Annotated in this window: 53 protein-coding genes (2 of these 53 cut by a window edge); 33 read left to right on the top strand and 20 right to left on the bottom strand. The window is 71.4% G+C overall.

The window, feature by feature from the left end; genetic code table 11:
- Nucleotides 1–2651 carry the 3' portion of a ComEC/Rec2 family competence protein gene (locus tag BS80_RS40100; protein ID WP_232246782.1) on the top strand. It extends 736 nt beyond the left edge of the window, so only the last 2651 of its 3387 coding nucleotides appear in the window; its start codon lies beyond the left edge, outside the window; its stop codon occupies nt 2649–2651.
- A complete protein-coding gene (locus tag BS80_RS36815; RefSeq protein WP_035806141.1) occupies nt 2533–3882 on the top strand; it encodes an erythromycin esterase family protein in 1350 nt (449 codons plus the stop codon). The genes BS80_RS40100 and BS80_RS36815 overlap by 119 nt, the downstream gene beginning before the upstream one ends.
- A gap of 78 nt (nt 3883–3960) precedes the next feature.
- On the opposite strand, the gene BS80_RS36810 is transcribed toward BS80_RS36815, so the two are convergent.
- Entirely contained in the window at nt 3961–4245 is a 285-nt protein-coding gene (locus tag BS80_RS36810) for a hypothetical protein (protein WP_408607469.1), read from the bottom strand.
- A gap of 61 nt (nt 4246–4306) precedes the next feature.
- Between BS80_RS36810 and holA the strand changes: the two genes are divergently transcribed.
- Entirely contained in the window at nt 4307–5302 is a 996-nt protein-coding gene (gene holA / locus BS80_RS36805) for a DNA polymerase III subunit delta (protein WP_035806139.1), read from the top strand.
- Nucleotides 5303–5381: 79 nt separating this feature from the next.
- Here the strand turns inward: holA and BS80_RS36800 are convergent, their stop codons facing one another.
- The 3 genes from BS80_RS36800 to BS80_RS36790 all read right to left on the bottom strand — a co-directional run bounded on the left by BS80_RS36800 (nt 5382) and on the right by BS80_RS36790 (nt 7089).
- Nucleotides 5382–6122, bottom strand: a complete 741-nt coding sequence (locus tag BS80_RS36800; RefSeq protein WP_157536787.1) for a hypothetical protein — start codon at nt 6120–6122, stop codon at nt 5382–5384.
- A gap of 266 nt (nt 6123–6388) precedes the next feature.
- Entirely contained in the window at nt 6389–6652 is a 264-nt protein-coding gene (rpsT, locus tag BS80_RS36795) for a 30S ribosomal protein S20 (RefSeq protein ID WP_035806135.1), read from the bottom strand.
- A gap of 131 nt (nt 6653–6783) precedes the next feature.
- Nucleotides 6784–7089 (bottom strand): antibiotic biosynthesis monooxygenase family protein, encoded by a 306-nt coding sequence (locus BS80_RS36790; RefSeq protein ID WP_035806133.1) that lies wholly within the window; start codon nt 7087–7089, stop codon nt 6784–6786.
- 188 nt (nt 7090–7277) lie between these two features.
- Between BS80_RS36790 and lepA the strand changes: the two genes are divergently transcribed.
- Nucleotides 7278–9149 (top strand): translation elongation factor 4, encoded by a 1872-nt coding sequence (gene lepA, locus BS80_RS36785; protein WP_083975761.1) that lies wholly within the window; start codon nt 7278–7280, stop codon nt 9147–9149.
- Between the two features lie 78 nt (nt 9150–9227).
- On the opposite strand, the gene BS80_RS36780 is transcribed toward lepA, so the two are convergent.
- Nucleotides 9228–11234, bottom strand: coding sequence for an ABC transporter ATP-binding protein (locus BS80_RS36780; RefSeq protein ID WP_408607468.1), 2007 nt, complete (start codon nt 11232–11234; stop codon nt 9228–9230).
- Entirely contained in the window at nt 11231–12964 is a 1734-nt protein-coding gene (locus BS80_RS36775; protein WP_035806128.1) for an ABC transporter ATP-binding protein, read from the bottom strand. The genes BS80_RS36780 and BS80_RS36775 overlap by 4 nt, the downstream gene beginning before the upstream one ends.
- A 279-nt stretch (nt 12965–13243) precedes the next feature.
- Here BS80_RS36775 and BS80_RS36770 point away from each other — a divergent pair, with 279 nt between their 5' ends.
- From BS80_RS36770 to BS80_RS36760, 3 genes are all read left to right on the top strand, one after another.
- Nucleotides 13244–15157 carry an AMP-dependent synthetase/ligase gene (locus BS80_RS36770; protein WP_035806126.1) on the top strand — a complete coding sequence of 638 codons (1914 nt, stop codon included), beginning with the start codon at nt 13244–13246 and terminating at the stop codon, nt 15155–15157.
- A 49-nt stretch (nt 15158–15206) separates the two neighbouring features.
- On the top strand, nt 15207–16436 hold the full coding sequence (gene hemW, locus BS80_RS36765; RefSeq protein ID WP_035806124.1) for a radical SAM family heme chaperone HemW: 1230 nt from the start codon (nt 15207–15209) through the stop codon (nt 16434–16436).
- 154 nt (nt 16437–16590) lie between these two features.
- Nucleotides 16591–17034, top strand: coding sequence for a Uma2 family endonuclease (locus BS80_RS36760; protein ID WP_332262228.1), 444 nt, complete (start codon nt 16591–16593; stop codon nt 17032–17034).
- 7 nt (nt 17035–17041) lie between these two features.
- Here BS80_RS36760 and BS80_RS36755 read toward each other — a convergent pair whose 3' ends face one another.
- The 3 genes from BS80_RS36755 to htpX are packed head-to-tail and all read right to left on the bottom strand — an operon-like array spanning nt 17042 to nt 19466.
- Nucleotides 17042–17869 carry a DUF3097 domain-containing protein gene (locus BS80_RS36755; protein ID WP_035806122.1) on the bottom strand — a complete coding sequence of 276 codons (828 nt, stop codon included), beginning with the start codon at nt 17867–17869 and terminating at the stop codon, nt 17042–17044.
- 44 nt (nt 17870–17913) lie between these two features.
- The gene (gene pspAB, locus BS80_RS36750; protein WP_035806120.1) at nt 17914–18498 is read right to left on the bottom strand and encodes a PspA-associated protein PspAB; all 585 of its coding nucleotides are present in this window, start codon (nt 18496–18498) and stop codon (nt 17914–17916) included.
- Nucleotides 18499–18539: 41 nt separating this feature from the next.
- Entirely contained in the window at nt 18540–19466 is a 927-nt protein-coding gene (htpX, locus tag BS80_RS36745) for a zinc metalloprotease HtpX (RefSeq protein WP_035806117.1), read from the bottom strand.
- A 264-nt stretch (nt 19467–19730) separates the two neighbouring features.
- On the opposite strand from htpX, the gene hrcA reads away from it, so the two are divergent.
- From hrcA to era, 11 genes are all read left to right on the top strand, one after another.
- Entirely contained in the window at nt 19731–20915 is a 1185-nt protein-coding gene (gene hrcA / locus BS80_RS36740) for a heat-inducible transcriptional repressor HrcA (protein ID WP_083975760.1), read from the top strand.
- 82 nt (nt 20916–20997) lie between these two features.
- Nucleotides 20998–22134, top strand: coding sequence for a molecular chaperone DnaJ (gene dnaJ / locus BS80_RS36735; RefSeq protein ID WP_035806116.1), 1137 nt, complete (start codon nt 20998–21000; stop codon nt 22132–22134).
- Nucleotides 22135–22207: 73 nt separating this feature from the next.
- Nucleotides 22208–22957: a 16S rRNA (uracil(1498)-N(3))-methyltransferase gene (locus BS80_RS36730; RefSeq protein WP_035806113.1), complete on the top strand. Its 750-nt coding sequence runs from the start codon at nt 22208–22210 to the stop codon at nt 22955–22957.
- Nucleotides 22958–23048: 91 nt separating this feature from the next.
- Nucleotides 23049–23408, top strand: a complete 360-nt coding sequence (locus BS80_RS36725; RefSeq protein WP_035806110.1) for an HIT domain-containing protein — start codon at nt 23049–23051, stop codon at nt 23406–23408.
- 3 nt (nt 23409–23411) lie between these two features.
- Entirely contained in the window at nt 23412–24329 is a 918-nt protein-coding gene (locus tag BS80_RS36720) for a ribonuclease Z (protein WP_083975759.1), read from the top strand.
- A 185-nt stretch (nt 24330–24514) separates the two neighbouring features.
- Nucleotides 24515–25621: a PhoH family protein gene (locus BS80_RS36715; protein ID WP_035806105.1), complete on the top strand. Its 1107-nt coding sequence runs from the start codon at nt 24515–24517 to the stop codon at nt 25619–25621.
- Between the two features lie 14 nt (nt 25622–25635).
- Entirely contained in the window at nt 25636–26130 is a 495-nt protein-coding gene (ybeY, locus tag BS80_RS36710; RefSeq protein WP_035806101.1) for an rRNA maturation RNase YbeY, read from the top strand.
- A gap of 4 nt (nt 26131–26134) precedes the next feature.
- Nucleotides 26135–27457 carry a hemolysin family protein gene (locus tag BS80_RS36705; RefSeq protein ID WP_035806097.1) on the top strand — a complete coding sequence of 441 codons (1323 nt, stop codon included), beginning with the start codon at nt 26135–26137 and terminating at the stop codon, nt 27455–27457.
- 74 nt (nt 27458–27531) lie between these two features.
- Entirely contained in the window at nt 27532–27900 is a 369-nt protein-coding gene (locus BS80_RS36700) for a cytidine/deoxycytidylate deaminase family protein (protein WP_157536786.1), read from the top strand.
- A gap of 88 nt (nt 27901–27988) precedes the next feature.
- Complete coding sequence (locus BS80_RS41420; protein ID WP_157536785.1) at nt 27989–28138, top strand: hypothetical protein; 150 nt, start codon at nt 27989–27991, stop codon at nt 28136–28138.
- 78 nt (nt 28139–28216) lie between these two features.
- Nucleotides 28217–29167: a GTPase Era gene (gene era / locus BS80_RS36695; protein ID WP_035806094.1), complete on the top strand. Its 951-nt coding sequence runs from the start codon at nt 28217–28219 to the stop codon at nt 29165–29167.
- Nucleotides 29168–29258: 91 nt separating this feature from the next.
- Here the strand turns inward: era and BS80_RS36690 are convergent, their stop codons facing one another.
- Entirely contained in the window at nt 29259–29546 is a 288-nt protein-coding gene (locus BS80_RS36690; protein WP_035806090.1) for a protealysin inhibitor emfourin, read from the bottom strand.
- Nucleotides 29547–29918: 372 nt separating this feature from the next.
- On the opposite strand from BS80_RS36690, the gene leuA reads away from it, so the two are divergent.
- From leuA to BS80_RS36655, 7 genes are all read left to right on the top strand, one after another.
- Entirely contained in the window at nt 29919–31700 is a 1782-nt protein-coding gene (gene leuA, locus BS80_RS36685) for a 2-isopropylmalate synthase (RefSeq protein WP_051967670.1), read from the top strand.
- 373 nt (nt 31701–32073) lie between these two features.
- Nucleotides 32074–32739: a TerB family tellurite resistance protein gene (locus BS80_RS36680; protein ID WP_035806087.1), complete on the top strand. Its 666-nt coding sequence runs from the start codon at nt 32074–32076 to the stop codon at nt 32737–32739.
- Between the two features lie 100 nt (nt 32740–32839).
- Nucleotides 32840–33586 carry a DNA repair protein RecO gene (recO, locus tag BS80_RS36675; RefSeq protein ID WP_035806084.1) on the top strand — a complete coding sequence of 249 codons (747 nt, stop codon included), beginning with the start codon at nt 32840–32842 and terminating at the stop codon, nt 33584–33586.
- 2 nt (nt 33587–33588) lie between these two features.
- Nucleotides 33589–34425: an isoprenyl transferase gene (locus BS80_RS36670; protein WP_035806082.1), complete on the top strand. Its 837-nt coding sequence runs from the start codon at nt 33589–33591 to the stop codon at nt 34423–34425.
- Nucleotides 34426–34553: 128 nt separating this feature from the next.
- A complete protein-coding gene (locus BS80_RS36665) occupies nt 34554–34868 on the top strand; it encodes a type VII secretion target (RefSeq protein WP_035806079.1) in 315 nt (104 codons plus the stop codon).
- 2 nt (nt 34869–34870) lie between these two features.
- Entirely contained in the window at nt 34871–36064 is a 1194-nt protein-coding gene (locus BS80_RS36660) for a WXG100 family type VII secretion target (protein ID WP_051967669.1), read from the top strand.
- Nucleotides 36065–36124: 60 nt separating this feature from the next.
- Entirely contained in the window at nt 36125–36745 is a 621-nt protein-coding gene (locus BS80_RS36655; RefSeq protein WP_035806077.1) for a hypothetical protein, read from the top strand.
- 7 nt (nt 36746–36752) lie between these two features.
- Here the strand turns inward: BS80_RS36655 and BS80_RS36650 are convergent, their stop codons facing one another.
- The 4 genes from BS80_RS36650 to BS80_RS36635 are packed head-to-tail and all read right to left on the bottom strand — an operon-like array spanning nt 36753 to nt 39905.
- Nucleotides 36753–37205 carry a Fur family transcriptional regulator gene (locus BS80_RS36650; RefSeq protein ID WP_051967668.1) on the bottom strand — a complete coding sequence of 151 codons (453 nt, stop codon included), beginning with the start codon at nt 37203–37205 and terminating at the stop codon, nt 36753–36755.
- A 35-nt stretch (nt 37206–37240) separates the two neighbouring features.
- Nucleotides 37241–38152 carry a metal ABC transporter permease gene (locus BS80_RS36645; protein WP_051967749.1) on the bottom strand — a complete coding sequence of 304 codons (912 nt, stop codon included), beginning with the start codon at nt 38150–38152 and terminating at the stop codon, nt 37241–37243.
- A 5-nt stretch (nt 38153–38157) separates the two neighbouring features.
- Nucleotides 38158–38937, bottom strand: coding sequence for a metal ABC transporter ATP-binding protein (locus BS80_RS36640; protein ID WP_408607467.1), 780 nt, complete (start codon nt 38935–38937; stop codon nt 38158–38160).
- 11 nt (nt 38938–38948) lie between these two features.
- Nucleotides 38949–39905, bottom strand: coding sequence for a metal ABC transporter solute-binding protein, Zn/Mn family (locus BS80_RS36635; protein ID WP_035806075.1), 957 nt, complete (start codon nt 39903–39905; stop codon nt 38949–38951).
- A 243-nt stretch (nt 39906–40148) separates the two neighbouring features.
- Between BS80_RS36635 and BS80_RS36630 the strand changes: the two genes are divergently transcribed.
- Entirely contained in the window at nt 40149–41531 is a 1383-nt protein-coding gene (locus BS80_RS36630) for a glycine--tRNA ligase (protein WP_035806073.1), read from the top strand.
- Between the two features lie 54 nt (nt 41532–41585).
- Here the strand turns inward: BS80_RS36630 and BS80_RS36625 are convergent, their stop codons facing one another.
- The gene (locus BS80_RS36625; RefSeq protein ID WP_157536783.1) at nt 41586–42167 is read right to left on the bottom strand and encodes an NADAR family protein; all 582 of its coding nucleotides are present in this window, start codon (nt 42165–42167) and stop codon (nt 41586–41588) included.
- Nucleotides 42168–42628: 461 nt separating this feature from the next.
- Here BS80_RS36625 and BS80_RS36620 point away from each other — a divergent pair, with 461 nt between their 5' ends.
- The gene (locus tag BS80_RS36620; protein WP_051967665.1) at nt 42629–43867 is read left to right on the top strand and encodes a L,D-transpeptidase; all 1239 of its coding nucleotides are present in this window, start codon (nt 42629–42631) and stop codon (nt 43865–43867) included.
- Between the two features lie 55 nt (nt 43868–43922).
- Here the strand turns inward: BS80_RS36620 and BS80_RS36615 are convergent, their stop codons facing one another.
- From BS80_RS36615 to BS80_RS36605, 3 genes are all read right to left on the bottom strand, one after another.
- On the bottom strand, nt 43923–44342 hold the full coding sequence (locus BS80_RS36615) for a type II toxin-antitoxin system VapC family toxin (protein ID WP_035806071.1): 420 nt from the start codon (nt 44340–44342) through the stop codon (nt 43923–43925).
- Nucleotides 44339–44632, bottom strand: a complete 294-nt coding sequence (locus BS80_RS36610; protein ID WP_035806068.1) for a type II toxin-antitoxin system Phd/YefM family antitoxin — start codon at nt 44630–44632, stop codon at nt 44339–44341. Before BS80_RS36610 ends, BS80_RS36615 begins: the two co-directional genes overlap by 4 nt.
- A gap of 72 nt (nt 44633–44704) precedes the next feature.
- Nucleotides 44705–46156, bottom strand: coding sequence for an MFS transporter (locus BS80_RS36605; RefSeq protein WP_408607466.1), 1452 nt, complete (start codon nt 46154–46156; stop codon nt 44705–44707).
- A gap of 101 nt (nt 46157–46257) precedes the next feature.
- Here BS80_RS36605 and BS80_RS36600 point away from each other — a divergent pair, with 101 nt between their 5' ends.
- The 4 genes from BS80_RS36600 to BS80_RS36585 all read left to right on the top strand — a co-directional run bounded on the left by BS80_RS36600 (nt 46258) and on the right by BS80_RS36585 (nt 52412).
- Nucleotides 46258–47157 (top strand): helix-turn-helix transcriptional regulator, encoded by a 900-nt coding sequence (locus BS80_RS36600; RefSeq protein WP_051967664.1) that lies wholly within the window; start codon nt 46258–46260, stop codon nt 47155–47157.
- A gap of 247 nt (nt 47158–47404) precedes the next feature.
- On the top strand, nt 47405–48511 hold the full coding sequence (gene dusB / locus BS80_RS36595) for a tRNA dihydrouridine synthase DusB (RefSeq protein WP_035807025.1): 1107 nt from the start codon (nt 47405–47407) through the stop codon (nt 48509–48511).
- A 563-nt stretch (nt 48512–49074) separates the two neighbouring features.
- On the top strand, nt 49075–51783 hold the full coding sequence (gene ppdK / locus BS80_RS36590; RefSeq protein ID WP_035806066.1) for a pyruvate, phosphate dikinase: 2709 nt from the start codon (nt 49075–49077) through the stop codon (nt 51781–51783).
- 194 nt (nt 51784–51977) lie between these two features.
- Nucleotides 51978–52412, top strand: a complete 435-nt coding sequence (locus BS80_RS36585) for a ribonuclease domain-containing protein (RefSeq protein WP_035806064.1) — start codon at nt 51978–51980, stop codon at nt 52410–52412.
- A gap of 31 nt (nt 52413–52443) precedes the next feature.
- On the opposite strand, the gene BS80_RS36580 is transcribed toward BS80_RS36585, so the two are convergent.
- Complete coding sequence (locus BS80_RS36580) at nt 52444–53430, bottom strand: hypothetical protein (RefSeq protein ID WP_051967663.1); 987 nt, start codon at nt 53428–53430, stop codon at nt 52444–52446.
- Nucleotides 53431–53531: 101 nt separating this feature from the next.
- On the opposite strand from BS80_RS36580, the gene BS80_RS36575 reads away from it, so the two are divergent.
- Entirely contained in the window at nt 53532–54743 is a 1212-nt protein-coding gene (locus BS80_RS36575; protein ID WP_063772153.1) for an ADP-ribosylglycohydrolase family protein, read from the top strand.
- A gap of 13 nt (nt 54744–54756) precedes the next feature.
- Here BS80_RS36575 and BS80_RS36570 read toward each other — a convergent pair whose 3' ends face one another.
- Nucleotides 54757–55500, bottom strand: a complete 744-nt coding sequence (locus BS80_RS36570) for a GNAT family N-acetyltransferase (RefSeq protein WP_035806062.1) — start codon at nt 55498–55500, stop codon at nt 54757–54759.
- A gap of 705 nt (nt 55501–56205) precedes the next feature.
- Between BS80_RS36570 and BS80_RS36565 the strand changes: the two genes are divergently transcribed.
- A protein-coding gene (locus BS80_RS36565) for a PAC2 family protein (protein WP_035806060.1) crosses the window boundary here: on the top strand, nt 56206–56863 show its 5' portion. 299 nt of this gene lie beyond the right edge of the window; the window shows 658 of its 957 coding nt (coding positions 1–658); it begins with the start codon at nt 56206–56208; its stop codon lies off the right edge, out of view.

Genomic DNA, 56863 nt, shown 5'->3' with positions numbered 1-56863 from the left:
AGGGCCTGCTGCCGTCCGCCCGGGTCGGCGCCGAAGTCCGGGTCCTGGCGCCGTCCGGACAGAGCGCCGACACCGGCGCCACCCTGCTGGCCCAGGGGCCGCCCCGGGTCCTGGCGCAACCCAGTGCCGTCCAGCGGCTGGCCGGACGGTTGCGCAGCGGACTGCGCCAGGCCTGCGACCAACTCCCGGCGGACGCGCGGGCATTGTTGCCAGGCCTGGTCGTCGGCGACACCTCCGCCGTTCCGGACGAGTTGGACGAGGCCTTCCAGGTCACCGACCTGGTCCACCTGACCGCGGTCAGTGGAGCTAACCTCTCCATCGTCCTGGCGGTCCTGCTGGGTGCTCCCGGCCGCGCCGGTACGGCCGAACGCGGCGGCCTGGCGGCTCTGTTGGGGGTCCCGCTGCGCGTCTCGGCGCTGCTCGGGGCGGCTCTCACCCTGGCCTTCGTGACGCTCTGCCGCCCCGATCCCAGCGTGCTCCGGGCGGCCGCGACGGGGTTGGTCAGTCTGCTGGCGCTCGCCACCGGTCGACCACGGCAGGCCGTTCCCGCACTGGCCGGGGCCGTGCTGGCACTGGTGTTGGCCGACCCGTTCCTGACCCGCTCGTACGGCTTCCTGCTCTCGGTCCTCGCCACCGCGGGTCTGCTGACGCTGGGTCGGCGGTGGACGGTGATCCTGCACGAGCGCGGTTGGCCGCATCACCTGGCCGGTGCGGTGGCCGCGGCCGCCGCCGCGCAGGCGCTGTGCGCACCGGCGACGGTCCTGCTGGCGCCGAGGGTGAGCCTGGTGGGCATCCCGTGCAACCTGCTGGCCGAACTCGCCGTCGCACCGGCCACCTTGCTCGGGTTCGCGGCGCTGGTGGCGTCGCCGTTCTCGATGGCCGCCGCACATCTGCTGGCGGGCCTGGCGGGCGTGCCTACGCAGTGGCTGGCCGCCGTGGCCCGCTACGGCTCCTCCGTGCCCGGCGCCCAGCTCGCCTGGACCCCTGGGTGGCCCGGGGTCGTGCTCCTGGCGATCGCCATCGCGGCCGCCGTCGCGGGTGCGCCACTGCTCTTCCGGCACCCGCCCGCCGGCCCCGCCACTCCCGGCCCCGGCACGCCCGGCCCCGGCACACCCGCCCCCGTCGTCCTCAGCCCGCCTACCGCCGGCCCGCCTACCGCCGGCCCGCCCACCCCCGGCCCGCTCACCCCTGCCTCGACCGCTCCCGACCGGGCCGCCTCCCTCCTCCAAACCTCCGCCCCACGCCCCACGCGGCGCCGACGGCTGCTCGTCCCCGCGCTCCTCGTCCTCGCGGTGTTCCTGCTCCTGTTGCGCCCACCGCCGCTGGTGCGGATGGCGACAGGCTGGCCGCCGGTCGGCTGGCGGCTTGTCATGTGTTCCGTCGGCCAGGGGGATCTGCTCGTGCTGCCGGTGCAGGGCGGCGGTGACGAGGCGCCGGACACCGCGGTGGTGGTCGATACCGGTCCGGATCCGGCGGCCGCCGATGCCTGCCTGCGGGATCTCGGGATCACCCGGGTCGCTCTGCTGGTACTCACCCACTTCCACGCCGACCACAGTGAGGGCCTGCCCGGGGTGCTGCGCGGTCGCGCGGTGGGGGCGATCGAGACGACGACGCTGGACGCGCCGCCGGGGGAGGAGGCCCGGGTGCTGGGGTGGGCCGCGGCGGCGCACGTGCCGCTGCTGCGGGCGACACCGGGGGAGCACCGCAGTGCGGGCCCGGGCCTGTCGTGGGACGTACTCTGGCCGGCCGGTCCGCTGGGGTTCGACACCCCGGGCCCGAACAACGCCAGCGTCTCGTTGCTGGTCACGGCGGGCCGACTGCGCTTCGCCCTTCTGGGCGACCTGGAACCGGCCGCCCAGGCGGCGCTGCTCACGCGCGCCCGCCCGGGCCCGGTGGACGTCCTCAAAGTCGCCCACCACGGCTCGGCCAACCAGGACTGGGATCTCGCGACGGCTCTGCACCCGCGCCTGGCCCTCATCTCGGTCGGCCGCGGCAACCCCTACGGACACCCCGCCGCCCGCACACTCGACCGCCTGCGCGCCCTCGGAGCCACCGTCCTGCGCACCGATCACGCCGGCGACATCGCCGTCCTGGGCGACGACCCGCACACCCTGCGCGCCCTCGTCCACCCCCACCCCGACACCCCCGACGACGCCGAAGCCCGCGACGAACCCGATGCCCCCGACGAACTCCCGGGCACGGTGGCGGCCCTCCTGCGAACCCGGCAACGCGGTGCTCGCGGTGGACCAAGCACCGGGCCCGGGGCCCTGGTTCGGGCGTCAGGGGGGACCTCGGTCCCATCCGCGATCTCGTCCTGCGCTCGGATCGGAGGGCGCCGACCGCGTGATGTGCTGGGGATTGACCAGGAGCCATCGGCATCGGCAACTCGCCTGGCCCGGCGCCACGTTGCGGACCACGCCCTGGCCGGGGGTGCCGTCGGCTCGGGCCGCAGCAGGCCTCGCGGGCGTCCCACGACCGCACCAGGGCCGAGGCGGTCACCTACGCAGGCGTTCGACGTGAGGAGTGATCGGTATGACCGAGAAGACGACGACAGGGCGACGCCCGCTGCTGATGGCGGCCGCGGCCACGCTGGGGGCGCTGCTGGCTCCCACGCCGGCCTACGCGGACCAGAAGGCCCCGGCGAAGCCTGATCGCCGGGACCCGGTCCGCGCCCTCGAACGGGCGGCCCACCCGCTGCGGTCGACCGAACCGGGCTCGGACACGACTGACCTGCGACCCCTGGGGGCGATGATCGGCGCCGCCACGGTGGTGGGCCTGGGGGAGGCCACGCACGGTTCGCACGAGTTCTTCGCCCTGAAGGAGCGGGTCTTCCGGTATCTGGTCGACGAGAAGGGCTTCACCACCTTCGCCCTGGAGATCGGCTGGCCGTCGGGGGTGCTGATCGACGAGTACGTCCAGAGCGGGCGAGGCGATGCGCGACAGATCCTGAAGGAGGCGCTGGGCGGATCGCCCTTCGAGCGCGAGGAGTTCCTGCATCTGGTCGAGTGGATGCGGGACCACAACCGATGCTCTCCCGGCCGCCGGGTGCACTTCATGGGTGATGACGTCGGTGCTCCCCGGGTGGGTGACGACTTCTTCGAGCGGGTGACGGGCTACGTCGGCCGGCACTACCCGCAGCTGCTGCCGCGCTTCACCGAGCTCTACACCGGCCTGCGTCCCCTCGACGACGCCATTGCCTACATGGGCGGACCACTGCCGCAGCGGCAGCGGCTGGCGGCCGGCGCCCAGCAGGCCCTGGCCCTGCTGGAGGCCCAGCAGGGCGCGGGCGGAGACGAGTTCGAGTGGACGGTGCAGCACGCCCGGTCCATCGCCCAGACCGCCACGTTCCTCGCCTACGACTTCGGCGACGCCAAGGCGCTGGGCGCCGCGGAGCTCTACCGCGACCAGCTGATGGCCGACAACATCGCCTGGTGGCAGCGCCACACCGGTCACCGGATGCTGCTGTCGGCCCACGACCAGCATGTGGCGTATGTGACCGCCGATCCCGAGACCTACCCGAAGCTGCAGGGCGCGTTCCTGCGCGACGTGCTCGGCAAGGCCTACCTCGCCATCGGGACCACCTTCGACCAGGGCTCCTTCCTGTCGCAGGACAAGAGCCTGGACGGCCCGTGGGTGAAGTTCACGGCGGACGCGGCCGCGCCCGGCAGCAACGAGTACGTCCTCGACCAGGTCCGCTACCCCGACTACTTCCTCGACACCCGCAGTGCCCCGGCCGCGGCCCGCGCCTGGCTGGACACCGCCCGCCCCACCCGCCAGATCGGCACCGCATACCCCTGCCCGCTCGACAACGTCGCGATAGCCCCGTCCTACGACCTCCTCATCCACGTCCACCGCGTACGGGAGGCCGACATGCTGCGCTGAACCACGCCGGGGCCACCGCCGACATCGCCGTCTCGCGCAGGCGTCCGCGCGCAGGCGTCCGCGCGCAGGCGTCCGCGCTCAGGCGTCCTCGCGCCAGCCGTCCTGGTCGGCCACGGCGCTGTCGAGCGCTGTCAGGAGGTCGTGCGTCCAGCCGGCGGCCGGGGGTTCCAGGACCACCAGCCACTGGGCGTCCTCGGCGTCGTCCTCGCCGGCGAGGGCGTCGCGGACGAGCTCGGGGGTGTCCAGCTCCGGGCAGCGGGTGCTGAGGTCGGCGGCCACCGCCTCGGCCGCGTCGCGGTCGGCGAGGACGAGCAGCTGTCGCCCGGTGGTCACGGGCCGGTCATCGATGTCATGGTCGGTCACCGCTCCATTGTGGCTGCTCGCGGGCCGGGCCTGTCGGCGCCCCATGGGATGCTGGTCTGCGATGGCCAGGAAGAGTGCACCCGATGACCTGCTCGCCCCGCTGACCCTCGCGGTCGGCCAGGAGGAGCTGCTGCTCGACCGTGCGGTCGCCCAGGTGGTGGCGGCGGCACGCGCGGCCGACCCCGACACCGATGTCCGCGACGTCGCACCGGGCGCCCTCCAGCCGGGCAGCCTCGCGGAGCTCACCACCCCCTCGCTCTTCGCCGAGCGCAAGGTGATCGTGATCCGTGCCGCCCAGGACCTCGGCGCCGACTCGGTCAAGGAGGTCAAGGCCTACCTCGACTCCCCGGTCGAGGAAGTGATCATGGTGCTGGTCCATGCCGGAGGCGTCAAGGGCAAGGGCCTGCTGGACGCCGGCCGCAAGGCGGGCGGCCGCGAGGTCGCCTGCCCGAAGCTGACCAAGGCCGGGGAGCGGATCGCTTTCGTCCGTGGCGAGTTCAAGAACCTGGGCCGGTCCGCCAGCCCCGAGGCCTGCCAGGCGCTGCTGGACGCGCTCGGCGGCGATCTGCGCGAGCTGGCCGCCGCCTGCAGCCAGCTCACCTCCGACGTCGAGGGGACGATCGACGAGCGGGTGGTCGCCCGCTACTACAGCGGCCGAGCCGAGGCGACCGGCTTCGAGGTGGCGGACTTCGCGGTGACCGGCCGGGCCGCCGAGGCTCTGGAACGGCTGCGCTGGGCGCTGGCCGTGGGCCAGCCGCCGACCGGCATCACCTACGCCCTGGCCGCCGGCGTCCGCGGCATCGGCCGGCTGGCCACCGCCGACCGTTCGATGCGCCCGGGCGACCTGGCCCGCGAGCTGGGCATGCCGCCGTGGAAGGTGGACCGGGTGCGTCAGCAGATGCGCGGCTGGACCGGTGACGGCGTCGCCACCGCGCTGACCGCCATCGCGCTGGCCGACGCCGCCGTCAAGGGCGGCTCCGACGACCCGGCCTACGCGCTGGAGCGAGCGGTCGTCGCGGTCGCCCGCGCCGCGCGCTCGGGAGCCCGCCAGTACTGACCTACCCGCCGCGCCTACCCGGCCCCGCCTGCCCACCCCCTGCCGCGCCGGCCCCGCCTGCCCACCCCCCGCCGCGCCGTCAGCGCCCGCCCAGCGCGCGCAGCGCGTCGCGGGTGTCGATCACCAGGGCCTGCCGGATGCCGTCGCGGTCCGGCGGGGTGTCCTTGCCCTCCTGGTAGGTGCCGGACCAGTTCAGGTAGCAGGTGAGCGCGCCGTCCCGGACGTAGAGCGTCTGGGTCAGGTAGTGCCGGGTCCGGTCCGACCCGCTCTGGTCGTCGAGGTAGCCGACGAACGCCTCGTCCCCCAGGTTGGGTACGTCGCTGACCTGGAACTTCCGCTGGTCGAACCCGCTGCGCTGGGCCTCGAACTCGGGCGCCGCGCTCACCGCCCGGTGCAGCTGCACCTCCATCGACAGCGTGACGTAGCCGCTGTCGTTGGCACTGTGCTTGAGGTACTGGCTGCAGTACATGTCGTCGAGCGCCGGGTTGTGGGTCGAGTAGTGGTACGCCGTGCCGGAGGCCACTGGGTAGAGCTGGCCGAACCGGTTGAACGGCACCTTGCTGCAGAGGTCGTCGGTGGTCCGGTAGCTGCCCACCCGCAGGGGTGACGAGGCCGTGTTGACCAGCGACGGTACGGCCCACAGCGCGGCCGTCCAGACCGCCGAGGCGAACAGTGCCCCGGCGAACCCCCAGGCCGACCGTCTCAGCAGCCGCCTGCTCCTGCTGAGGCCCGGCATTGGATCACCACCGGGCGCGGTCGGTGGTGCGGGCGGCGGCTGCGGGAAGCCGTAGCCGCGGGTGGTCTGGTGTGGCGTCGACATGGGTGTCCCAGGGGGTGGCGGCAGCGGAGCGTGACGAGGCCGGACGGAGCGTGGCTCAGACGATATCCGCCTCCTGCGGTCCCCCGAAACGCCCCCGGAACGCCGACAGGCGCCGCGGCCGTCCCCCGAAGGGGCTGCCGCGGCGCCTGCCGCTCTGTTCTGTGCACCGCACCCGCGTGGCGAACGCAGGCCGCGTGCGGTACGTGTCGTGCGCCTCGGGCTTCCGGGTAGAGGGCCGGAATCACCCCGAGGGGATAAGGCGTGGATCAGGCCGAGACGGAGACGCGCTTGGTGATCGCCGACTTCTTGTTGGCGGCCTGGTTCTTGTGGATGACACCCTTGCTGACGGCCTTGTCGAGGGCCTTGGAGGCCGCACGGGCCAGCACGGTGGCCTTCTCGACGTCACCGGCGGCAGCGGCCTCGCGGGCCTTCCGCACAGCGGTCTTCAGCGAGGACTTGACGGCCTTGTTGCGCAGGCGCGCCTTCTCGTTGGTCTTGTTGCGCTTGATCTGGGACTTGATGTTCGCCACGAAGGAGCCTCAGTCTTGTCTATTCGGTCTGAACTCGGATGCACCCGCCACCCCGAACCTGCTGAGAGGGCATGCCGAGGTGAGGTGCAGCGACCTACGGTACCAGGGGCGTCGCACCCGCCCCAAACCGGTCAGGCGCGGTGGACCGGTTCACCGTAGTGCTCGACCACCGGGAACGGCGCGTAGAAGCGGTGCAGCAGCTCGCGCCACCGCTCGTACTCCGCGGAGCCGCGGAACCCCTCGGTGTGGTCGGTCAGCTTCTCCCACCGCACCTGCAGCAGGAAGCGCGAGCCGCGCCCCTCGTCCAGGCAGCGCCGCAGTTCCAGCCCGCGGAACCCGGCCCGGCCCGCGATGAGCGGTTTGGCCTCGGCGAAGGCGGCGAGGAAGTCGTCCTCCTGGCCGGGCAGTACGTCCAGCAGCGCACTTTCCAAGATCATGACCGGCAGCCTACGGGGACCGCCGACGGGCGGGGAAGAGCTGGACGCCGCCGCGGGGCGGGCTCGTGGGAAGATGGTGGCAGCCATGTCGATCGGACGAGACCGTCCGGTCCCCGGGAAGCGGCTCCTTCTGTTGTCGAAGACGGGGCGAGCACCCGGCCCCCGGAGCAACGGAGAATCGGACCAAGGTGCCCGCGACCCCTACGAACGTGCCACAGCCCAGCCGTACCGACCCGGCGTTGATCCGCAACTTCTGCATCATCGCCCACATCGACCACGGCAAGTCCACCCTCGCCGACCGCATGCTGCAGATCACCGGCGTCGTCGACCCGCGGCAGATGCGTGCCCAGTACCTCGACCGGATGGACATCGAGCGCGAGCGCGGAATCACCATCAAGTCGCAGGCGGTCCGCCTCCCGTGGGCGCCGAAGACCGGCGACGACGTGGGCAAGACCCACATCCTGAACATGATCGACACGCCCGGCCACGTCGACTTCACCTACGAGGTCTCCCGGTCGCTGGCGGCCTGCGAGGGCACCATCCTCGTGGTCGACGCCGCGCAGGGCATCGAGGCGCAGACCCTCGCCAACCTGTACCTGGCGCTGGAGAACAACCTCACGATCATCCCGGTCCTCAACAAGATCGACCTTCCGGCCGCCCAGCCGGAGAAGTACGCCGCCGAGATCGCGCACATCATCGGCTGCGACCCCGAGGACGTCCTCAAGGTCAGCGCCAAGAGCGGCCTGGGTGTCGAGGACCTGCTGGACCACGTGGTCGCCAAGGTCCCGGCGCCGGTCGGCGTCAAGGACGCCCCGGCCCGCGCGATGATCTTCGACTCGGTCTACGACACCTACCGCGGCGTGGTCACCTACGTCCGTGTGGTGGACGGCGAGCTCACCAAGCGCGAGCGCATCCAGATGATGTCCACGGGCGCGACGCACGAGCTGCTGGAGATCGGTGTCATCTCGCCCGAGCCCAAGGTCGCCGACGGCCTCGGCGTCGGCGAGGTGGGCTACATCATCACCGGTGTGAAGGACGTCCGGCAGTCCAAGGTCGGTGACACCATCACCTCGATGCACAAGGGTGCGACCGAGGCGCTGGGCGGCTACAAGGACCCGCGTCCGATGGTGTTCTCCGGCCTCTACCCGCTGGACGGCAGCGACTACCCGCTGCTGCGCGACGCCCTCGACAAGCTCCAGCTCAACGACGCCGCCCTGGTGTTCGAGCCGGAGACGTCGGTCGCGCTGGGCTTCGGCTACCGCTGCGGGTTCCTCGGGCTGCTGCACCTGGAGATCGTCCGGGAGCGGCTGGAGCGCGAGTTCAACCTCGACCTGATCTCCACCGCCCCCAACGTGGTCTACCGCGTGGTGATGGAGGACGGCAGCGAGCACACCGTCACCAACCCGAGCGAGTTCCCCGTCGGCAAGATCGCCGAGGTGCACGAGCCGGTGGTCCGCGGGTCCATCCTGGTGCCCAACGAGTTCGTCGGCGCCGTCATGGAGCTCTGCCAGGGCCGTCGCGGCAACATGCAGGGCATGGACTACCTCTCCGAGGACCGGGTGGAGCTGCGCTACACCCTGCCGCTCGCCGAGATCGTCTTCGACTTCTTCGACCAGCTGAAGTCCAAGACCCGCGGCTACGGCTCCTTCGACTACGAGCCGATCGGCGAGCAGACCGCCGAGCTGGTGAAGGTCGACATCCTGCTGCACGGCGACGCGGTGGACGCGTTCTCCGCCATCGTGCACAAGGACAAGGCCTACAACTACGGCGTCATGATGGCCGGCAAGCTGCAGAAGCTGATCCCGCGCCAGCAGTTCGAGGTGCCGATCCAGGCCGCCATCGGCTCGCGGGTGATCGCCCGTGAGACGGTCCGCGCGATCCGCAAGGACGTCCTCGCCAAGTGCTACGGCGGTGACATCTCCCGTAAGCGGAAGCTGCTGGAGAAGCAGAAGGAGGGCAAGAAGCGGATGAAGATGGTCGGCCGCGTGGAGGTCCCCCAGGAGGCCTTCATCGCCGCGCTGTCGACGGACGCGGACAGCCCCAAGGACGCCAAGAAGTAACCCGGCGCCCGCAGAACGGCGAAGGCCGCCACCCCGAGGTTCGCGGGGTGGCGGCCTTCGCCGTTCTGCGCCGGTGGTTCAGGCCGTCTCGGCGACAGCCTGGGCGAACTGCGCCTGGTAGAGCTTGGCGTAGGCGCCGCCGGAGGCGATCAGGTCGTCGTGCGAGCCCTGCTCGACGATCGCGCCCGCCTCCATCACCAGGATCACGTCGGCGTCCCGGATGGTGGAGAGCCGGTGGGCGATGACGAAGCTGGTCCGGCCGGTGCGCAGGGTGGCCATGGCCCGCTGGATCAGCACCTCGGTACGGGTGTCCACCGAGCTGGTGGCCTCGTCCAGGACCAGGATGCTGGGCTGGGCGAGGAACGCCCGGGCGATCGTGATCAGCTGCTTCTCGCCCGCGCTGACCCCGGTGCCCTCGTCGTCGATGACCGTGTCGTAGCCGTCCGGCAGGGTACGGACGAACCGGTCGACGTGCGCGGCCTTCGCCGCCTCGACGACCTGCTCACGGGTGGCGTTGACCGACCCGTAGGCGATGTTGTCGGCGATCGACCCGCCGAACAGCCAGGTGTCCTGGAGCACCATGCCGATGCCCGAGCGCAGCTCCTCGCGGGACATCGCGGCGATGTCCACCCCGTCCAGGGTGATCCGGCCGCCGCTGACCTCGTAGAACCGCATCAGGAGGTTGACCATGGTGGTCTTGCCGGCCCCGGTCGGGCCGACGATCGCCACCGTGTGGCCGGGTTCGACCTTCAGCGACAGGTCCTCGATCAGCGGCTTCTCCGGGTCGTAGCGGAAGGCCACGTCCTCGAAGGAGACCAACCCGCGCAGCTCGGCCGGTCGTTCGGGGCTCAGCGGGTCGGCGGACTGCTCCTCGGCGTCCAGCAGCTCGAAGACCCGCTCCGCCGAGGCGACGCCGGACTGCACCAGGTTGGCCATCGAGGCGACCTGGGTGAGCGGCTGGCTGAACTGCCGCGAGTACTGGATGAACGCCTGCACGTCACCGATCGAGAGCGCGCCGCTGGCCACCCGCAGGCCGCCGACCACCGCGACCAGCACGTAGTTGAGGTTGCTGATCAGCATCATCGCGGGCTGGATCGTCCCGGAGATGAACTGCGCCTTGAAGCCTGCCGCGTAGAGCGCCTCGTTCTCCTGGCGGAAGATCTCGGCGGCCTCCTTCTCCCGGCCGAAGACCTTCACCAGCGAGTGGCCGGTGTACATCTCCTCGATGTGGCCGTTCAGCTTGCCGGTGGTCTTCCACTGCGCGACGAACTGCGGCTGGGCCCGCTTGCCGACCCGGGCCGCGACGACCACCGAGATCGGCACCGAGATCAGCGCGATGAGGGCGAGTATCCAGGAGATCCAGAACATCATGGCGAGCACGCCGACGATGGTCAGCAGCGAGTTCACCACCTGGCCCATGGTCTGCTGCATGGACTGGCCGATGTTGTCGATGTCGTTGGTGACCCGGCTGAGCACCTCGCCGCGGGACTGCCGGTCGAAGTAGCTCAGCGGCAGCCGGGAGAGCTTGGTGTCCACGTCGGTGCGCAGCCGGTTGACCGTCCGGTTGATCGCGCCGGCCGCCAGGCGGCCCTGCACGATGCCGAAGATGCCGGAGGCGACGTAGACGGCCAGCACCCAGAGCAGGACGGTGCCGATGGCACCGAAGTCGATGCCCTGGCCCGGGGTGAAGGGGACGGCGTTGAGCACACTGGCGGCATGGTTGCCGGCGTGCTGGCGGACCGCCGCGACCGCCTGGTCGTGCGTCAGACCGGGCGGGAACCCCGCGCCGATCGACCCCTTGACGATCAGGTCGGTGGCATGGCCGAGGATCTTGGGCCCGATCACCGCGCAGCCGACGCTGAGCGTGCCCAGCGCGACGACGCCGCTGAGCGCGGTCCGCTCGCGACCGAGCATGCCCAGCATCCGCTTGCCGGAGCCCTTGAAGTCCATCGACTTCTCGGTCGCCTGGCCGCCCATGAAGCGGCCTGCGCCCCCCGTGCCACGGCGGGCGGCCGCCTCGGCGGAGCCACTGACCACCGCGGGTTTCGCGGTGGTCGCGGTGGTCGCGTTCTTCGGGGTGGTCACGCCGCCTCCTGCTCGGTGAGCTGGGAGAGCACGATCTCCCGGTATGTCGGGTTGTCGGCCATCAGCTCGTGGTGCGTTCCGCTGCCGACGACCGCGCCCTCGTCCAGGACGATGATCCGGTCGGCGTCGCGGATGGTGCTCACCCGCTGGGCCACGATCAACACCGTGGCCTCGGCGGTCTCCCGGGCCAGCGCCTTGCGGAGCCGGGCGTCGGTCGCGTAGTCGAGCGCCGAGAACGAGTCGTCGAAGAGGTAGACCTGCGGGCGGCGGACCAGGGCCCGCGCGATCGCCAGCCGCTGGCGCTGACCGCCCGAGACGTTGCTGCCGCCCTGGGCGATCGAGGCCTCCAGGCCGCCGTCCAGCTCCTCGACGAAGTCCTTGGCCTGCGCGGTCTCCAGCGCCCGCCAGAGCTCCTCGTCACTGGCGTCCGGCCGTCCGTAGCGCAGGTTGCTGGCCACCGTGCCGGAGAACAGGTACGGCTTCTGCGGCACCAGGCCGACGGTCTCGGCGAGCAGCGCGGGTGCCAGCTCGCGGACGTTCACGCCGTTCACCAGCACCTCGCCGCCGGTCGCGTCGAAGAGCCGCGGGATCAGGCCGAGCAGGGTGCTCTTGCCGCTGCCGGTGCTGCCGATGACGGCGGTGGTCTGGCCGGGCCGCGCGTCGACGTCGATGCCGCGCAGCACGGGCGACTCGGCGCCCGGGAAGCGGAACTCGACACCGCGCAGCTCCAGCGTGCCGTGGTCGCGCATCTCGGTGACCGGAGCGGTCGGCGGGACCACGCTGGAGTCGGTGGAGAGCACCTCCATGATCCGCTCGGCGCAGACCTCGGCGCGCGGCACCATCATGAACATGAAGGTGGCCATCATGACGCTCATCAGGATCTGCAGCAGGTAGGAGAGGAACGCCGTCAGGGCGCCGACCTGCATCCCGCCGCTGGCGATCCGGTGCGCGCCGAACCAGAGCACCGCGACGCTGGAGATGTTCACGACCATCATCACGGACGGGAACATCAGGGCGAGCAGGCGGCCGACCCGCAGCGAGACGTCGGTCAGCTCGTCGTTGGCCCCGCCGAACCGGGCCTGCTCGTGGCCGTCCTTGACGAAGGCCCGGATCACCCGGATACCGGTGATCTGCTCACGCAGGATCCGGTTCACCTGGTCGATCTTCTTCTGCATGCTGCGGAACTGCGGGCGCAGCCGGCCCACCAGCACGGTCACGATGACACCGAGCACCGGCACCACGACGATCAGCAGGCTGGAGAGCGGGACGTCCTGGTTGAGCGCCATCACGATGCCGCCGACGCACATGATCGGTGCGGCCACCATCAGGGTGAAGGTCATCAGCGTCAGCATCTGGACCTGCTGGACGTCGTTGGTGGTGCGGGTGATCAGCGAAGGGGCGCCGAACTGGCCCAACTCGCGGGCGGAGAAGCTCTGTACCCGGTCGAAGACGGTGGCCCGGATGTCCCGGCCGATCGCCATCGCGGTGCGGGCGCCGTAGTAGACCGCGCCGATCGAGCAGGCGGCCTGCGCGAGGGTGACGGCGATCATCACCCCGCCGGTGCGCATGATGTAGTCGGTGTTGCCGGCGAGTACACCCTTGTCGATGATGTCGGCATTGAGCGTCGGAAGGTAGAGGTTTCCGATGGTTGCGATGAGCTGGAGGAGGACCAGCAGGATGATCGGTTTGGTGTAGGGCCTGAGGTGGGCCCTGAGAAGTCGGATCAGCACTCGGACACTCTCATTGTCGGCAGGGGGATTCGCATCCCTATTTTCGGTCTTCCGACCGACAACCGGACGGGATTACCGTGTTCCGGCGGTCGGCGTCGCGCTGTCCACTGCACTGGGATGGGCGTGTCGTGCCAGACACCTCACCCCTCTTACGTAACGGCCTCGTACCCCCTAGGCTGGCGGCTGTCTAGTTACCAGCCAGTTAACAAGCCCGTCGGGCGGCCCTCCCTCACCTCCGCTCGACTTCGCCCTCGGCCACCTGGTCCCCCGGAGGTCTCGTTGAGTTCTGCGCAATCCGTTATCGGCTCCGACAAGATTTCCGCCCGCCCGGCCTCGGTGGCACACCTCTTCCTCAGCAGGGTAGAGGCCACCCCGAACGCCGAGGCCTACCGGTTCCCCGTACCAGTGGACGAGCACGCGGCGGACAGCACGCCCGGAGCCGAGCAGTGGCGCTCTCTGACCTGGGCACAGACGGCCGTACGGGTCAGGAACGTGGCGGCCGGCCTGATGGCCCTCGGCGTCCGTGCCGAGGACCGGGTCGCGATCGCCTCCTCCACCCGGGTCGAGTGGATCATCGCAGACCTCGGCAACATGTGTGCCGGTTCGGCCACCACGACCGTCTACCCGAGCACCAACGCCGACGAGACCGCCTTCATCCTCGCGAACTCCGCCAGCAGGGCGCTCTTCGCCGAGAACGCCGCCCAGCTGGCCAAGGTGGTCGCCCAGCACGACCAGCTGCCCGAGCTGGCCCAGGTGATCCTCTTCGACGCGCCCGCCGAGCGGCCCGCCGTCGACGGGCTGGAGATCCTCACGCTGGCCGAGCTGGAGGAGCGCGGCGCCGGCTACCTCAAGGAGCACCCGGACGCGGTGGACCGGGCGGTGGCCGCGCTCGACCCCGAGCAGCTGGCGACGCTGATCTACACCTCCGGTACCACCGGCCGCCCCAAGGGCGTCCGCCTGGTGCACGACTGCTGGGCGTACGAGGGGGTGGCCCAGCAGGAGAGCGGGCTGCTGCGCTCGGAGGACGTGCAGTTCATGTGGCTGCCGCTGTCGCACGTCTTCGGCAAGACCCTGATCTCGGGCCAGATCGCCACCGGCCACGTGATGGCGGTGGACGGCCGGGTGGACCGCATCATCCACAACCTGCCGGTGATCCGCCCGACCCTGATGGCCTCGGCGCCGCGGATCTTCGAGAAGGTCTACAACGGCATCGCCGGTCGGGCCAGAGCCGAGGGCGGGGCCAAGTACAAGATCTTCCTCTGGGCTGCCCAGGTGGCCCGGGAGTACGCCCGCACCACCCAGGCCAGCCGCGTCGCCACCGGCAGGGAGAGCGCGCCGTTCGCGCTCAAGCTCCAGCACGCCGTGGCCGACAAGCTGGTGTATGCCAAGATCCGCGCCGCGTTCGGCGGCCGGCTGCGCGGCTCGGTGTCCGGCAGCGCCGCGCTGACCCCGGAGATCGGCTACTTCTTCCTGGGCGCCGGCGTGCCGATCCTGGAGGGCTACGGGCTCACCGAGACCAGTGCCGGCTCCACCGTCAACCGCGCCGAGGACGTCCGGATCGGGACCTGCGGCCCGCCGCTGCCCGGCACCGAGGTCCGGATCGCCGAGGACGGTGAGATCCTGCTGCGCGGCCCCGGCGTGATGCGCGGCTACCACGACCTGCCGGAGCAGACCGCGGAGGTGCTGGAGCCGGACGGCTGGTTCCACACCGGGGACATCGGCGAGCTGGACAAGGACGGCTACGTCCGGATCACCGACCGCAAGAAGGACATGTTCAAGACCTCGGGCGGCAAGTACGTCGCGCCCAGCGAGGTCGAGGGCAAGTTCAAGGCGATCTGCCCGTTCGTCAGCAACATCCTGGTGATCGGCAACGGCCGCAACTTCTGCACCGCGCTGATCTCGCTCGACGAGACGGTGATCATGCCGTGGGCGGCGGAGAAGGGCCTGACCGCCGGGACGTACGCCGAGGTGGTGGCCGCGCCGGAGGTGCATACGCTGATCGAGGGCTTCGTGAAGAAGCTCAACGGCGACCTGCAGCGCTGGCAGACGATCAAGAAGTTCACCCTCCTCCCGCGCGACCTGGACATCGAGCACGGCGAGCTGACCCCGAGCCTCAAGATCAAGCGGCCGGTCGTCGAGCGCACCTACGCCGACGCGGTCACCGAGATGTACGCGGGCGCCAACGAGGCGTGAGCACCGCGGTCCGGTACGGCCGGCGTCGGCCGTACCGGACAATGGGGGCATGCCCTCCGCACTCCCCGACGGCGAACCCGTGCCGTCCGACGGTTCCCTGCCCGCCCACGCCCTGACGGGGCTGGGCGAGCGGCCGTTCGGCTTCTACCTGCACGTGCCGTACTGCGCCACCCGCTGCGGCTACTGCGACTTCAACACCTACACCGCCACCGAGCTGCGCTCGTCGGGGGCGGTGGCCTCGCAGGAGACGTACGCCGAGAACCTGATCGGCGAGGTCCGGCTGGCCCGCCGGGTGCTGGGCGACACCGACCTGCCGGTGCGCACGGTCTTCCTCGGCGGCGGCACGCCGACCCTCCTGCCGGCCCGCGACCTGGTGGCGATGCTGGCGGCGATCCGCTCCGAGTTCGGACTCGCCGAGGACGCCGAGGTGACCACCGAGGCCAACCCGGAGTCGGTCGACCCGGCCTACCTCGCCGAGCTGCGTGAGGGCGGCTTCAACCGGATCTCGTTCGGCATGCAGAGCGCCCGCCCGCACGTGCTCCAGCTGCTGGACCGCCACCACACACCGGGCCGGCCCGAGGCCTGCGTCGCCGAGGCCCGCGCGGCCGGCTTCGACCACGTCAACCTCGACCTGATCTACGGCACCCCGGGGGAGTCCGACGACGACTGGCGGGCCTCGCTGGACGCCGCCATCGGCGCCGGCCCCGACCACGTCTCCGCCTACTCGCTGATCGTCGAGGACGGCACCAAACTGGCCGCCCGGATCAAGCGCGGTGAGTTGCCGATGGTCGACGACGACGTGCACGCCGACCGCTATCTGATCGCCGAGCAGGCCTTGGCCGCGGCCGGCTACTCCTGGTACGAGGTCTCCAACTGGGCCACCAGCGAGGCCGGCCGCTGCCGCCACAACGAGCTGTACTGGACCGGCGCCGACTGGTGGGGCGCCGGCCCCGGCGCGCACAGCCACGTCGGCGGCGTGCGGTGGTGGAACGCCAAGCACCCGGCCGCGTACGCGCAGGCGCTGGCGGAGGGGCGGACCCCGGCGCTGGGCCGCGAGGTCCTGCCCGACGAGGACCGCCGGGTGGAGCGGATCCTCCTGGAGCTGCGCCTGGTCGAGGGCTGCCCGCTCACCCTGCTCGCCCCCCAGGGCCTGCGCGCCGCCGCCCGCGCCCTCGCCGACGGCCTGCTGGACCAGGACGCCTACGCCGACGGCCGCGCCGCCCTGACCCTGCGCGGGCGCCTGCTGGCGGACGCGGTTGTGCGTGACCTGGTGGACTGACCGTCGTTAAGGAAAAAGCAGCCGTCCGAGGGAGCTGTGATGACCGCCGTGGATGGCCGGGTGAGAGGGATCTTCGAAGCCCTTGAGGTGCCTGAGGGATTCAAGGCTGAACTCATCAGGGGTGAAATTGTGGTGATGGCCGGGGCCCGACCGGATCCACAACTGGATCATCGAGTCGATCCAGGACCAGATCCCCCGCGCACGTTGGCATCGTTCGCAAACCCAGGACATTGCCATCCCCGGTGCGGCCAGCGAACCTCAGCCCGACCTCGCGGTGTACGAGCGCGGAGCCGTCGAGGGGCCGGGACGCCTGATTCCCGCCCCCGTCGTGACGCTGGTCGTCGAGGTGGTTTCCAAGGCCAGCGTCGACCGCGTCCACCGCACCAAGCGGCTGATGTACGCGGAGGGGACGATCCCGGCCTACCTGATCGTCGACCCGGTCGAAGGTGTCTGCGTGCTGCTCACCGAGCCCAGCGACGCGACCCCTTCGGGGCTGCCCGACTACCGGACCGAGCGGACCAGCCGGTTCGGCGATCCGGTGCCGGTCGGCGTGCTGGAGCTGACGCTGGACACCGAGGACTTCCAGACCTACAGCTGAGCCCGGCTCACTCCGTCGGGCTGACGAAGTCGATCAGTTCCTCCACCCGGCCGAGCAGGGCGGGGTCGAGGTCGCGGTAGGAGTTCACCGAGGCGAGGATCCGCTTCCAGGCGGCGGGGGTGTCCACCGGCCAGCCCAGGCGGCGGCAGATCCCCTCCTTCCACTCCTCGCCGCGCGGCACCTGCGGCCAGCCGGGGATGCCCACGCTGGCGGGTTTCACCGCGGCCCAGATGTCGATGAACGGGTGGCCGACCACCAGCACCGCGTCGCCGGTGACCCGGGCGGCGATCCGGTGCTCCTTGGTGCCGGGCAGCAGGTGGTCGACCAGGACGCCGAGCCGCCGCCCGGGGCCGGGGGCGAACTCGGCGACGATCGCGGGCAGGTCGTCGATCCCCTCCAGGTACTCGACGACGACGCCCTCGATCCGCAGGTCGTCGCCCCAGACCCGCTCCACCAGCTCGGCGTCGTGCCGGCCCTCGACGTAGATCCGCGACTCCCGGGCGATCCGGGCCCGCGCGCCGGGGACGGCCACCGAGCCGGAGGCGGTGCGGGCCGGGCCCCGGGCTGGGGCGGCGACGGTGGGCCGGACGAGCGTCACGGTCTTCCCCTCCAGCAGGAAGCCGCGCGGGGTGAGCGGGAAGACCCGGTGTTTGCCGTGCCGGTCCTCCAGGGTGACGGTCACCCCCTGCGCCGTCTTCTCGCACCGCACGACCGCGCCGCAGAAGCCGGTGGCGGCCTCCTCGACCACCAGGTCGCGGTCGGCCGGCACCTCCGGCGCGGGCTGCTGCCGCTTCCAGGGCGGGGTCAGGTCGGGGCCGTAGTGAGTGCTGCGCATCCAGGGACTATACGAAATCGCACGCCCCGTCAGCGGATGGCACGTCAGAGGCCGGGCGCGCCCCAGACCGGGAACCAGCGGGAGAGGTCCGACTCCACTCGCAGGTCGTTGCCCAGCATCGCCTTCACCTGGAGCTCCAGCGGGCTGTTGCGGCGCTCGCCGCCGCCGGGCATCGGGGCGAACGGGAAGAACGTCCCGCGCTTGTAGAGGTAGACCAGGGCCAGCGACTGCCCGGCCTCGTTGCGGAACCCGACCAGCGAGCAGAGCAGCTGCGGCCCGAAGCCGTTCGCCTCCAGCTCGCTGTTGACCGCGTGCAGGTCGTTGACCAGTTCCGGCAGCTCCTCGGGGAGGTGCCGGGCGAGGAGCCAGGAGTAGCCGTACTCGTCCTGGCTGGCCTCCACCGGCACCCCGCCGTTGGCGGTGTCGGCGTCCAGCAGGGCCCGCACCTGGCGTTCCACCTCGCCGAACGCGCCACCCTCGACGGCGGCGAAGCAGACCGAGCCGAGGCCGGTGGGCTTGAAGCCGACGGCCGCCTCCAGGGTCAGCGCGGCCGAGGGCACGCCGAAGAGCTGGTCGAGGTCGGGCCGGACCGGCTTGCTGCGACCGAGCAGCGCATCCAGGAATCCCACGGGTCGTTCCTTCCGCAAGGGCTGTGTGAGGGTGGCGGGGTTCAGCGTCCCAGCTCGGCGGAGATCTTGCCCAGCTGCTCCAGCCGCTGCTCCAGCGAGGGGTGGGTGGACATCAGCTGCGAGGCGGTCTCGCGCGCGCTGAGCGCGGGGGCGAAGTAGAAGGCGTTGTACGGCTGCGCCTTGCGCAGGTCCTTGGTGGGGATGGCGGCGATCTGCCCGGTCACCTTGGTGAGCGCCGAGGCCAGCGCGCTCGGCCGGCCGGTGAGCTGGGCGGCGGCCCGGTCGGCGGCCAGCTCGCGGTAGCGCGAGAGCAGCCGGGTCAGCAGGAAGCTGATCGCGTACACCACCATGCTGACCAGCGGGATGACGATCATCGCGATGGCGGCGTTGCTGTCGTTGTTGTTGCTGCGGTTGTTGCCGCCCATCATCCCGCTGTAGAGCGCGATCCGGGTGATCGCGCCGGCCAGCACGCCCAGGAAGCCGGCGATGGTCATCACGGCGACGTCCCGGTGGGCGACGTGCGAGAGCTCGTGAGCGAGCACGCCCTCCAGCTCCTCCGGGTCCAGCCGGCGCAGCAGGCCGGTGGTCACGCAGATGACCGACTTCTCGGGCTTGCGGCCGGTGGCGAAGGCGTTCGGCATGTCGTTGTCGGCCACCGCGACCCGCGGCTTGGGCATGTCGGCGAGCGCGCAGAGCCGGTCGATGGTGCCGTGCAGCTGCGGATACTGCTCGGGGGTGACCTCGTGGGCGCCCATCGCCCGTTCGGTGATCTTGTCGCTGAACCAGAACTGGGCGATGAAGAGGCCGCCGGCGATCAGCACGATCAGCGGCCAGGCCCCGCGGAGCAGGACGATCAGCACGGCGGTGAAGCCGACGTAGAGCAGGCCGATCAGGAACATGGTGGTGACCATCCGCCCGGTCAGCCCACGGTCGGGCGCGAAGCGGGTGTGGGGGCCGGACGCCGACATGGCTGCTCCTCTTGAAGTCACTCTCGGTTGCTGTCGATGCTGCCACTTTGTTCCCCCGCAGGCACCACCCATGCCGAGCCCGCCCTTGGCATCCGCGGAGAAAGTGATCCGCGCGGCATCCAGGGACAGGGCGTTCCTGCTGACGGACCCGGGCCTTACACTGGCAGGTACGGTTCTGGCACTCGGCTGACCCGAGTGCCAAACCCGTCACAGACACCGTAAGACCTGGTACCAGGACAACGTGCGAAGAGGGAGGTGCGTGCCATGTTCGATGAACCCGAGTCCGACCCTCGCCCGCCCGGCCGGGCGTCGGCCTCCGACGGGCCCTCGGGCCCTAAGGCCGCGCCTGCCCGCGCCGTATCCCGGCCCACTGCGGCCCAGCGCGCCGCAGCCGCGGTCCTGGCCCCCGAGCCCAGCCGCCTGGACGTCCGCCAGCTCGACGAGCGCAAGCTCTCGGTGCTGCGCGCCATCGTGCAGGACTACGTCGGTACCGAGGAGCCCGTCGGCTCGAAGGCCCTGGTCGAGCGCCACAACCTCGGCGTCTCGCCGGCCACCGTGCGCAACGACATGGCCACCCTCGAAGAGGACGGCTACATCCACCAGCCGCACACCAGTGCGGGCCGGATCCCGACCGACAAGGGCTACCGGCTCTTCGTCGACCGGCTGGCCGAGGTCAAGCCGATGAGCGCGCCGGAGCGCCGCGCCATCCGCCACTTCCTGGACGGCGCGGTCGACCTGGACGACGTGGTGGCCCGCACGGTGCGGCTGCTCGCGCAGCTCACCCGGCAGGTCGCGGTGGTCCAGTACCCGTCGCTGACCAGGTCCACCGTCCGGCACGTCGAGCTGCTGGCGCTCGCGCCGTCCAAGATCATGCTGGTGCTGATCACCAACACCGGCCGGGTCGAGCAGCGCATCGTCGACACGCCGGGACCGGTCGGCGAGACCACGCTGGCCGATCTGCGGGCCCGGCTCAACGCCCGGGCCGGCGGCCGCTTCTTCCCGGACGTGCCGGCCCTCGTGGAGGACCTGCCGTCCTCGTTCGAGCCGGCCGAGCGGGCGAACGTGACCACGGTCCTCTCCACCCTGTTCGAGTCCCTGGTGGAGCAGAACGAGGAACGGATCATGCTGGCCGGCACGGCCAACCTGACCAGATTCGGCCATGACTTCCCGCTCACCATCCAGCCGGTGCTGGAGGCCCTGGAGGAGCAGGTGGTGCTGTTGCGCCTGCTGGGTGAGACCGCCGACGCCGGGATGACCGTCCGGATCGGCCGGGAGAACGAATACGAGGGCCTCAATTCCACCTCCGTCGTCTCGGTCGGTTACGGTTCGGGCGACGAGAGCGTGGCGAAACTGGGGGTGATCGGTCCCACCCGGATGGACTATCCGGGCACAATGGGGGCGGTGCGAGCGGTGGCACGGTACGTGGGTCAGATCCTGGCCGAGTCGTAGAGCACAAGAGCGGACGGGCCCACCCGGGCACGTCCGAGACCAGTCGCAGCACCTTCTAGAGGCGGAACAAGCGGAGCATTTGGTGGCCACGGACTACTACGCGGTACTCGGCGTCCGACGGGATGCGGGGCAGGACGAGATCAAGAAGGCGTTCCGGCGCCTCGCGCGTGAACTGCACCCGGACGTCAACCCGGACCCGAAGACTCAGGAGCGGTTCAAGGAGATCAACGCCGCCTACGAGGTGCTCTCGGACCCTGCCAAGCGGCAGGTGTACGACCTCGGCGGCGACCCGCTCTCCCCGAACGGCGGCGGTGGCGGCTTCGGCGCGGGCGCGGCGGGCTTCGGCTTCTCCGACATCATGGACGCCTTCTTCGGCGCCGCCTCCGGCCAGCGTGGCCCCCGATCGCGCACCCGGCGCGGCCAGGACGCCATGATCCGCCTGGAGATCACCCTGGACGAGGCCGCTTTCGGCACGACCAAGGAGCTCCAGGTCGACACGGCCGTCACGTGTACCACCTGTAGCGGGGAGGGCGCCGCTCCCGGCACCTCCGCGCAGACCTGTGACATGTGTCGCGGCAAGGGCGAGGTCTCCCAGGTCACCCGGTCCTTCCTGGGCCAGGTCATGACCTCGCGTCCCTGCCCGCAGTGCCAGGGCTTCGGCACGGTCGTGCCGACCCCCTGCCCGGAGTGCGCCGGCGACGGCCGGGTCCGCGCCCGCCGCACGCTGACGGTCAAGATCCCGGCCGGTGTCGACAACGGCACCCGGATCCAGCTGGCCGGCGAGGGCGAGGTCGGCCCGGGCGGCGGCCCCGCGGGCGACCTCTACGTCGAGATCGCCGAGACCGCGCACCCGACCTTCCAGCGCCGCGGCGACGACCTGCACTGCACGGTCACCATCCCGATGACGGCGGCCTCGCTCGGCACCCAGGTGCCGTTGCAGACCCTGGACGGCCTGGAGGAGGTCGACATCCGGCCCGGCACCCAGTCCGGCCAGTCGATCCCGCTGCACGGACGGGGCGTCACGCACCTGCGCGGCGGCGGCCGAGGCGACCTGATAGTGCATGTCGAGGTGCAGACTCCCACCAAGCTCGACCCCGAGATGGAGGAGCTGCTGCGCCGCCTGGCGGTGCTGCGCGGCGAGGAGCGGCCCTCGGGCACCTTCGCGCCCGGACAGCAGGGGCTGTTCTCCCGCCTGAAGGACGCCTTCAACGGCCGCTGAACCGAGTTCGACCCTGGCCGGTCCGCCGCTCCTCGCGGCGGACCGGCCACCACCATTTCGTGAGGAACGCCGCATGACCGCGCCCGTCTTCGTCGTCGACACCGCCCGCCTCGCCGGCGCCTCCCCGGGCGCGGTGGTCCGGTTGGACGGTGCCGAGGGGCGGCACGCGGCCGCCGTGAAGCGGCTGGAGGCCGGTGAGGCGGTCACCCTGACCGACGGTCTCGGCCTCGGCGGGCACGGCACCGTGACGGCCGTGCACGGCAAGGACGCGCTCGACGTGACCCTCGCCGCGCTGGTTCAGGAGCCCGCGCCCAGCCCGCGGATCGTGGTGGTCCAGGCACTGCCCAAGGGCGACCGCGGCGAACTCGCGGTCGAGACCATGACCGAGGTCGGCGTCGACGTGGTGATCCCGTGGGCCGCCTCGCGCTGCATCACCCAGTGGAAGGGCGACCGCGGCGCCAAGGCACTGGCCAAGTGGCGCTCCACCGCGCGCGAGGCGGGCAAGCAGTCGCGGCGGCTGCGCTTTCCCGAGGTGCGCGAACCGATGACGACGCGTCAGCTCGCCCCGCTGCTGGCCGCGGCGGCGCTGGCCGCGGTCCTGCACGAGGACGGCGCCGAGCCGCTGGCCACGGCGCCGCTGCCGGCCGCCGGGGACGTCTTCCTGATCGTCGGGCCGGAGGGCGGGGTCAGCCCCGAGGAGCTGGCGGCGTTCGCCGAGGCGGGCGCCGCGCCGTACCGGCTGGGCAGCTCGGTGCTGCGCACCTCGACCGCCGGGGTGGCGGCCGGCGCGCTGCTGCTGGGCCGCTCAGGGCGCTGGTCCTGAACCCGGGCGGCGTGCCCGGCGGCCGGGCGCGTCCGGTAGTTTGACGGCACGTCCGACGGGCTGACCGCCCCCGTTCTCCGGAGAGTGACCCATGGCCGCACCCACCGAGGCCGACTGCATCTTCTGCAAGATCGTGGCGGGTGACATCCCGGCCACCGTGGTCCGCGAGACCGAGCGCACGGTGGCCTTCCGGGACATCAACCCGCAGGCCCCGACGCACGTCCTGGTGATCCCCAAGGCGCACTACCCGAACGCCGGCGCGCTGGCCGCCGCCGAACCGGAGCTGGCCGCCGCGCTGCTGACCGAGGCGGCCGAGGTGGCCGCCGAGGAGAAGATCGCCGAGTCCGGCTACCGGTTGATCTTCAACACCGGTGCGGGTGCCGGGCAGACCGTCTTCCACGCGCACGTCCACCTGCTCGGCGGCGAGCGCTTCCACGAGGGTCTGGTCTGACCCGTGTCGATGCGCGAACTCGTCGTCCTCGGTACGGCCAGCCAGGTGCCCACCCGGCACCGCAACCACAACGGCTACCTGCTGCGGTGGGACGGTGAGGGCCTGCTCTTCGACCCGGGGGAGGGGACCCAGCGGCAGATGCTGCACGCGGGCGTCTCGGCCACCGACCTGACCCGGATCTGTGTGACGCACTTCCACGGTGACCACAGCCTGGGCCTGGCCGGGGTGGTCCAGCGGATCAACCTGGACCGTGTCCCGCACCCCGTGCACGCCTACTACCCGGCCTCCGGCCAGGTCTTCTTCGAGCGGCTGCGGCACGCCACGGCCTTCCACGAGACGGCCGACCTGCGCCCGCACCCGATCGCCGCCGCCGGCCCGCTGGACGCCCCCGGCGCCCCCTTCGCCCTGGAGGCGATCCGGCTCTCGCACCCGGTGGAGTCCTTCGGCTACCGGCTCACCGAGCCGGACGGCCGCCGCCTGGTCCCCGAGCGGCTGGCCGCGCTGGGCGTGCGCGGTCCCGACGTCGGCCGGCTCCAGCGCGAGGGTCGGCTGGAACTGGACGGCCGTACGGTCACCCTGGCGGAGGTCAGCGAGGAGAAGCCCGGCCAGCGGTTCGCGTTCGTGATGGACACCCGGCTCTGCGAGGGCGTCCAGGCGCTGGCCGAGGGCGCCGACCTGCTGGTGATCGAGGCGACCTTCCTGGCCGCCGACGGCCACCTCGCCGAGGAGCACGGCCACCTCACCGCCACCCAGGCGGCGAAGGCGGCCGCCGCGGCGGGGGTGCGGACCCTGGTGCTGACGCACTTCTCGCAGCGCTACCCGGACCTGGAGGCGCACCTCGCCGAGGCCCGCGAGCACTTCGACGGCGACGTGGTGGTCGCCCAGGACCTCGCCCGCATTCCGGTCCCCTCACGCCGATGAGGGGCGGCGTTCGGTGAACCGGGAAAAGGGGTGGCATCGCCACCGGAACTGCCGGACCATCGTTGCGGCCGCAGCACGGCGAACAGCCGCGCGGCGTACCCTGGTGACCCCGGAACCGACCGAGCGGCACCCCGACACCACGGATGGGATGAGGCAGGCCTCAGAGCCGACCCATGAGTGAACCGATGAGTGACACCGCAAAGCCCCGCCCGCAGGCCGTGAACGGCGCCAGCGCCCGGATCGTGATTCCCGAGAAGCACCCGATGGTCACCCTTCTCGGTGCCACCGACTCCCTCCTGCGAGTGATCGAGCGCTCCTTCCCCGAGACCGACATCCACGTCCGGGGCAACGAGGTCACCGCCACCGGCACGCAGGCCGACCTCGCCCTGGTCCGGCGGCTGCTCGACGAGATGATGCTGGTGCTCGGCGCCGGCCAACCCCTGACGGAGGATGCCGTGGAGCGGTCGATCGCGATGCTCAGGAACGCCGTCGCCGACCCTGCCGGGGCCGGCGACAGCCCGTCCCAGGTCTTCACCGCGGCGATCCTGTCCAACCGGGGCCGCACGATCCGTCCCAAGACGGAGAACCAGAAGAACTACGTCGACGCGATCGACCGGCACACCATCACCTTCGGCATCGGCCCGGCCGGCACCGGCAAGACCTACCTGGCGATGGCCAAGGCCGTGCAGGCGCTGCAGGCCAAGGAGGTCAACCGGATCATCCTGACCCGGCCCGCCGTCGAGGCCGGTGAGCGGCTCGGCTTCCTGCCCGGCACGCTCTTCGACAAGATCGACCCCTACCTGCGGCCGCTCTACGACGCGCTGCACGACATGATGGACCCCGACTCGATCCCGCGGCTGATGGCCGCGGGAACCATCGAGGTCGCCCCGCTCGCCTACATGCGCGGACGGACCCTGAACGACGCCTTCATCATCCTGGACGAGGCCCAGAACACCTCGCCCGAGCAGATGAAGATGTTCCTCACCCGCCTGGGCTTCAACTCCCGGGTGGTGGTCACCGGCGACACCAGCCAGATCGACCTCCCGGGCGGCACCCGCAGCGGTCTCAAGGTGGTCCAGGAGATCCTCGCGGACGTCCCGGACATCCACTTCTCGATCCTGACCAGCACCGACGTGGTCCGCCACAAGCTGGTCGGCCGGATCGTGGAGGCCTACGAGCGCTGGGACGCCCTGGAGAACGCCGAGGACGCCCAGGCCGCCGGCGGCGGCGGCAAGGCCGCGGCCCGGCACAACAACCGCACACCCCGACAGCCCCATCGCACCGAAAGCTGAGCGCAGACCTCTTCATGTCCATCGACATCGCCAACGAGTCCGGCTGGGACGCGGACGAGGATGCCATCCTCGACGTCGCCCGCTTCGCCCTCGACAAGATGCGGATCCACCCGCAGTCCGAACTGTCCGTGATCCTCATCGACAGCGAGGCGATGGAGCAACTGCACATCCAGTGGATGGACCTGCCCGGTCCGACCGACGTGATGTCCTTCCCGATGGACGAGCTGCGTCCGGGCAAGGAGGGCGAGGAGCTGCCGCAGGGCCTGCTCGGCGACATCGTGCTCTGCCCCGAGGTGGCCAAGTCGCAGGGGCTGGCGGCGCCGTCGCAGCACTCGATGGACGAGGAGCTGCAACTGCTCACCGTCCACGGGGTGCTGCACGTGCTCGGCTACGACCACGAGGAGCCGGAGGAGGAGCGCACCATGTTCGCCCTCCAGAAGCGCATCCTGGACGACTGGCGTGCCGGTCGCGGGCTGTCGGGGCTCTCCCCGGCGCCCACCACGCACTGATCCGATGAGCGGAGACAGTACGAGTTTCCTGGTCGGGGCCTTCCTGCTGGTCATGCTCGGCTGGTTGGCGGCCTGTGCCGAGGCCGGGATCTCCCGGGTCTCCCGGTTCCGTGCCGAGGAGGCCGTTCGGGCCGGCCGGCGCGGTTCGGACCGGCTGCTGACGCTGGCCGGCGACCCGATCCGCTACCTCAACCTGGCCACCCTGATCCGGGTGGCCAGCGAGGTGGCGGCGGCGGTCCTGGTGACCGTGGTCTGCGTCCGGTCCTTCCAGCAGACCTGGCAGGCCGTGCTGCTGGCGTTCGGGGTGATGGTGCTGGTCTCGTTCGTCGCGGTCGGCGTCTCGCCGCGCACGATCGGGCGCCAGCACCCGCTCACCTCGGCCACCACCGCCTCGTTCGTGCTGCTGCCGCTGGCCCGGATCCTCGGGCCGATCCCGCGGCTGCTGATCCTGCTGGGCAACGCGCTCACTCCGGGCAAGGGCTACCGCGAGGGGCCGTTCGCCTCCGAGGCGGAGCTGCGGGCGCTGGTCGACCTGGCCGAGAAGGACGACCTGATCGAGGACGAGGAGCGCCGGATGGTGCACTCGGTCTTCGAGCTGGGCGACACCATCGTGCGCGAGGTGATGGTGCCCCGGACCGACCTGGTGATGATCGAGCGGCACAAGACGGTCCGCCAGGCACTCACCCTGGCGCTGCGCTCCGGCTTCTCGCGGATCCCGGTGGTCGGCGAGAACGAGGACGACGTGGTGGGCATCGTCTACCTCAAGGACCTGGTGCGGCTGACCCACATCAGCCGGGACGCCGAGTCCGACCAGGTGGACACCATGATGCGGCCGGCCGTCTTCATCCCGGACAGCAAGCCGGCCGGCGACCTGCTGCGCGAGATGCAGCAGATGCGCTCGCACGTCGCGATCGTGATCGACGAATACGGCGGCACGGCCGGACTGGTGACCATCGAGGACATCCTGGAGGAGATCGTCGGCGAGATCACCGACGAGTACGACCGGGAGATCGCCCCGATCGAGGAGCTGGGCGACGGCTCGTTCCGGATCACCGCCCGGCTGCTGGTCGAGGACCTGGGCGAGCTGTTCGGCATCGAGCTGGAGGACGAGGACATCGAGACCGTCGGCGGCCTGCTGGCCAAGCACCTCGGACGGGTCCCGATCCCCGGGTCGGCCTGCGAGGTCCCGCTGCTGCAGGACGGGCCGAGCGGGCTCAGCGCGATCAGGCTGACCGCCGAGAGCTCGGCCGGACGCCGCAACCGGATCGGCACCGTGGTGGCCGCGCCGGTCCGCCTCCTCCAGGACGTGTCGGAGCAGGCGGAGTAGGAGGGGGCGGAGTAGGAGCGGGCGCGGGGGACCGTCGGCTGGACACCCGGTGCCCCGGGGGCGGTCGGCGTCTTATGCTCAGCGGCATGACTGACCTCGATCTCGTCCTTGACCCCGAAGACCAGAAGCTCGTCACCCTGGCCCGCTCCGCTCGCGCCCGCAACGGCGTGGCGGAGGGGGCCGCGGTGCGTGACGAGACCGGCCGTACCTATGTCGCCGGCGCGGTCGTGCTGCCGTCGCTGGTGCTGAGCGCGGTGCAGACGGCGGTGGCGATGGCGGTGGCGAGCGGGGCGAAGGGCCTGGAGGCGGCGGTGGTGGTCACCGCGGCGCAGACGCCGGCTGAGGCGGACGTGGCCGTCGTCCGGGACCTGGGCGGCCCGGGGACGCCGCTGTTGCTGGCCGGACCGGACGGGTCGCTGCGGGTGCGCGTCGAGGCTTCGTGACAGCTAGTGCCGCGTCGCGGCACTAGCCGCGCCGGGACGCCGAGCCCACTAGTCCGATAATCTCCCTCCGATTGAGGGGGAGTGGGGCATGGGGGTACTCGGGTTCTTCGCCGCACTGCTGGTGGTGCTGATGGGGTTCGGGCGCTGGCACGAGACGCACTCGCCGTACTGGCTGGGGGGCTCGATCGCGCTGCTGTTGTTCACCCTGGTCGGGGCGTTGCAGTCGCGGCGGAAGTAGCGGCCCGGGGGTCCGCGCGGGGCCGCCCGGGCGGCCCCGCCGGGCGCCTGTCCGGTCCGGTCCGGGCGATCAGGGAGAATGGTCCCCATGAGCGACACTCCTTCTTCCCCGGCTGCCCCGTACCGATCGGGTTTCGCGTGCTTCGTAGGCCGTCCCAACGCGGGTAAGTCGACCCTGACCAACGCCCTGGTGGGGACGAAGGTCGCGATCACCTCCGACCGTCCCCAGACCACCCGGCACACCGTGCGCGGCATCGTGCACCGACCCGAGGCGCAGCTCGTCCTGGTCGACACCCCCGGTCTGCACAAGCCGCGCACCCTGCTCGGTGAGCGCCTCAACGACCTCGTCCGCTCCACCTGGGCGGAGGTCGACGTGATCGGCTTCTGCCTGCCCGCCGACCAGAAGCTCGGCCCCGGCGACAAGTTCATCGCCAAGGAACTGGCCGAGGTCAAGAAGACCCCCAAGGTGGCGATCGTCACCAAGACCGACCTCGTCGACTCCAAGAAGCTCGCCGAACAGCTGATCGCCATCCACCAGCTCGGCCTGGAGCTGGGCATCGAGTGGGCCGAGATCATCCCGGTCTCGGCGGTCGGCGACAAGCAGGTGGACCTGCTGGCCGACCTGCTCACCCCGCTGCTGCCGCTCGGCCCGCCGCTCTACCCGGACGGCGACCTGACCGACGAACCCGAGCAGATCATGGTCGCGGAGCTGATCCGCGAGGCCGCGCTGGAGGGTGTGCGCGACGAACTGCCGCACTCGCTGGCCGTGGTGGTCGAGGAGATGATCCCGCGCGAGGGACGCCCCGCGGACCGTCCGCTGCTGGACATCCACGCGAACGTCTACATCGAGCGGCAGAGCCAGAAGGCCATCGTGATCGGTGCGAAGGGCGCCCGGCTCAAGCACGTGGGAACGACCGCGCGCAAGCACATCGAGGCGCTGCTCGGGACGCCGGTCTACCTGGACCTGCACGTCAAGGTCGCCAAGGACTGGCAGCGCGACCCCAAGCAGCTGCGCAAGCTGGGCTTCTGACGGTTCATCGGCCACGCCGTCCGCGTCCCCTGCCGGGGCGGGGCGGCGTGGCCGTCTGCTGTCCTGGGGAGGGGGCCTGTGCCGGTCGGTCTTAGTCGCCGACCGCCGGGAGGGAGACCCCCTGGCGCAGCACCAGGGAGATCAACTCGCGCTGGGAGTCGGTCAGTTTCGGATCCGCGCAGTGCACCGTCCGGCCGTCCACGACGATCCGGTAGTGGTAGCCGTCCGGCACACCGTAGGAGGGGATCCGCGAGGCCCCCGCGACCGCCTCGCGGGCGAGCGCGTGCACGTGCGGGGCGTCGAGCCGTTCGGCGGTGTCCAGCTCGGCTCGTGCTGGGCGCCCCGCGAGGCCGCCGGTCCTGGTCACCTGTATACGCATGGTCGCCAGTCTGCTACGCAGTGCTCGGAATTGCTCGAATTTCTCGACACTGACACATGCGGGATGTCGCCGGGGTGTCTCTGGCTGACCGCTTGGGGTGACCGGTCGGGACAGTCGTCTCAAGGGGTGGAAATCTCCTGGACTCACTTCGGCCCCGCCGACCGCTGGGCTACGCTGGTCGCATCATGCGTTACGGGCTGCTTCTTCTTAGCTGCCGCGGCGAGGGCCTGTAGACGATACGAGGCCGGCTCCCTCGCCGCGGAGTTCAGTGCTGTGCGCGTTCTTCTCCAGCTCCGCGCCACACGAGTCGGCCTGTCGGGTGACCACCACCCCGACCCGCCAGCATCCGAAGAGAAGCCGAGAGTCTCCACCATGACTGAGCAGTCCTCCATCGCTCGCGCGTTCATCGACCGGCCCACCCCGATCACGGCGGCAAGCGTGACGCAGCAGCCGTCCGGCATGCCGTTCGCCCGCTACGAGCCCTTCGGCGTCGTCGACCTGCCGGACCGCACGTGGCCCAGCAAGGTGATCACGAAGGCGCCGCGCTGGCTGTCCACCGACCTGCGGGACGGCAACCAGGCGCTGATCGACCCGATGTCGCCGGCCCGTAAGCGCAAGATGTTCGACCTGCTGGTACGGCTGGGCTACAAGGAGATCGAGGTCGGCTTCCCGTCCTCGGGCGCCACCGACTTCGACTTCGTCCGCTCGCTGATCACCGAGGACGCGATCCCCGAGGACGTCACCATCTCGGTGCTGACCCAGGCCCGCGAGGACCTGATCGAGCGCACCGTGGAGTCGCTGGTCGGGGCGCCGCGCGCCACCGTCCACCTGTACAACGCCACGTCGCCGCTGTTCCGCCGGGTGGTCTTCCGGGGCAGCAAGGAGGACATCAAGGCGATCGCGGTGGACGGCACGCGGCTGGTCATGGAGTACGCCGAGAAGATCCTGCGCGACGACACGGTCTTCGGCTACCAGTACTCGCCGGAGATCTTCATCGACACCGAGCTGGACTTCGCGCTGGACGTCTGCGAGGGCGTGATGGACGTCTGGCAGCCCGGCGAGGGCCGCGAGATCATCCTGAACCTGCCGACCACGGTGGAGCGTTCGACGCCCAACGTGTACGCGGACAAGATCGAGTGGATGTCGCGCCACCTGTCGCGCCGCGAGTTCGTCGCGCTGTCCACTCACCCGCACAACGACCGCGGTACGGGCGTCGCCTCCGCCGAGCTGGCCGTGATGGCCGGCGCCGACCGGGTCGAGGGCTGCCTGTTCGGCCAGGGCGAGCGGACCGGCAACCTGGACCTGGTCAACGTCGGGATGAACCTGTTCTCGCAGGGTGTCGACCCGATGATCGACTTCTCGGACATCGACGAGATCCGTCGCACCTACGAGTACTGCAACCAGATGGTCGTACCGGAGCGCCACCCGTACGCCGGTGACCTGGTCTACACCTCCTTCTCCGGCTCGCACCAGGACGCCATCAAGAAGGGCTTCGACGCGCTGGAGGCCGACGCGGCGGCGGCCGGTGTGCCGGTCGGCAGCTACACCTGGGGCGTCCCCTACCTGCCGATCGACCCGAAGGACGTCGGCCGCTCGTACGAGGCCGTGATCCGGGTCAACAGCCAGTCCGGCAAGGGCGGCATCGCCTACGTGCTGAAGAACGACCACAAGCTGGACCTGCCGCGCCGGATGCAGATCGAGTTCTCCAGGATCATCCAGGCCAAGACGGACGCCGAGGGCGGCGAGGTCACCCCGGCCGACATCTGGGCCGTCTTCCAGGACGAGTACCTGCCCACCGCGGAGAACGCCTGGGGCCGGATCGCGCTGCGCGGCCAGCAGAGCCTGACCACCGAGGACGGCCGCGACACGCTGTCCAGCGCCGCCGTCGTGGACGGCGTGGAGACCACGCTGACCGGTGTCGGCAACGGCCCGGTCTCCGCCTTCGCGGACGCGCTGGCCCGGATCGGCGTCGACGTCCGGGTCCTGGACTACGCGGAGCACGCGCTGAGCGAGGGTGGCGACGCCCAGGCCGCCGCGTACGTCGAGTGTGCGGTGGGCGACCAGGTCCTGTGGGGTGTCGGCATCGACGGCAACACCGTGCGCGCCTCCCTGAAGGCCATGATCAGCGCCGTCAACCGGGTCGGCCGCCGCTGACCCGCCGACGCCACGCCCCGCCGGTGGCCCGGCCGTCGTCCTCGGACGGTGGCCGGGCCACCGGCGTATCCACCCCGCTGGAGCGCGGCTCGACGCGGGCTCGGATTCCCCCGGGACGGACGGGATGCGAGGGGCGGATGGGGCCTGCGTCAACGACAGGGGGGCCGGTTCCCTCGAACGTGTGGACCTGCTGGGGCTGATGTGGCCTGGGACACATTTTTCCCCGATGGCGGGTGTTGGAGGTGCTGACACATGTCGGTAACCGTGGCAACATCGACGCACCGGAAACGGGTCGGTGGGACGACCCCTGCTCCGGTCGCGTGACCTGCCCGTCGACGTGCAGGCCGCCTGCCATGTCTGGGGAGTTGGCGCCGTGACACGGTTGTGGGGTGTTCGCCCGAGGTGGCGGACGGATGTGCTCGGCGACTTCTTCTGTCCAGGCTGTGGCGGTGACCGCAACTACCGCCGGCAGCACGGCCGGCGGTGGCTGCGGTTGCTCGGCTCGCCGGTGCTTCCGCTCGGGCCCGTGCTCGGCAGTGTGCAGTGCACCTCCTGCCACGGCCGCTACGGCGTGGAGAGCCTGGAGCAGCCCACCAGCATCCGGCTCACCGGCATGCTCCGCGACGCGCAGTACACCGTGGCCCTGGCCGTTCTCGCGGCCGGCGGCACCGGCACCGCGGCCGCGCGGAGCGAGGCGTGCGCGGTGATCAAGGCGGCCGGCTTCGAGGACTGCGGCGAGGCCCAGGTGCTGGCCGCACTCGCCGCGCTCTCCGGCAGCGGCGACGGCGAACCGCTGGACGTACACGGCCTCGGCAGCGGGCTGGTCGTCGAACTGCACGCGGCGCTCGAACCGTTGGCACCGCACCTGGCCCAGCAGGGCCGCGAGCGACTGCTGCTGCAGGGCGCCTGGATCGCGCTGGCCGACGGCCGCTACCTCCCGCAGGAGCGCGAGGTGCTGGCCGCCGTCGGGACCTGCCTGCGCCTGGGCGAGGACGCCGTCCGCCGGCTGCTGGAGGCCGCCACCCGGACACCGCGCTAGGGACTGTCCGACCCGTGCGGGAGAATAGGGGGATGGCCACCCTGTCCCGTCGTCCGTCCGCCCCCGGAGCCCGCTCCGCCCGCTGCCGCGAGGCCCGGCGATGACGCTGGTCCGCGACGACGGCGTCGTGCTCCGGGCCCAGAAGCTCGGTGAGGCCGACCGGATCATCACCCTGCTCACCCGCCAGCACGGCAAGGTCCGGGCGGTGGCCCGCGGGGTGCGCAAGACCAAGTCGAAGTTCGGCGCCCGGCTGGAGCCGTTCTCCCATGTGGACGTGCAGTTCTTCAGCCGCGGCAGCGAGCTGGTGAGCCGCTCGCTGCCGCTCTGCACCCAGGTGGAGACCATCGCGCCGTACGGCGGGAGCATCGTCACCGACTACGGCCGCTACACCGCCGGCACCGCGATGCTGGAGACGGCGGAGCGCTTCGCCGAGAACGAGGGCGAACCCGCCGTCCAGCAGTACCTCCTGCTGGTGGGCGGGCTGCGCACCCTCGCCGCCGGAACCCACCAGTCGCACCTGGTGCTGGACGCCTTCCTGCTGCGCTCGCTGGCCGTCAACGGCTACGGCGCCAGCTTCACCGACTGTGCCAAGTGCGGTCTCGACGGTCCCAATCGCTTCTTCTCGCTCCAGGCCGGCGGGGTGCTCTGCGGGGACTGCCGTGTGCCTGGCTGTGCCGTACCCTCCCCTGAGACACTGGTCCTGCTCGGTGCGCTGCTGTCGGGAGACTGGCAGACGGCCGACACCTGTGAACCGAGGTACTGGCGGGAGGGCAGCGGCCTGGTCGCCGCCTACCTGCAGTGGCACCTTGAGCGGGGCATCCGCTCGATGAGATACGTGGAGAAGTGAGCATGGCAGCGCGACGGCTCTTCGGCGGCAGCAAGCAGCGGGAATACCTGCCCCCGACCCCGCACCCGAGCGGCGCCCAGCCGCCGAAGATCCCGGGGGAACTCGTTCCCGGCCACGTGGCCATCGTGATGGACGGCAACGGCCGCTGGGCCAAGGAGCGCGGCCTGCCGCGCACCGAGGGCCACAAGGTCGGTGAGAGCGTCGTGCTCGACGTGCTCAAGGGTGCGATCGAGCTGGGCGTCAAGAACATCTCGCTCTACGCGTTCTCCACCGAGAACTGGAAGCGGTCGCCCGAGGAGGTGAAGTTCCTGATGAACTTCAACCGGGACGTCATCCGCCGCCGCCGCGACGAGCTCGGCGCGATGGGCGTGCGGATCCGCTGGGCCGGCCGGATGCCCAAGCTCTGGAAGAGCGTGGTCCAGGAGCTCCAGGTGGCCGAGGAGCAGACCAAGGACAACGACGCCGTGACGCTCTACATGTGCGTCAACTACGGCGGCCGGGCCGAGGTCGCCGACGCGGCGGCGGCGATGGCGGCCGACGTGGCGGCCGGTGTGCTCGACCCGAAGAAGGTCAACGAGAAGACCTTCGCCCGCTACATGTACCACCCCGACATGCCGGACGTGGACCTCTTCCTGCGCCCCAGCGGCGAGCAGCGGACGTCCAACTTCCTGCTCTGGCAGTCGGCGTACGCCGAGTTCGTGTTCCAGGACGTGCTCTGGCCGGACTTCGACCGGCGCGACCTGTGGAGCGCCTGCGAGCAGTACGCGATGCGCGACCGCCGCTTCGGCGGCGCGCTGCCGAACGAGGCCGCCACCGCCGAGGTGCCGCCGCAGCGCTGAGTCACGACGACGGCGGCGTGGGCCCGGCCCGCGCCGCCGTCGTCGTGTCCTGCCCGCAGCGCGCCGGGAGACCCGTTGTACAGTGCCGTCAGTTTTTCGACAGTGCTTCAAACACGGGGAGTTGGCAGATGGCGGACGATCACTTCTTCATAGACCCGGGCAAGGTCACCGCGCTCGGCGCGGACTTCCACAGCACGTCCACGGGCCTCGACCCGAAGATCAAGACGTTCGGCACCAGCGCCGAGAACGTCAACGACGCCTTCGGTGTCCTGGCCGAATCCACCGCCGCGCTGCAGAAGTACGTCGCGATGACGCAGGCCACCGTGACCAGTCTGCAGCAGCTGAGCACCCAGCTCCAGGGGTACTCCGACGCGCTGGCGCAGACGGTGACCGCCTACCAGAAGACCGACCAGGCCCACGCGGCCCAGCTCAAGGGGGCCTGACGATGGCCCAGTCCCCTGACCCCCAGAGCACCCCGGCCACGCCGCCACCGCCCAAGATCACGTCGAGCTTCGACATCTTCAGCCCCGGCGGGGACCCCGGGGTCCTGCGGGCCTGCGCGACCGCCTGGCGCGGCATGGCCACCGACCTCAAGTCCGCCCGGGACCAGCTGGACCACCAGGTGTCCGGTCTCGGCGCCTCCTGGACGGGCCAGGCCGCGACCGCCTTCCACACCCACTGGAACACCACCCGCGGCCAGATCGACGGTGCGCTGCCGCACTTCGAGGAGGTCGCCAAGCAGCTGGACCACGCCGCCGACTCCATCGCGGCGGTCAACAAGCAGATCGAGGAGATCGTCGAGCAGATCGCCGCGACCGCCGCGATCGGCATCGGCCTCTCCATCGTCACCGCCGGATTCTCGGACGCGGCGGCGGCCTCGGCGGCCGCCGTGGAGGCGGGCGAGGCGAGTGCGGCGGTCGCGCGGCTGGCGAAGATCCTGGCGGCGATCGAGAAGGTCCTGGAGACCGTCAAGACGGCGATGGAGGACAACAAGCTGCTGGCGTTCGGCGTCAAGTTCGCCGGCAACCTGGGCGGCAACTACGCCGGCAACGTGCTCGGCCAGGCCATGGCGGGCCAGAAGGTCACCTGGGGCGCGGACTTCCAGGACGCGGCGGTCTCGGCCGGGGTCGGCACCTCGCTCTCCGGCCTGGGCGAGAAGTTCGCCCCCAAGGTGGTCGACGCGTTGGGCGAGAAGTTCGCGGGATCGGGTGCGCACGCGGGGAGTTGGGGTGGCGCGAGCGTCGTCGGCGACCTGCTGAAGGGCGACGGGCTGGTCGGCGGGATGTTCAGCAACGGCGTCACCAGCGCGGCCGGCACGACCGCGGCGGACAGCGTCGACATCGCGCAGGGCAAGAAGAACGGCACCAACCTCTGGCAGGACGTGCTGACCTCGGGTGCCGGCGGCCTGGCGGGCGGCGCCGCGGTGCACGGCGGGAACAAGATCTACGGTCCGGGCACCGGCACCCACCGCGCGGAGGGTTCGCCCGACAGCAACCTCCCGGGCGACGCCGCGACCAACGGCGCTGCCTACGGCGCGGCCGGCACGGCGGAGAACGACCTGACCGGCGAACCGTACCCGGACACCTACTTCGACGACGGGTCCGTGCTGGTCGATCCCAAGGGCGCGTACGGCTCGTAGTTAGGGTGGGGCGGGGTCGGGCCGGTGGGTCCGGCCCCGCGACCGGGAGGAGGGTCAGCAGTGTTCGAGGTCCGCAGGAGCATCCGCCGGTTCCGGGAGGACCCGGACTGGGTGTACGAGAAGCACTCGACGGCCGACTACGCCGAGTTCGACAAGCGGGGCTACCCGTTCAGCATCGAGGCCGGCAACGGCGCGCTCCGCGACGTGCTGCGCGGCACGGTGGCCGGCTACCCCGTCACGCTCGGGCACGTGCTGGTGCGCACCCGGCCGCCGAGCCGCGGCGGCGCGCTGCACGACTTCTCGATCGCCGCGCTGGACCTGCCGCGGGCGCTCCCGGCCACCGCCGTCACCTACCGCCGACTGGCGGCCAAGTGGCGCGCCGACAGCGCCTGGCCGATCCCGCCCGGCATCTGGGAGCAGCACCCGCTGCCCGGCGGCGGCCCGGGGGCCCAGGTCGAACGGGTCTGCGCGGACTACGAGTTCGGCGAGATGCTGATCACCGACGAGGTCAAGCAGCTGACCGCGCAGGCGGAGATCGGCTGGCGGATCGACCGGGCGCGGCTGATCGGCTGGACGGACGGGCGGCGCGGCTACGAGGAGCTGATCGTGCTGGCCGAGCGGTTGGCCGCCCTGGTGGCGGCCTTCCCGGCCGCCACCTGGCAGTGGCGCGAGTGGTCCTGAAAGCCAGCTAGCCGTGCTGAGCGGCCTGCTGGCGGGCCTCGCGCTCGGCCTGCTGCTTGGCGGCGCAGTCGCCGCAGGTGCCGAAGATCTCCAGGGTGTGCGCGATGTCGCTGAACCCGTGCTCGGCCGCGATCGAGTTCGCCCACCGCTCGACCGCCGGGCCCTCCACCTCCACCGTGCTGCCGCAGTGCCGGCAGACCAGGTGGTGGTGGTGCCCGCTGCTGCACCGCCGGTAGACCGCTTCGCCGTCCGAGGTGCGCAGCACGTCCACCTCGCCGGCGTCGGCCAGCGACTGCAGCGTCCGGTAGACGGTGGTCAGGCCGACCGAATCACCCCGGTGCTTGAGCATGTCGTGCAGTTCCTGCGCGCTGCGGAAGTCCTCGATCTCGTCCAGCGCGGCGGAGACGGCGGCGCGCTGCCGGGTGGATCGGGCGCGTGGCGACGGGCCTGCGGTGGTCACCGGGGCTCCTCCTGGGGGTCGGGGCGAGTCACAGCTCATTGTGCCAGCCTCGCACTCCCGACAGGGTCCTCCCGGACCGCGACTGTGACCGGCTCCTCCCGCGGCGCTCCGGCCTGCGGTGGCACGGAGCTCCGGTGCCGGCGTCGTGCCAGCGGGGCGGCCAGCAGGCTGAACAGCGCGAAGAGCGCGATGGCCAGCAGCACGATGGCCGAACCCGGCGGCACGTCGGTCCGGTACGAGGTGGCCACCCCGCCCAGCGAGACCGCCACGCCGATCGCGATCGCCAGCGCCTGGGTGGCCGCGAACGAGCGGGTCAGCAGCTGCGCCGCCGCGACCGGGACCACCATCAGGGCGCTGACCAGCAGCAGGCCGACGACCCGCATGGCGACCGTCACCGTCACCGCGGCCGTCACGGCCAGCAGCAGGTTGAGCAGACGCACCGGCACGCCGCTGACCTTGGCGAACTCCTCGTCCTGGCAGACCGCGAAGAGCTGGCGGCGCAGCCCGAGGGTGACCGCGACGACCAGCGCGCCCAGCGCGCCGATGGTCAGCAGGTCGGTGGAGTCCACCGCGAGGATCGAGCCCCAGAGGTAGCTGTCCAGGCTGCCGCTGGTCCCGGTGGCGGCGGGGGCCTTGCTGATCAGCAGCCGGCCGCAGGCCATCCCGCCGTAGAACAGCATCGCCAGCGCGATGTCCCCGCGCTGGTTGCCGCGGGCCCGCACCAGCTCCATGACCACCGCGGCCAGCACACAGACCAGCACGGCCATCCAGACCGGGCTGGTCTGGAAGACCAGGCCGAGGCCGACGCCGGTCAGCGCCACGTGGCCGATGCCGTCGCCCATCAGTGCCTGGCGGCGCTGCACCAGGTAGATGCCGACGGCGGGTGCGGTGACGCCGACCAGGAGGGCGGCCAGCAGGGCGCGCCGCATGAAGTCGTAGGAGAGCATCTCGGTCACAGCGGCCGTCCCGGGGTCGTGGTGAGGCGGCCTCGCGCGGCGCGGCTGTCCTGGCGGGGGAGCGCGCCGTACTGCTCCGGGACGGGCGTGTCGCGGACGACCCGGCCGTCCCGGAGCAGTACGGCGCGGTCGATCAGCGGCGCGAGGGGGCCGAGCTCGTGCAGCACCAGCAGGACGGCCGAGCCGCGCGCGACCTCGCGGCGCAGGATGTCGGCCAGCACCTGCTGGCTGGCCAGGTCGACCCCGGCGATCGGCTCGTCCATGATCAGCAGGTCGGGCGCGGCGACCAGTGCCCGGGCGATCAGCACCCGCTGCTGCTGCCCGCCGGAGAGGTCGGCGACCCCGTCGCCGGCCCGGTCGAGCAGGCCGACGGCGTTCAGCGCCCGGTCGACGGCCGCGGCGTCCCGGCGGCGGAAGGGCAGCAGCCGGTGCAGCGGCAGCCGTCCGGTGGAGACCACCTCGCGCACGGTGGCCGGCACGCCGCTCGCGGCGGTGGTGCGCTGCGGGACGTAGCCGATCCGGTGCCAGGCCCGGAAGGCGGCCCGCGGGGTGCCGAAGAGGTCCAGCTCGCCGCCGAGCAGCGGCACCGCGCCGACCACGGTCTTGACGGTGGTCGACTTGCCGGAGCCGTTGGCGCCGAGCAGCGCGACCACCTCGCCGGGGGCGACCGTCAGGTCCACCCCGTGCAGGACCGGACGGCCGCCGAGCGCGGCGACGGCGCCGCGCAGCCGGAGAGCCGGTGCGGTGGTGTGGGGCACGGGTGTCACGGGTGTCACCGGGAGCTCCCTCACTTCGAGCAGCCGAGTGCGGTCTGCAGGGCGGTCAGGTTCTGCCGCATGATCGAGAAGTAGTCGTTGGCGGCGGGCTCGCGGACGCCCTCGATCGGGTCCAGCACGGCGGTCTTCAGGTTCAGGTCCTTGGCGACCGTGGTGGCCAGCTTGGGGCTGGCCAGCGTCTCGAAGAAGACCGTGCTGACGCCGTGCGCCTTCGCCGCCTGCTGGATCTCACCGAGGCGGGCCGGGGTGGGCTCGGACTCCGGGTCGACGCCGTTGATGGCGATCTGCTCCAGGCCGTAGCGGTCGGCGAGGTAGCCGAACGCGGCGTGGCTGGTGACGAAGGCCTTACCGCCGCAGCTGGTCAGACCGTTGTGGAACTCGCGGTCCAGGCCGCCGAGCTTCTCGACCAGGGCGTCGGCGTTCTGCCGGTAGTCGGCGGCGTGCGCCGGGTCGGCGGCGGCGAGTTCGGCGCCGACGCCGGCCGCGACCGCGGCGTACCGGGTCGGGTCGAGCCAGAGGTGCGGGTCGCCGGCGGCGTCGGGGTGGCTGTGGCCGTCGTGGTCGTGGTCGCCCTCGGCGCCTTCGTCCAGGTGGTGGTCGACCAGCGGGGCGGCGACGGTGGCGTCCACCACGTGCCGCGAGCGGGACTGGGCGACGGCCTTGTCGACGGTGGGTTGCAGGCCCTTGAGATAGAGGACGGCGTCGGCGTCCTGCACCGCGCCGACCTGGCGGGCGGTCAGTTCCAGGTCGTGCGGCTCGACGCCGGCCGCGGTGAGGTCGGTCACCTTGAGGTGGTCCCCGCCGATCTGCTCGGCCAGGTACCGGAGGGGGTAGAAGGACGCCACCACGTTCAGCCTGCCGTCGCCGGCCTCGGCGCTGCTGCTGCCGCCACAGGCAGAGAGCAGCAGGGCGCTGCCCGCGGTGGCGGTGGCGAGGGCTATCGGGAGGCGGCGACGGTAGAGCATCATGACAATCATTCTCATCTTACTTGGAAATGATTGTCAACTCCCTTGGGCTTTGGCCCGGCTTTGACCGGGCTTCGGCTGAGCTTCGACCGTCTTTGGCTTATCGATTTGAATCCGCCACCCACCGGGCCGGTAACCTGAGGTATTCGGGCGCGCGGTTACGGTCGCGCCGCCCACCTCTCGGCGCGGGCCCTGTCTGCGCCCCGCCCTGGTCCATGACCGCGTCGTCGTACTGAAGAGAGCACTGTGGCCGCCGACAAGATCGACACGATCGTCAGCCTGAGCAAGCGCCGTGGCTTCGTCTACCCCTGCAGCGAGATCTATGGCGGTACGCGTGCCGCTTGGGACTACGGACCACTCGGCGTCGAGCTCAAGGAGAACATCAAGCGCCAGTGGTGGCGTTCGATGGTCACCGCTCGGGAGGACGTCGTCGGGATCGACTCGTCGGTGATCCTGGCCCGCGAGGTCTGGGAGGCCTCCGGCCACGTCGCGACCTTCAACGACCCGCTGACCGAGTGCACCTCCTGTCACAAGCGCTACCGCGCCGACCACTTGGAGGAGGCCTACGAGGCCAAGCATGGCAAGCTGCCGGCCAACGGCCTGGCCGACATCAACTGCCCGCACTGCGGCACCAAGGGCGCCTTCACCACGCCCAAGGAGTTCTCGGGCATGCTGAAGACGCACCTCGGTGTCACCGAGGACGCCTCGGGCCTGGCCTACCTGCGCCCCGAGACCGCCCAGGGCATCTTCACCAACTTCAAGGCCGTGCAGACCACGTCGCGCAAGAAGCCGCCGTTCGGTATCGCCCAGACCGGCAAGAGCTTCCGCAACGAGATCACGCCCGGCAACTTCATCTTCCGCACCCGCGAGTTCGAGCAGATGGAGATGGAGTTCTTCGTCAAGCCGGGCGAGGACGAGGAGTGGCACGAGTACTGGCTCCAGCAGCGCTGGGACTGGTACGTGGGCCTCGGCCTGCGGACCGAGAACATGCGCTACTTCGAGCACCCGAAGGAGAAGCTCTCCCACTACGCCAAGCGCACGGTGGACATCGAGTACCGCTTCAACTTCGGCGGCAACGAGTTCTCCGAGCTGGAGGGTGTGGCCAACCGCACCGACTACGACCTCGCCACCCACAGCGAGGCGTCCGGCCAGGACCTCAAGTACTTCGACCAGGAGTCCGGCGAGCGGTACTTCCCGTACGTCATCGAGCCGGCAGCGGGCCTCAACCGCGCGATGCTGGCCTTCCTGCTCGACGCCTACTTCGAGGACGAGGCGCCGAACGCCAAGGGCGTCATGGAGAAGCGCGTCGGCATGCGGCTCGACCCGCGGCTGGCCCCGGTCAAGGTCGCGGTGCTGCCGCTGTCGCGCAACGCCGACCTCTCGCCGAAGGCCCGCGGCCTGGCCGCCGACCTGCGGACCGCGTGGAACGTCGAGTTCGACGACGCCGGTGCGATCGGCAAGCGCTACCGCCGTCAGGACGAGATCGGTACGCCGTTCTGCGTGACGGTCGACTTCGACACCCTTGAGGACAACGCGGTCACCATCCGCGACCGCGACACCATGGCGCAGGAGCGGGTCTCGCTCGACCAGGTGAAGACCTACCTGGGCGCGCGTCTGATCGGCTGCTGACGTCGGCAGTACGCAACGCCGAAGACCCCCACCGTCGGTGGGGGTCTTCGTGTTTCACTGCCCTGCCAGTCGCCGCCGGGCCTCCATCAGCGCGAAGCCCAGCAGGTTGAGCCCGCGCCAGCGCGCCGGATCGGTGGCGAGTTCGCTGTCGGCGGCCAGCCCGATGCCCCAGATCCGGTCCAGCGGGCTGGCCTCGACCAGGACGCGCCGCCCGGTGCCCAGCAGGTACGTGCGCAGCGCCTCGTCCTGCCCGAACTTGGCGACGTTGCCCGCCACTACGAGGTCGAACCGCGCCGCGTCCCACCGCACGTCGTCGAAGCCGCGCACCAGGCGGCCGAGCTTCTTCGCCTCGGCGGGCGTACGCGCCGCCAGGATCCTCGGCACGATCTCCTCGTCGCCGAACAGCCGCGCCTTGCCCGCCATCATCCAGTGCTCGGCGGTCGCGTACCGCACCCCGTCGACCACGAAGGCGGCCGGCCACCACTGGCTCAGCGACCCCGCCCCGATCCGCCCGTCCCGCTCCGCGCGATGCCCCCAGAACAGCAGGTACTTGGGCCGCACCCCGGTGGCGACCAGGGCGGCCAGCTCCTCGCGGGTACGGGTCTCGGCCGGGGTGAGCTGCTCGTGCGTCGTCATGGACGTCATCGTGGCATCGAGGTCCGACAGGCGGCGAACCTGCCCGGCTTGGATCGGGTCATGACCTACCAGCAGCTCTCAGACCTGCGGACCGTACCAGCCTGCTCCGCCGGATGTTCAGCTACGGCGGCCGCTGCGCGAAGGCCTGCCGCCCGCGCCGGGCCACGCGGCACTAGGGCGTGTCTGACAATTCGCGTCGGATGAGCCCGCGGCGTTGGGCGCCCGGCTGGGCGTGCCGGCGGATCGTCCTCGTACTGGGTCGTACTTGGATGATCCGCCGGTGCGTCCAGCCGGGATGCCCGGCGTCGCGGGCCCGGCGGGAATTGTCAGACACGGCCTAGGGGCCTCTCCACCGCCGAGTGTCCCGGTTCTGTGACAGTCACCGCTTCCGTGCGACGGCAGACCCCACTCAGCGCGTCGGATGGTTCGACGAGTTGATCGAGTGGTGGGGAGACAGGGCAGTGGAGTCGAAGCGCATACGGGCCATCGGTGGACGATCGGGCCGTCCGGTCGGTGCGGCGCTGCTGTTGAGCAGCGCGCTGCTGCTGCTGACGGGTTGCGGCCCGAGCGATGGCGCCGCCGGTGCGACGAACGCTGCCGGGGCGCCGAAGGGGGCCGTCTCCGGTGGGCAGTCCGTTACCGCGGCGCCCTCGGCGGCGGTGCTGGATGTGCAGCCGAGCGACGGCGCCAAGAACGTGGCCCCGAACGGTGCGCTTAAGGTCTCGGTGGCCGGCGGCAAGCTGACCCAGGTGTCGGTGGCCGGCCCGGACGGGAAGCCGGTGGCCGGTGCGGTCGCCGCCGACGGGCTGACCTGGGTGCCGTCGACCGGCCTCGCGGTGGGGACGGCCTACAAGGTCAACGCCCAGGCCGTCGACGCGCACGGTGTTGCGAGCACGACGACCAGCGGCTTCACCACCCTCACCCCCACGAAGACGGCCGGCCTGGTGGACAACATCGACGGCGGCGGGACGTACGGCGTCGGCATGATCATCAGCGTCGACTTCCACCAGGCGGTCGTCAACAAGGCCGCGGCGCTGGCGGCCATCACCGTGGAGACCTCCGACAACACCCCGGTCAAGGGGCACTGGTTCAGCAACGACAGCCGGCTGGACCTGCGTCCGGAGACCTACTGGAAGCCCGGCACGAAGGTGACCATCCACTACCGCACCAAGAGCGCCGAACTCTCTCCCGGGGTCTACGGCAACGTCGACAAGGACGAGAGCTTCACCATCGGCCGCTCCAAGATCAGCACGGTCGACGCCGCCACCCACCAGATGTCGGTTGCCGAGGGCGGCACCACCAAGAACGTCGCGATCACCGCGGGCGCGGACGACAACCCGTCCTGGAACGGGACCATGGTGGTCTTCGAGAAGGACCGGATGGTGCACATGAACTCGGCGACCACCACCATCAAGGGCGCGCCCTACGACGTGACCGAGCCGCACGGCCTGAAGATCAGCGACACCGGCTCCTACGTGCACGGCAACCCCAAGGCCGTTGAGGCCGCGGGCCACGAGAACATCAGCCACGGCTGCATCGGCCTGCCGGACACCGAGGCCGGCGACGACAGTTCGGTGGCGGGCAAGTTCTGGGCCGACTCGATGATCGGCGACGTGGTGATCGTCAACCACTCGGTCGGCAAGCAGGTCGCCTGGGACAACGGCCTCGGCGGCTGGAACGCCCCCTGGTCCGCCTGGTAGCCACCAAAGCCCACCGAAGCCCACCGAAGCCCACCGAAGCCCCGGGGGCGCCGGGTCAGAGCGAGGAACCCTCGACCTGACCCGGCGCCTCGACGGGAAGGCCGCGCTCGATGGCGGCAGCAGCCAGCCGCTTGTCGTAGGTGACGAACGCCGTGAGCGCGTGTTCCAGGTGTTCGGCACTGGCCAGGTGAATTGCGTCCAGGCTGCGCAGATGCTGCCCGGGCAGCAGACGTGCGGCTCGCAGGATGGGATCCGACAAGCGGACTCGAAGCAGGCGATCCAGGGCGTCTTCGGCGGCGTCGAGCAGGTAGGGCGGGGCATCGACCCTGATGAGGGCTCGTGGCACCTCGACCTGGGCCAGTGCGCTGGTGGCGTGTCCTTCGGATCCGCGTGCGGAGAGGAACGTCCGCAGAGCGTCGGACTCCTGTTCCGGCACGATCAGCTTCAGCAGCGCACAGGAGTCGAGGTAGATCAACGCTCCTCCTCGTCCCTCATGTTCTGCAGGGCCTGCGACGGCGAGGCCAGCCCGTCCGGCGCGGTGGGCGGGACCCAGTCCGCGAGCCCGCGAGCGGTGGCCGCGTTCTCGGGATCGATCGTGCCGTCCCTGACGAGGTCTTCGAGAACCCGTTGCTCGGGGTCCGGCGGGGACAGCACCGCGATGAGCCGCCCGTTGCGGGTGATCTCGATGCGCTCGCCGGCGGCGACACGGTCGACGAGTTCGCTGGCGTGCTGCTGGAGCTGCCGGATCGGGACTCTTGACGTCATGAGACTCACGGTAGAAGGGAACGTGCGGCATGTGCCGCACATGTGCGGCACATTCAGCCGAACGAAGTACCCCTACCCCATCGTGCGCGGCAGCCGGGTGCTGAGCCAGAGGACCGTCACGGAGCCGAGCGACTGGATCGCCAGCACCAGGGCGAGAGCGTGGCCCATGCCCAGGCTGGGCGTCAGCGAGAGGAAGAGCGTCCCGAGCGTCGCCACCCCCAGGGCCAGGCTGGACTGCTGAGCGGTCGCCAGGACGCCGCTGCCCAAGCCCGCGCTCTCGGACGGCACCTTGGAGAGCACCACCCGGAAGAGCGGGGTGCCGACGAGGCCGTTGCCGAGGCCGGTGACGAGCATCCCGGGCAGCAGGGTGAGGACGGAGAGGCCGCGGTAGTCGGCCAGCACGGTCGTGATCAGGGTGACGGTGCCCAGCGCCTGCAGGGCGGAGCCGGCGGTGATCACCCGGCTGCCGAAGCGGCCGATCAGCCGGGGTCCGGCCAGCGAGGAGGAGAAGTAGCCGAAGGCCAGCGGGACCAGGGCCACGCCGGACATCACCGGGCTGAGCCGCAGCCCCTGCTGGAGGGTGATCGCCAGGACGAACATGAAGCCGCCGAAGCAGCCGAAGTAGGGAAGCGCGATGCCCAGGCCGTGCCGCATCTCGGGGATCCGCAGCAGCGACGGCGGCACCAGCGGCAGCAGCCCGGCCCGCTCGGCGCGCCGCTCCACGAGGACGAAGCCGACCGCGGCGAACGGGAAGACCGCCAGCAGCAGCCAGCTCCAGAGCGGCCAGCCCGCGGCCCGTCCCTCCATCAGCGGGACGAACAGGCTCAGCAGCGCGACGGTCAGCAGCACGGTGCCCGGCACGTCCACCCGGCTGGGCCGCGGCGAGCGGCTCTCCGGCACGTAGCGGATGGCGAGGACGGCGGTGAGCACCGCGAACGGGACGTTGAGCAGGAAGATCGCGCGCCAGCCGGTGCCGAACAGGTCGGCGGCGATCAGCATCCCGCCCAGCACCTGGCCGATCACCACCGAGACGCCGCCGACCGCGCCGTAGATGCTCAGCGCGCGGGCACGCTGGGCGCCGGAGGTGGCGGAGGTGATGGTGGCGAGTACCTGGGGGACCAGCAGAGCGGCCGCGGCGCCCTGGGTGATCCGGGCGATCACCAGGGTGGCGGCCGTCGGGGCGAGGCCGCAGGCCAGCGAGGTGACCGCGAAGGCGGCCGCGCCGGCGATGAACAGCCGCCGACGGCCGAGGCTGTCGCCGAGCCGGCCGCCGAGCACCAGCAGGACGGCGAAGGCGATGCCGTACCCGGCCGCGACCAGTTCCAGGACGGCCGGTCCGGCTGCCAGGTCGTGGTCGATGGTGGGCAGGGCGACGTTGACGATGAAGAAGTCGAGCATCGGCAGGAAGGCGCCGAGCAGGACGGTGACCAGGCCGGCGACCGAAAGGGCGTGGTGCGGCTCGGTCGTGCTGCGGGGCGCGGAGTGGATCGGGCGAACCTGAGCGTGTTCGAGTTGCTGAGTCACGAGTACGAGGATCCAGGTGTTCCTACCCTGGTACCAGAGTGTGGTTATCCAGGTATAAGGAATACCTGGCACCAGGGTTCGAACTGGCGCATGCTGGGGGCATGCGTACCGCAACCTCCGCCACCGCGGCCCCGGCAACCCCGCACATCGTGGACGTACGACGCCAGGAGCTGGCCGCCTTCCTGCGCAGCCGACGCGAGCGGATCCTGCCCGACCAGGTCGGGCTCCCGAGCAGCGGCCGGCGCCGCACCCCCGGGCTGCGCCGCGAGGAGGTCGCGCAGCTCGCCGCCGTGGGGGTCACCTGGTACACGTGGTTGGAGCAGGGCCGGGACATCCAGGTCTCCGCCCAGGTGCTGGAGTCGGTCTCCCGGGCGCTGCTGCTCGACCCCAACGAACGGGCGCACCTCTTCATCCTGGCCGGTGCCGGCGATCCGACGCCCAGCGCGGACTGCCCGATGATCACCCCGGCGGTCCAGCTGATCCTCGACCAGCTGTCACCGCTGCCCGCCGCCGTGACGAACAGCCGGTACGACATCCTCGCCTACAACACCATGTACAACCGCATGCTCGGCGACCTCGACGACCTGCCCTTCGAGGAGCGGAACCTGATCTGGCTGATCTTCACCAACCCGGAGTTCCAGACCCGCTGGGCGGACCTGGAGTCGGCCCGCACCCAGATGGTGGCGCGGTTCCGGGCCGCGATGGCCGACCACGTCGGCGACCCCGCCTGGAAGACCCTGCTGAAGCGGCTGCGGCAGGCCTCGCCGAACTTCGAGGAGGCCTGGCAGCGGCACGAGGTGGCGGCCCGGGAGGACGGCACCAAGGGGTTCGTCCACCCCGAGGCCGGCCTGCTGCGGATGGACTTCACCAACCTGTGGCTGGGGCTGCGTCACCAGACCCGCCTGGTGACCTACAGCCCGGCCGACGCGGAGACCCGCGAACGCCTGGAGCGCCTGGCGGTGTCGACGGGCCTGTCCGGACCGGCCGCTCAGGTCCGCTGAGCACCCGGGCCGGCCGCAGCCCGCGCCGTCCGCCCCGGCCCCGCCCGGCTGACGGCGACCGCCGCCCGGGGTCGCGCCGGCGGTGAGGGAGAATGGAGAGTCCTGTCCCGTCCGCCCCGCTTCTGCTGAGGATCTGCCGCGCATGACCACGACGCCCGACCGAGCCCAGACCCTCCCCGCAGCGGCTCCCGCCCCGGCCCCCGCGCCGCCGGCGGCCGGTGAGTTCAAGCCGCTCACGATCGGCCCCATGCAGGTCTGGCCGCCGGTCGTGCTGGCCCCGATGGCGGGCATCACCAACGCCCCCTTCCGCACCCTGTGCCGGGAGCAGAGCGGCGGCAAGGGCCTCTACGTCTCCGAGATGATCACCACCCGGGCGCTGGTCGAGCGCAACGCCAAGACCATGCAGCTGATCCACTTCGACCCGAGCGAGAAGCCCCGCTCGGTGCAGCTCTACGGAGTGGACCCGGCCACCGTCGGCAAGGCCGTCCGCATGATCGCGGACGAGAACCTGGCCGACCACATCGACCTCAACTTCGGCTGCCCGGTCCCCAAGGTGACGCGCAAGGGCGGCGGCTCGGCGCTCCCGTACAAGCGCAACCTGCTCCGGGAGATCCTGCGCGAGGCGGTCGCGGGCGCCGGCGGGCTGCCGGTCACCATGAAGATGCGCAAGGGCATCAACGACGAGCACCTGACCTACCTGGACGCCGGCCGGATCGGCGCCGAGGAGGGGGTCTCGGCGATCGCGCTGCACGGCCGCACGGCGGCCCAGCACTACGGCGGCACCGCGGACTGGTCGGCCATCGCCCGGCTGCGCGAGTCGGTGCCGGCCGAGGTCCCGGTCCTGGGCAACGGCGACATCTGGGCGGCCGGCGACGCGCTGCGGATGATGCGGGAGACCGGCTGCGACGGCGTCGTGGTCGGGCGCGGCTGCCTCGGCCGGCCGTGGCTCTTCAAGGACCTGGTCGCGGTCTTCGAGGGCGAGAGCGACTACGCCCGCCCGAGCTTCGCCGACGTCTCCCGCGCGATGCTGCGCCACGCCGAGCTGCTGGGGCAGTGGATGGGCGACGAGACCCGCGGCGTCGTGGACTTCCGCAAGCACGTCGCCTGGTACACCAAGGGCTTCTCGGTCGGCTCGGAGCTGAGGGTCAGGCTCGCCAACGCCGGTTCGCTGGCGGAGCTGGCCGACCTGCTCTCCCAGGTCGGCCAGGAGCAGCTCTGGCCGGCGAGCGCGGACGGTCCGCGCGGCCGGACGAGCGGCAACGGCCGGGTGGTCCTGCCCGAGGGGTGGTTGGACGATCCGTACGACTGCGCCCTGCCGGGCGTTGAGGCCGAAATGGACACCTCTGGCGGCTGACCTGGACGGGCTGTCGAAAAAGCCCCGATGGCCCGCTCCGACAGTGCGGCCCAGCCCCCTTGGACAATCTGGCCAAGGGGGCTCCCTTTTGGCAGAAAGAGATCACAGTCAGTCGTGAAGTGGGCGCGTTGGGCGACGGATCGATGACTTCCCGTACGTACGATGAGCGAGCTGCGTCCGTGACTCTTGCCACACCGGAGTGCGGTTGACGGTGTATCAGGGGTACTCAATGTGCCATGGTGTCCAAAACGCTTCCCGAACGGGCGTCGGGGTGGATTCGGCCGCTTGGGTGCAGGAAATCAAGCCGGGGCCACGCCTCGGAGGAGCGGTCGCTACCCTCTGTCGGTTCGGAGCGATCTTCCTGCGTTCTTGTGTTCAAGTCCTGAATGCAAGCTAGCGTCAGGCGGACGATTTCAGCAACAGAGGTGAACGCCTTCACAAGCATTTGATCCCGTGGGTTACCAATCGGTATCGGCCCCGGACGGCCTATCTGGGGCGCAAAAGTGCCTTCGAAATGGGTATGTTCTCGGCGTCAGGGCAACCCCGTGCGAGGAGACCGACCCATGCCGGCCACGCAGAAGTTTGTTTACTCCTTCACCGAAGGAAACAGGGACCTCAAGGATCTTCTCGGGGGCAAAGGTGCGAACCTCGCCGAGATGACGAACCTGGGGCTCCCCGTCCCTCCGGGGTTCACGCTCACCACCGAGGCCTGCAAGGTCTACCTGGAGACCGGCAGCGAGCCCGCCTCGCTGCACACCGAGGTGAGCGAGCACCTCGTCGCCCTGGAGCAGGAGATGGGCAAGCAGCTCGGCCAGGCCGACGACCCGCTGCTCGTATCGGTCCGCTCCGGCGCCAAGTTCTCGATGCCCGGCATGATGGACACCGTCCTGAACATCGGCCTCTCGGACACCTCGGTGCTCGGCCTGGCCGCGCAGTCCGGCAACGAGCGCTTCGCCTGGGACTCCTACCGCCGCCTGGTCCAGATGTTCGGCAAGACCGTGCTGGGCGTCGACGGCGAGCTCTTCGAGGACGCGCTCGACGAGGTCAAGACCGCCAAGGGCACCACGAACGACCTGGACCTGGACGCTTCCGACCTCCAGGTCCTGGTGGAGACCTTCAAGGCGATCGTGCTGCGCGAGACCGGCCGGGACTTCCCGCAGGACCCGCGCGAGCAGATGGACCTGGCGATCCACGCCGTCTTCCACTCCTGGAACGGCGACCGCGCCCGCCTCTACCGCCGCCAGGAGCGCATCCCGAACGACCTGGGCACCGCGGTCAACGTCTGCAGCATGGTCTTCGGCAACCTCGGCGAGGACTCCGGCACCGGCGTCGCCTTCACCCGCGACCCCTCCACCGGCGCGGTCGGCGTCTACGGCGACTACCTCTCCAACGCCCAGGGCGAGGACGTGGTCGCGGGCATCCGCAACACCCTCCAGCTGGCCGACCTGGAGCAGCTCGACAAGAAGTCGTACGACGAGCTGATGGCCATCATGCACAAGCTCGAACTGCACTACCGCGACCTGTGCGACATCGAGTTCACCATCGAGCGCGGCAAGCTCTGGATGCTGCAGACCCGGATCGGCAAGCGCACCGCCGCCGCCGCCTTCCGGATCGCCGTCCAGCTGGTCGACCAGGGCCTGATCGACCTGGACGAGGCGCTGCACCGGGTGAACGGCTCCCAGCTCGCCATGCTGATGTTCCCGCGCTTCGCCCCCGACGCCACCTCCAAGCAGATCGGCTGGGGCATCGCCGCCTCGCCCGGCGCCGCCGTCGGCAAGGTGGTCTTCGACTCCTACACCGCCGTCAAGTGGTCGCGCTCCGGCGAGAAGGTCATCCTGGTCCGCCGGGAGACCAACCCGGACGACCTGGACGGGATGATCGCCGCCGAGGGCATCCTCACCTCGCGCGGTGGCAAGACCTCGCACGCGGCCGTCGTCGCCCGCGGCATGGGCAAGACCTGTGTCTGCGGCGCCGAGGAGCTCGAGGTCGACACCAAGCGCCGCCGGATGACCACCTCCGACGGGCAGGTGATCGAGGAGGGCGACGTGGTCTCCATCGACGGTGCCAGCGGCAAGGTCTACCTGGGCGAGGTCCCGGTGCTCCCCTCCCCGGTGGTGGAGTACTTCGAGGGCACCCTGCACGCCGGCGCCGACGTCCAGGGCGGCCTGGTCCAGGCCGTGCACCGGATCATGTCGCACGCCGACGTCCGTCGCCGGCTGGCCGTGCGCGCCAACGCCGACAACGCCGACGACGCGAACCGCGCCCGCCGCTACGGCGGCCAGGGCATCGGCCTGTGCCGCACCGAGCACATGTTCCTCGGCGAGGAGCGCCGCAAGGAGGTCGAGCACCTGATCCTGGCGGACAACGACAAGGACCGCGAGCAGGCGCTCTCCACCCTGATGCCGCTGCAGAAGGGCGACTTCGTCGAGCTCTTCCAGTCGATGGACGGGCTGCCGGTCACGGTGCGCCTGCTCGACCCGCCGCTGCACGAGTTCCTGCCGGACATCACCGAGCTGTCGGTGCGCGTCGCCCTCGCCGAGGCCCGCAAGGACCCGAACGAGAACGACCTGCGCCTGCTCCAGGCCGTGCACAAGCTGCACGAGCAGAACCCGATGCTGGGTCTGCGCGGCGTACGGCTGGGCCTGGTGATCCCGGGTCTGTTCGGGATGCAGGTCCGGGCGATCGCCGAGGCCGCGGCCGAGCGCCGGCTGGCCGGTGGCGACCCGCGCCCCGAGGTGATGATCCCGCTGGTCGGCACCATCCAGGAGCTGGAGATCGTCCGCGACGAGTGCGAGCGCGTGCTCGCGGAGGTCGCCGCCTCCACCGGCGTCAAGCTGGACATCAAGCTTGGCACGATGATCGAGCTGCCGCGTGCCGCGCTGACGGCCGGCCAGATCGCCGAGGCTGCCGAGTTCTTCTCCTTCGGGACGAACGACCTCACCCAGACGGTCTGGGGCTTCTCCCGCGACGACGTGGAGGCGAGCTTCTTCACCGCGTACCTGGAGAAGGGCATCTTCGGGGTCTCGCCCTTCGAGACCATCGACCGCGACGGCGTCGGCGCCCTCGTCAAGCACGCCGTGAAGGAGGGCCGGGCCACCCGTCCCGACCTCAAGCTCGGCGTCTGCGGCGAGCACGGCGGTGACCCGGAGTCGGTGCACTTCTTCCACGAGGTGGGCCTGGACTACGTGTCCTGCTCCCCCTTCCGGATCCCGGTGGCGCGCCTGGAGGCAGGCCGCGCCGCCCTTGAGACCGCGGGCAGCGATTCTCGCTGACCGCATCCCCCTCCAACGGGGAGGGGCGTACGGCGGTGCTCGGCGCAGGAGAACCGCCGGACGTACAGCAGCCGGGGCGGAACGGACAATGGCGTCCGTCCGCCCCGGCGGCATGTCCGGACCCGGCTGAGCTGTCCGGGTGAGGGGACGCCCCCGCCGACCGGTCGGCCGACCGGGCCCGGCAAGCTGGTCCCATGACCAGCCGCACCCGCCTGACCACCGTCGCAGTCCTGCTGGCCTGCGTGATCGCAGTAGCCGCCGCCTACGCGCTGATCGGCCGTCACCAGTCCGCCGGCCCGGCCGCCTCCTCGCGCGCCACCGCCTCGGCGAGGGCGACGACCGCCGCCACCGCGCAGGTCTGCCAGAGCAAGCTGCCCAGTCAGGCCCGGGACACCCTGGGCCTGATCGCCAAGGGCGGCCCGTACCCGTACCGCTCGGACGGCATCGTCTTCGACAACCGCGAGGGCCGGCTCCCCAAGCAGCGCAGCGGCTACTACCACGAGTACACCGTGGTCACCCCGGGCTCCGGCGACCGCGGCACCCGACGGGTCGTCACCGGCGGCCCGGGCGAGGAGTACTGGACGGACGACCACTACAGCACCTTCCAGACCATCGACCCGCACTGCTGAGGTCAGACCGACCGGCACATGGAGGGCGGTCTCAGCGGGCTCGCTGCCAGGTGATCCGGCGGTGCGGTCCGTGCGGGCCGGTGGAGAGCAGGGCGCGCAACTCGTGCAGCAGCGCGCCCGGGTCGCTGCGCAGCTGGGCCGGGGTGGCGCGGACCACCGGCAGCCGGGCGGCCTGCAGCCGGTTGCCCCGGCTCAGCGTCCGCTCGTAGTCGGCCGGCCGCAGGTGCCAGGCCCGGGAGTCGATCTCCAGGGCCACGCAGGCGTCCGGCCAGTAGGCGTCCGGGATCGCCAGGAACTGGCCGTCCAGCATCAGCACCGGGTTCCACAGCGGTTCGGGCAGCCCGCCGGAGCGCAGCAGCTCGCGCGCCTCGCTCTCGGCGATCGAGTACGCCCCCGCCGTCAGCTCGTCCGCGACCTGCTGGACGTGCGGCAGCGAGGCGGTGGTGGAGGGTCCGCCGAGCAGCTTGCCGAGCAGGTCGGCGCGCTCGCAGTGCCGCCCCTGGACGGCCTCCGCGCAGAGCGCCCGGAAGTTGCGGGGGCTCGGCAGGTGCGGCGCCAGGTCGGCCAGCGCGCGGCTCACCCCGACGCTCCACAGGCCGTCGTCCCGCTCGAAGCCGGCCGGCATCCCCGGCGCGCGGTGCACCCGGACGAAGTCCCGGCTGGCGACCCGCCGCCCGGACGGGATCAGCACGTCGATCACGTCCAGGTCGGCCGGGTGACCGGCGCTGGCCAGCCCGGCGTCGGCCAGCACCGCGAGGCCGGTCAGCAGGACGGCCCCGGGTCTGGGGCGCTGGCCCTTCGCCGCGGCGTAACTGAGCGCGGCGCGCAGGCGCTGATGGGCGGTCAGCCGGCCGCTCTGCAGGCAGATCACCCGGGGCAGCACCCGCTGCCAGGGTCCGCCGGGCCGCAGTCGATGCGCGATGGTGCCGGACGGCACCCCGTGCTCGATCAGTTGGGCGCGGGTGACGATGTGCTGCTGGTCGGCGCCGAGCAGCCGGACGGAATCGATGGCGGTCATGGGTGAGGAGTGCCCGAAGAGACGGTAGGTATGCGAAAGATCCCCCGGAGGTGGCTAAAGCGGACAGACGTTGACCAACGCAGTTCCTAGGATGGTCGACGATGACCAATCCTTCACTCGACTCCCTGCACGGGCTCTCCGTGGGAGACGCCCTCGGCGCCCAGTTCTTCGTCCCCGGTACCGTCCTCGGCATCGACCCGCCGGCCCCCTGGCCCTGGACGGACGACACCGAGATGGCCTGCTCGGTCCACGCGGCCCTCACCGAACGCGACGCCGGCCGGTTCGCCCGCACCCTCGACAGCTTCGACCTGACCCACGCCTTCGCCCGCCGGCACGACTTCGACCGCGGCTACGGGCCCGCCGCCAACCGCCTGCTCCGGCTGGTCCGCGAGGGCGGCGACGCCCGCGCACTGGCCGGTGAACTCTTCGACGGCCAGGGCTCGTACGGCAACGGCGCCGCGATGCGGGTCGCCCCGCTCGGCGCCGCCTTCGCCTCCGATCCGGGCGCCGCGGTCCGTCCAGCGGCCGCCACCGCCGTGATCACCCACACCCACCCACAGGCGGTGGACGGCGCTGTCGCGGTCGCGGTGGCCGCCGCGCACGCCGTACGGGCCCGCACCGCGCCCGGCACGCCCGCCGAGTTCCTGACCGCCGTGCGGGCGCTCACCCCGCGCGGGGCGGTGTACGAGGCGCTCGGCGAGGCCCGCGCGCTGCTCGACGAGCCGGACCCGGTGGCGGTCGCGCGGATCCTGGGCAACGGCAGCCGGGTGAGCGCGCTGGACACCGTGCCGTTCGCGCTCTGGTGCGCCGCGCGGTGGCTGGACGACTACCGGGGCGCGGTGCTGGCGGCGATCCGGGCCGGCGGCGACGTGGACACCACCGCCGCGATCGTCGGGGGCGTGGTCGCCGCCAGGACCGGCGTGGCGGGGATCCCGCGCGCCTGGCTGGAGGCCCGCGAGGCGCTGCCGCACTGGGCGTTCCCCGGGCTCGGCAGCGTCGCGGGCCCGGTCGACGGGCAGCGGCCGATGCTGCTGCCGCGCCGCCACCCCGTTCCGCCGGACCTGCGCTGGAGCGACCAGGAGTGGCAGCGCCTGCGTCGCGGCCTGACCGGCCGGTGGGCCAGCCGCACTGAGGAGGGCGTGCTGCACCTGTACCGGGCGCGGACCGGCTACGAGGTGCTGTCGGTCGCGGTGGTCCCGGCCCGCGACGGGAGTTGGCGCCCGGTCGAGCTCCTGGTGGAGACCCATCCGGCACGCTTCACCGGCGCGCAGGACGAGGAACTCCTCGCCCTGCTGCTGCGCCGGATGCCGTAGCGCCTGATCGGGGTCAGGCCGGGATCAGCGAACCGGCGTGTCTGACACACTCCTGGTCGAGTTCGCGCCCGACGCCCCGGGAGAGCCGGCGCTCGGGCGCGCTCGGGGCGATCGCGGCGGCGATCCGCAGCTCGATGATGTCGCGGACGGCGGGCCACTCCTCGTCCAGGATCGAGTAGAACGCGGTGCTGCGCACCACGCCGTCCAGGCCCCGGCTGTGCGCCCGGCGGACGCCCTCGCTGGTGGCGCCGAGCCGCTCGATCGCCGCGCGGGAGCGCAGGTTGCGTGCGTCGGCGCGCAGCGAGATCCGCTGCACGCCCCAGGTCTCGAAGGCGTGGCGGAGCATCAGCAACTTCGCCTCGGTGTTGATGCCGGTGCCCTGGGCGAGCGGCGAGAGCCAGGTGCGGCCGATCTCGGCGGCGTCCGGGGTCGCGGTCGCCGGGTCGCCGCTGGGTCCCTGCGGCAGCGGCGGCCAGACCACCGGTCCCTGCCAGTAGTCCAGTTCCAGGAACCGGGTGGACCCGACCACCAGGCCGTCCGAGGCCCGCACGGTGGCGAAGACCAGGGAGCGGCCGGCAGCCTGGTCGGCCTGCGCGGCGGCGATGAACTCCCTCGCGCCGTCCAGGCCCTGGGGGACGGCGGTGAAGGCGTACGTCGTACGGTCCTCGGCGGCTGCGCGGGCCAGGGCCTCGGCGTGCTGCTCGGAGAGGGGCTCCAGCCGAACGGTACGGCCGGTGAGGGTAACGGGAACTGGCACGGAACCTTCGGTCCTTCGGCAGTCGGAGGGTCCCTCGCGCCTGGGGTGCCGGCGGTCGGGAAGGACAAGTCGCCCCACCTACGGGAGTCGTCCGCCGCGTCCCGCGTACGCCGGAGCATCGGCTGTACGAGGGGATGGGCGGCCCGGAGGCGGGCAGCACGGTGCCGGAGCGGACACGGTTCGCATGGACCGGTCCGGCGGGAAGTGCGGGGGGACAGTGTGTGTCCGCGAATGGCCGAGGAAGGAACGAGAGCGCGAAGGGAAGCAGGCGGCCAGGTGAAGGCAAGGTGCGGGAGTCATGGCTGGCCGTACATGTTCGGGACGTGGCCCACGGCGTGACAGACGACGTGGCGACGACGCGACGATGCGAGGCAGCGAGAGGACGATACCTGCCCTGGACCCGTGCGTCACCTCGCGGCGCGCCATTGGGGGCGCGAGAGCGTCGTGGGCCCGCCGTCCGCTCCGGCAGGGGGCCTCTGACCAGGCACGATGCGGCCCTCGGGGGCGTAGGGGTGCGATGATTTCCGCAGGGCCCGTAGCGTGCCCGTCAGGGCAACCCGCGCTCCCGCGGCGAAGACGGCGGACCGGTCGGGAATGCCGGAGAACTGCGGCACGCTGGAGGGGGAGGGACCGGTGGCGTGCAGTAGCGTCGCGGCTCCGCAGACAGGCTGGCGATGGACCGACGAGAAACGGGTTGGGTGCGCGGTGCGCGATCTCGAGACGCTGTACGAGCTTGAGCCGCAGGGCGTGGCGGCGGTGACCGCCGCGAACTCTGCCGTCTCGCAGGACCACGGCGGCCCGGACGGCGGCTTGGTGCTGCTCTACCACTTCGACGGTTTCATGGACGCCGGCGAGGCCGGCGGCCAGGTGGTGGCCCACCTGCTGGAGGAGGGCAGCCCGGTGGTGGTGGCCCGCTTCGACCATGACCGCCTGGTGGACTACCGCGCCCGGCGCCCCGCGATGACCTTCGACCGGGAGAGCTGGACGTCCTACGAGCCGCCGGAGATCCTGCTCCAGCTGGTCCAGGACGCCACCGGCGCGCCCTTCCTGGTGCTGAGCGGTCCCGAGCCGGACGTCGAGTGGGAGGCGTTCGCGGGCGCGATCCGCCAGCTGGTGGAGAAGTTCGGGGTCCGGCTCTCGGTGGACTTCCACGGCATCCCGATGGGTGTTCCGCACACCCGCCCGGTCGGGCTGACCCCGCACGGCAACCGGCTGGAGCTGGCCGCCGGCTATCCGCAGTGGTTCGAGCAGGCGCAGGTCCCGGGCAGCGCCCAGGCGCTGGTGGAGTACCGCCTCAGCGAGGCGGGCCACGACGTGCTCGGCTTCGCGGTGCACGTGCCGCACTACGTCGCCCGCTCGGCCT

The organism is Kitasatospora mediocidica KCTC 9733, assembly GCF_000744225.1.
GTDB lineage: Bacteria > Actinomycetota > Actinomycetes > Streptomycetales > Streptomycetaceae > Kitasatospora > Kitasatospora mediocidica.
Note: the sequence above shows the minus strand (reverse complement) of the source record. Positions and strands in the feature narration are given on the sequence as shown.

What these genes read in the sequence shown, in the direction of transcription:
- ybeY (WP_035806101.1), top strand. Translation starts at nt 25,636, where the DNA reads ATGTCCATCGACATCGCCAACGAGTCCGGCTGGGACGCGGACGAGGAT.
- BS80_RS36755 (WP_035806122.1), bottom strand. Translation starts at nt 17,869, where the DNA reads ATGCGCAGCACTCACTACGGCCCCGACCTGACCCCGCCCTGGAAGCGG.
- BS80_RS36635 (WP_035806075.1), bottom strand. Translation starts at nt 39,905, where the DNA reads ATGATGCTCTACCGTCGCCGCCTCCCGATAGCCCTCGCCACCGCCACC.
- BS80_RS36715 (WP_035806105.1), top strand. Translation starts at nt 24,515, where the DNA reads ATGAGTGACACCGCAAAGCCCCGCCCGCAGGCCGTGAACGGCGCCAGC.
- leuA (WP_051967670.1), top strand. Translation starts at nt 29,919, where the DNA reads ATGACTGAGCAGTCCTCCATCGCTCGCGCGTTCATCGACCGGCCCACC.
- BS80_RS36670 (WP_035806082.1), top strand. Translation starts at nt 33,589, where the DNA reads ATGGCAGCGCGACGGCTCTTCGGCGGCAGCAAGCAGCGGGAATACCTG.
- BS80_RS36700 (WP_157536786.1), top strand. Translation starts at nt 27,532, where the DNA reads ATGCTCAGCGGCATGACTGACCTCGATCTCGTCCTTGACCCCGAAGAC.
- BS80_RS36585 (WP_035806064.1), top strand. Translation starts at nt 51,978, where the DNA reads ATGACCAGCCGCACCCGCCTGACCACCGTCGCAGTCCTGCTGGCCTGC.
- BS80_RS36730 (WP_035806113.1), top strand. Translation starts at nt 22,208, where the DNA reads ATGACCGCGCCCGTCTTCGTCGTCGACACCGCCCGCCTCGCCGGCGCC.
- BS80_RS36725 (WP_035806110.1), top strand. Translation starts at nt 23,049, where the DNA reads ATGGCCGCACCCACCGAGGCCGACTGCATCTTCTGCAAGATCGTGGCG.
- BS80_RS36665 (WP_035806079.1), top strand. Translation starts at nt 34,554, where the DNA reads ATGGCGGACGATCACTTCTTCATAGACCCGGGCAAGGTCACCGCGCTC.
- BS80_RS36625 (WP_157536783.1), bottom strand. Translation starts at nt 42,167, where the DNA reads ATGACGACGCACGAGCAGCTCACCCCGGCCGAGACCCGTACCCGCGAG.
- BS80_RS36600 (WP_051967664.1), top strand. Translation starts at nt 46,258, where the DNA reads ATGCGTACCGCAACCTCCGCCACCGCGGCCCCGGCAACCCCGCACATC.
- holA (WP_035806139.1), top strand. Translation starts at nt 4,307, where the DNA reads ATGGCCAGGAAGAGTGCACCCGATGACCTGCTCGCCCCGCTGACCCTC.
- BS80_RS36705 (WP_035806097.1), top strand. Translation starts at nt 26,135, where the DNA reads ATGAGCGGAGACAGTACGAGTTTCCTGGTCGGGGCCTTCCTGCTGGTC.
- hrcA (WP_083975760.1), top strand. Translation starts at nt 19,731, where the DNA reads ATGTTCGATGAACCCGAGTCCGACCCTCGCCCGCCCGGCCGGGCGTCG.
- BS80_RS36800 (WP_157536787.1), bottom strand. Translation starts at nt 6,122, where the DNA reads ATGTCGACGCCACACCAGACCACCCGCGGCTACGGCTTCCCGCAGCCG.
- BS80_RS36575 (WP_063772153.1), top strand. Translation starts at nt 53,532, where the DNA reads ATGACCAATCCTTCACTCGACTCCCTGCACGGGCTCTCCGTGGGAGAC.
- BS80_RS36580 (WP_051967663.1), bottom strand. Translation starts at nt 53,430, where the DNA reads ATGACCGCCATCGATTCCGTCCGGCTGCTCGGCGCCGACCAGCAGCAC.
- hemW (WP_035806124.1), top strand. Translation starts at nt 15,207, where the DNA reads ATGCCCTCCGCACTCCCCGACGGCGAACCCGTGCCGTCCGACGGTTCC.
- htpX (WP_035806117.1), bottom strand. Translation starts at nt 19,466, where the DNA reads ATGTCGGCGTCCGGCCCCCACACCCGCTTCGCGCCCGACCGTGGGCTG.
- recO (WP_035806084.1), top strand. Translation starts at nt 32,840, where the DNA reads ATGACGCTGGTCCGCGACGACGGCGTCGTGCTCCGGGCCCAGAAGCTC.
- ppdK (WP_035806066.1), top strand. Translation starts at nt 49,075, where the DNA reads ATGCCGGCCACGCAGAAGTTTGTTTACTCCTTCACCGAAGGAAACAGG.
- dusB (WP_035807025.1), top strand. Translation starts at nt 47,405, where the DNA reads ATGCAGGTCTGGCCGCCGGTCGTGCTGGCCCCGATGGCGGGCATCACC.
- BS80_RS36790 (WP_035806133.1), bottom strand. Translation starts at nt 7,089, where the DNA reads ATGATCTTGGAAAGTGCGCTGCTGGACGTACTGCCCGGCCAGGAGGAC.
- BS80_RS41420 (WP_157536785.1), top strand. Translation starts at nt 27,989, where the DNA reads ATGGGGGTACTCGGGTTCTTCGCCGCACTGCTGGTGGTGCTGATGGGG.
- BS80_RS36610 (WP_035806068.1), bottom strand. Translation starts at nt 44,632, where the DNA reads ATGACGTCAAGAGTCCCGATCCGGCAGCTCCAGCAGCACGCCAGCGAA.
- BS80_RS36645 (WP_051967749.1), bottom strand. Translation starts at nt 38,152, where the DNA reads ATGCTCTCCTACGACTTCATGCGGCGCGCCCTGCTGGCCGCCCTCCTG.
- BS80_RS36660 (WP_051967669.1), top strand. Translation starts at nt 34,871, where the DNA reads ATGGCCCAGTCCCCTGACCCCCAGAGCACCCCGGCCACGCCGCCACCG.
- BS80_RS36815 (WP_035806141.1), top strand. Translation starts at nt 2,533, where the DNA reads ATGACCGAGAAGACGACGACAGGGCGACGCCCGCTGCTGATGGCGGCC.
- era (WP_035806094.1), top strand. Translation starts at nt 28,217, where the DNA reads ATGGTCCCCATGAGCGACACTCCTTCTTCCCCGGCTGCCCCGTACCGA.
- BS80_RS36690 (WP_035806090.1), bottom strand. Translation starts at nt 29,546, where the DNA reads ATGCGTATACAGGTGACCAGGACCGGCGGCCTCGCGGGGCGCCCAGCA.